This window comes from Yersinia alsatica (assembly GCF_025133195.1).
GTDB lineage: Bacteria > Pseudomonadota > Gammaproteobacteria > Enterobacterales > Enterobacteriaceae > Yersinia > Yersinia alsatica.
In genome coordinates this window covers 3459071-3516741 of sequence record NZ_CP104006.1, presented here as the reverse complement: position 1 = coordinate 3516741, position 57671 = coordinate 3459071, and the positions used below count along the sequence as shown (strand labels likewise).

The window sequence follows — 57671 nt, the reverse complement described above, 5'->3', positions numbered from 1 at the left end:
AAGAGAATTTATAGGGTAAGTCTACGGTTGAATTTAGCCGGTGTATATGTATATACAAGTAAGTGATTTAATTAATTGACGCAGCTGCTGCTTAGCGCGTTTGACTCTGAACCAAATATTGGGATATCGCTATGCCAGTTTATTTTACCAAACGTGCTTTTCTATCTGATGGATGGGCAACTGACGTACAGATTACGGTGGATGAACAAGGGGTTATTCAGCGTATTATTAGTGGCAGCAGCAATGAAGGTTGTCAGGTTTTATCCGGGCCAATAGTACCGGGAATGCCAAATCTTCACTCTCATGCTTTCCAGCGGATGATGTCTGGTTTAGCTGAAGTAGCGGGTAATCCACAGGACAGCTTTTGGACTTGGCGGGATCTGATGTATCGCTTGGTTCAGCAATTGACGCCAGAACAAGTCGGGGTGATTGCTCGTCAACTGTATATAGAAATGCTGAAAGGCGGCTATACCCAAGTTGCTGAATTCCATTATTTACATCATGGCCCTGACGGTATCCCATACAGTAATCCTGGCGAAATGACGTCACAACTGAGCCAAGCTGCGCAAGATGCCGGAATAGGGATGACTTTATTACCCGTGTTATACAGTTATGCGGGGTTTGGTGCTCAACCCGCTCAACAGGGTCAACGCCGTTTTATACAAAACACAGAAACCTACCTCAAGCAGCAGCAAGTTATTCGCCAACAGCTGGCAAATCAACCACTACAAAATCAAGGGCTCTGCTTCCACTCATTACGTGCTGTAGAGCTGGGCCAAATGCAGGAAATTTTGCAAGCTTCGGATAAACAGTTACCGGTACATATTCATATTGCTGAGCAGCAAAAAGAGGTTAATGACTGTCTGGCCTGGAGTGGGCAACGACCGGTCACTTGGTTATACGATAATTTACCTGTCGATAGTCGCTGGTGCTTGATTCATGCTACGCATCTGGATGAAACCGAGCTTGTGCGTCTGGCGAGCAGCCAAGCTGTCGCGGGTTTATGCCCCACAACAGAAGCGAATCTGGGGGATGGTATTTTCCCGGCAGTGGATTATTTACATCATCAAGGGCGATGGGGAATTGGCTCTGATAGCCATGTTTCTCTTGATGTGGTGGAGGAGCTACGTTGGTTGGAATATGGTCAACGTCTACGGGATCAACGCCGTAATCGGCTAACAAATGAAAAGCATTCTGCGGTGGCAGATTTACTTTATAGCCAAGCGTTGGCAGGGGGGAGGCAAGCTTGTGCCAGTAAAATTGCACAGTTGGCTGAGGGATATCGTGCTGATTGGCTAGTTTTGGATGGTGACGATCCTTACATTGCCGGTACAGAATCTGCTTCTTTATTGAATCGGTGGTTATTTGCGGGGGACAAATCGCAAATTCGGGATGTTTATGTGGCGGGCAAAGCGGTAATAGTGGATAGATATCATCCAATGCAACAGCAAACTGCACAGGATTTTCTGGCTGTATTGAAAGCCTGTCAACAGGAGGTCTGATGAGCTTTACCGTTTTTGATTTTGCCAGCTTACCGGTAAGTCGTTGGCGAAATGGTGGCGGAGAAACCCGTGAAATTGTGTGTTGGCCTGTCGGGGGAGATGATTTTGCCTGGCGCGCCAGTATTGCGACGATTGAACAAGATGGTCCATTCTCAGTATTCCCTGATATAGACCGGTCCATTACCTTACTTTCTGGGAAGGGCGTCGTGTTATCCAGCCCAAACTGGGAGGCTCACACACTTTCACAGCCATTACAACCTTTTGCTTTCCCTGGGGATATTCCTATCCATGCACATCTGCTTGGGGGGAGTAGTCAGGATTTTAACATCATGACTCGGCGAGGTTGCTGGCAGTCTTCAGTAACATCTATTAGCTCAGCACAAGAACTACCCGTATCTCATGGTGGGCTGATTTATGTTGTGAAGGGAAAATGGCTCATTAGTCACACAGAAACTCATGAGCTAACCGCTTCGCAAGGCTGCTGGTGGTTACCTGCTATCAAAGGGGGACAACTACAACCACTGGTTGCGGACAGTTGTTTGTTGTGGGTAGACCTGTTTCCCGAGAGATAGGATATTAGTCGGCTCGGTCTTTTGAACTTAACACTAACCTATTGATTTAAATTATTAAACCATCATTTGATTTCATCAAAAACACCCAGTATATGCCCGATATTTAAGAGTGAATGGGCATATACTCAGGGCTTTCCGCTATTGCCTTCTTCCATTTTTCTCTTCTGCTTAAATCCGCTATAGGTGATTTTGCCGCAGTTTAATCATGCGTCCATTCATTGGCTGGCGCTTAAATTACCAGCATTTGTTAGATCCCTGTCATAGTTTTGTTATTTGCTCGATACAAAACACATATTTCGGTTGTTTGGTGTTAAAAATTTCAATAATCTTAATTTTGAAATAAATATTTAAAAAACGAAGGAGGGATTGTCATTAGAAAGTAAAAAATATTAATTCATTATTTTATATTGAGTTATGAAATTTGTAGGCCGGGGATGGGGCGGTTGCATTCACGGAAAGCGCACTGAGATGCCTAAAATAGCTATGTTTATCACTGACCAAGTTAAGTGGTGGTAAAAAAATATTTTCAATAAGTAGGCATCGAAATGTTAATGCATTCCACTATTGAAGGGTATAGATCATGAAGCTGAAGAAAATCATTATTACCTCACTCGCTATCTGTATGCTGCCATTGGGCGCCTATGCTAAAGACTTGAAGATTGGCGTTTCTATGGCCTACTTCGATGACAACTTCCTGACAATACTGCGTCAGGCTATGCAAAATAAGATGAAAGAAGAAGGGAATGTCTCTGGGCAATTTGAAGATGCAAAAGGAGATATTGCTCAACAAATTCAGCAGGTAGAGAATTTCGTCAGTCAGGGGGTCGATGCCATTATTCTCAACCCGGTTGATACTCAAGGTGTGAAGCCAATGATTAAACTGGCTGAGCAGGCCAAAATCCCGCTGGTCTTTGTAAATCGTCGCCCTGAAATAACCTTACCTTCTGGTATGGCCTATGTTGGTTCTGACTCTGAACTGGCAGGGCGCTTACAGATGGAAGAACTGGCAAAACTGATGGGTGGAAAGGGTAACGTCATGATTCTTATGGGCGAGCTCTCAAGTGAGGCGACCCGAGACAGAACCCGAGGTGTTGAGAAAGTTGCGGCTCAGTATCCAGACATTCATATTATTGATAAACAAACTGCAAAATTCTTCCGCAAAGAAGCTGTTGATGTTACTACCGATTGGATTCTTTCTGGGCAGCAAATAGATGCAATCGCTTCAAATAACGATGAAATGGCTATTGGTGCTATTCTTGCTTTAAAACAAGCCAAGAAAACAGGTGTGGTGATTGGGGGGATTGATGGCACGCCGGATGCACTTGAGTTTATTAAGAAAGGAGATCTTAATGTCAGTATTTTCCAAGATGCGAAAGGACAAGGAGAAGGGGCAGTAGATACCGCTATTAAATTAGCATCTGGTCAGAAAGTAGAAAGTAGCGTGATGATCCCTTACCAGTTAATTACCAAAGATAATTATCAAGATTTCGCCAATAAAAACAAAAAATAAAATAGAAACTATTCTTAGTAAGTAATTAACTCAATAACTTGCGGTGAATAGGTTAATATATTTTTAAAGTTAGAATTACACGCAATAAAATGTGTGCTTTGACGCTATTTTAATAGATAGATAATGCCGTATTTATCATTTTATTAAGTGAATAAATACGGCACGTTCAACAGAAGATAATGAGATGATGGAGATGGTCATATGTATCCTTACATTCTCGAGGCTGAAGGTATCAGTAAGCAATTTCCTGGTGTTAAAGCACTGAATAAAGTGGGCATAAAAATAAAGCCAGGCAGTGTCCATGCATTAATGGGAGAGAATGGAGCAGGGAAATCAACACTTATGAAGTGTTTGATTGGAATATATCATCCAGATGAAGGCACAATAAAAGTAAAAGGTGAGGTCGTCACTTTTAGCGATACTTTAGACGCGCTTCATGCGGGTATTGCAATGATTCATCAGGAATTAAATCTGGTGCCACATATGACGGTGGCGGAAAATATTTGGCTAGGACGAGAGCCTGTTCACTATGGGTTAGTTAATCATGACTTGCTCAACAGTAAGACGCGGGATTTATTACAACATCTCAATATAAGATTAAAACCAGAAATGGTCGTTGGTGAGTTAAATATAGCCAGTCAACAAATGGTCGAAATAGCCAAAGCTGTCTCTTATGATGCCGATATTTTAATCATGGATGAGCCAACGTCAGCATTGACTGAAGGGGAGGTTTTTCACCTTTTCGCGATCATTAATGAATTAAAAGAACAAGGCAAAGGCATTATTTATATCAGCCATAAAATGGATGAAATTTTTGAAATTACGGATGAAGTCAGTATTTTTCGTGATGGAATGTTTGTTGCTACAGATAAGACAGAAAATCTGACAAAGCAATCTTTAATCACCATGATGGTTGGTCGTGAACTGACCCATATGTTCCCAAAATTTAATAATAACATTGGCGAAGAGGTGCTTAAAGTCAGTGCATTGCGCCGTGATGGTTTGTTCCGTGATATTTCATTTACGGTTAAACGAGGTGAGATATTGGGTGTGGCTGGCTTAGTCGGCGCGGGCCGCAGTGAAGTGATGGAAAGTCTATTCGGCATGCATCCAGCAGATAGTGGCGAAATTTTTATTGAGGGCTTGCCTGTCAACATTGACTCACCCTCAAAAGCTATTGAACAAGGGTTGGCTTTTTTGACCGAAGACCGCAAGAAATCAGGATTATTTCTCGTGCTGTCGGTGGTTGAGAATATGAGCATTGTGAATCTTTCAGAGTATATCAATAAAAAAGGTTTCGTCAGTCATGGGCAAATGGCACAAGACTGCATGGAGCAGATTAAAAAGCTAAATATTAAAACACCTACCATGGACCAAATTATTAATAATCTGAGCGGCGGCAACCAGCAAAAGGTTTTGATTGCACGCTGGTTATTAGCTCAGCCTAAGATACTTATTCTTGATGAACCCACTCGCGGTATTGATGTCGGGGCAAAATCAGAGATTTATCGCTTAATTAGTGAATTAGCCAATCGTGGTGTTGCCATCATTTTAGTTTCCTCTGAATTACCTGAAATTCTAGGAATGAGTGACAGAGTTATGGTTATGCATGGTGGTCATATTACGGGAATATTAGACAAACAAGATGCCAGCCAAGAGAAAATAATGGCGCTAGCCTCTGAATAATTGCAGGAAGGTAATAATAATGAATAATATTAAAGCTGATAAATCACTGACGACTAGCTCGATAAAAGAACATTCGTTTATGTCCGGATTAAAAGGTAAGTTACCTAAAGATACCGGTATTTTTATTGTCATGATCGGCATTGCATTAATCTTCGAGTTTCTTGGTTGGTTTATCCGTGACCAGTCATTTCTATTAAATCCTAATCGATTATTATTGATTATCTTGCAAGTTGCAATAATAGGTATTATTGCTGTCGGAGTGACGCAGGTCATTATCACCACGGGTATTGATCTTTCCTCTGGTTCTTTAATTGCATTAACTGCTGTGGTTGCCGCAAGTTTGGCACAAACATCTGATAGTATTTCTCCAATGTATCCACACCTATTGGATTTGCCTGCGGTTGTTCCTATTACTGCAGGAATAGGGGTAGGGATTCTCTGTGGCTTTATTAATGGCTTCCTAATTACTCGCACCGGGATCCCGCCATTCATTGCAACTTTGGGGATGATGGTCTCTGCCAGAGGGCTGGCTCAGTACTATACCAAAGGTAATCCGGTCAGTTTTCTCTCTGATGATTTTACGGCAATCGGTCAGGGGGCAATGCCCGTTATTATTTTCTTAGTTGTCGCTGTCATTTTCCATATTGCATTAAAACACACTCGCTATGGTAAATATGTCTATGCCATTGGTGGAAATATGATTTCCGCGAAAGTCTCTGGCATTAACGTTAATAAATATCTGGTGATGGTTTATACCATTGCCGGTGGATTGGCTGGTTTAGCTGGTGTGGTTCTGGCGGCGCGCGTAAGCAGCGGGCAATCCAGTATGGGTCAATCATATGAGCTGGATGCCATCGCCGCTGCAGTGATTGGTGGTAGCAGCTTGATGGGGGGCGTTGGGCGCATTACCGGCACAGTGATTGGGGCGGTAATATTGGGATTGATCAAAAGTGGTTTTACTTTTATTGGTGTGGATTCATACATCCAAGACATTATTAAAGGGATTATCATCGTCAGTGCAGTAGCTATCGATATGCACCGTAATCGTAAAAAACGCTAGTTATTCAATACCAATTCCGGATGGCTTGAAAGTGCCAAAGCTATTGATTGCTTGATGTGTAATGGTATAACATAACACATTAAGCAATCAGCCAGGAGGCACGCATGCCAAAGAAACTTACCCATTTACCACTAATAGCACTCAGCATTTGTCTCTCATTGACCAGTTTTAATTCGTTGGCCCACGGTAAACATAGCCATGGTCACGAGCATCAACAGTCGGATGTTGCTCGCAAAGCGAGTGAAGGTATTTTTGCCGATAAAGATGTCAAAGATCGGTCGCTCAGTGATTGGGACGGAGTCTGGCAATCTGTTAATCCCTATCTGTTAAAGGGAGATTTGGATCCGGTACTCGCCGATAAGGCGAAAAAGAACAAAGATAAAACAGTTGAGCAATACCGAGAATATTATAAAAAAGGTTATGCCACCGATATTAATATGATCGGTATTGAGAATAACACTATTGATTTTCATACTGCTGAGGCGGTTAGCTCCTGCCAATATACTTACTCAGGTTTTAAAATAATGCACTATGAGTCAGGGAAGAAAGGGGTGCGCTATTTGTATGAGTGTAAAGATGCTAATGCCAAAGCGCCTAAATATGTCCAGTTTAGTGACCATATTATCGAGCCGCATAAATCCCATCATTTTCATATATACATGGGTAATGAGTCACAAGAAAAACTCCTCAAAGAAATGGAAAACTGGCCAACCTTTTATCCAATATCTTCGGACAAAGATGAAATTGTTCACGAGATGCTACATCACTGATGTTGCCCTAATCAGTTATCCTGTGTAACAACGAAGCCGCGCAGTCCACCTTGCGCGGCTTCGTTTTAGATAAAAGAGTATTTACCAGGTAGTAATTCTGCCATCTTGCACCGGGCGGGTGAATTTGAAGCTCAACTGGTTAGCCGGTTTATTACCAACGATATTGTTATCGATATGTCCATCATCCTGTTTGTCTCTTCTGAGTTTTTCATATTCATTTTGTGAAACCCGGACACCAAATTTCGAAACGAGTTTCTGTTCACCTGTTTCACTGTCTTTGACCATCATAGGGAAGAGTTTATCGCCTGGCGTTACTGGTTCGACAATCAGATACCAGCTTCTGCCATTTGAGATATCGTAGGTACGTTCAACACCTGATTTTTCACCCACACGATCGATAATAATCAAACTGAGTGGCTGTTTAATAAAGTCATAAGTCTGCTCAAGTTCTTTCATTGCGTCGACCCAAGCAGAAGGTGGACCTATATTCACCAGATCTACGCCAACTAACATTTTCCGGGCTTCAGCAATTTGCTCTGCAATTATTGCTCTATCTTGCGGTGAGAGCGGAAGGTTACGGAGATCTTGGGTTCGGCGATCCATCGACTGATATAAACTCTCGCGAGTCTGCTCTTTATCATAAGCTGCAAAAGCGGCATCGACCTGCGCAGCAACATTCTCTGCATTTCGTGACAGAGCTAGAGTCGCACCTGCGAGGATAGACGCAATTTCTGGTGCCCGCTGGGTATAGAGTTTGAGGTTCGGGTCTTGGGTTATTTGGTTAAGAGTTTCATCCATTTTTTGCAGCCGTGGCAGACTGTCGACTAAGTCCTGAGCCTGCGTGAGTAGTGATGTCTGCTGCTCATTCCCTTTACTTAAGGCCGATAAATAGTGTTGTGAATTTTCTTTTGAGGAGAAGGTTCCTTGGTATGATGGTTCAATCGCCTGTTGGGTAGAATGGAAATCGTCCAATACGCTTTTAGCTTTAGCTATTATCTGGTGGGCCGATTGTGCCGCGTAATTTAGATGCGACAGTTTGATATTATCTATTTGAGTCGATAATTGTTGCGCTTGGGTTGTTAGAGCACTGTTTTGTAATACTTGCGAGGCAATGTCTTTTTCCAATGCAGCAAGCTGGTTTTTACCCACGTAAATATTAATGCCTACGCCGATGACAAGTAAAAGGACAATAATGCTCAGACTGGTTAGCCACTTTTTACTGGTCATATGTAAAAAAGCCACCATGCGCTGGCTAGCATTCATCTTATTGCTTTGGAAGCGTAATCTATTGTCAAACCAGCTTGTTACACCTTGCTCAATCAGTTCATCACTGATACTTACACCGGTACTTTGATAGTAATCACGAATTCGTTGTGCAATACGCTGGCGTAATTTCGGCAGATCCAAATGCTCTTCCAAAGCAATTTGTTGGGCATAGAGTGAGTCAATAATAGCCATGGCACCTAGTTGATCTCTCAGCTTAATCTCATTCATTGGTGCACTCCATTTGGCGTATTCAGTCGATATTTAATATGCATTAGAAACTGTCCGTAGAGCGGAAGTTACCACCACCTGTTGATGACGATGAACTGAATCCACCACCTGAAGATGAAGATGAAGATGAACTGGATGATCTACCATAAGAAGATGATGTTGAAGAAGAACCTGAGTTAGACTCTGAATAAGAGGAACCTGAGCTTCTACCCGAAGAGCGGCGGTTGGATAATATCGCTGCCACGGCAATGGTGGTAATAACATCAGTGGCGGTTGGTGTGGTAGTTGCTAGTCTGACAATATCATTGAGTTTTTTGAATACTTGCTCCAGGCTAGTAACACCATTGAGGAAGCTCTCAAACAGGTCACTATGTTCTTGGCTATGCAGCCATCGGAATTCATAGTCCGAGTTATTAAGACGGCTATTTAAAAATGCCGACTCTAATATAGCTGCGGCAGATGCACGAGGTTTCGCAGTGACAATATATTGCTCTTCCTCACGCCGTGTATCCTCCAGTTTTAGCCCCATCTGTTTTAACCTTTTAAGTTCCCCCAATAGGCGGTCATCATCAGTTGTCACTGTTTTAGCAACCAGTGCATCTAGCTTTTCGAGTGGTAATGAGGCCATTTGTACTGATAGCTGCTTAGCAATACGATCAAAAGTCTCTCCTTCACCAAGCGAGTATTGCTGTACTTTATCTTGTAAATCTCGCACCTTTTGCTGGCTTACCGCCAAGTGTTTTTCTAGCAATTCAAACTGTTGATAGTAGGAAGGTAAATTTAGTTTCTCTTCAACTTTAGTGAGATGATTCAAGTATTCGTTAGTGCGCTTTTCAGCTTGGTCTTGCAATATTTCCAGGCGTCGCCCTGATTCCTTTGGTAGCGCTTGCAGCATCTGGTAATTGGCGTAATTGTTGGTGTAATTAATATGCCGCGCCAGCCAGTTATCCAAATTACGTGAGATAGGCCAACTGCGATAATTAGGTTGGCCATAATTTTTACGAATTAAAAACATGAAGATAGGATGGTTAATATACTCGGCCAACTTACGGTCAGTTTCTGAAATTAATTCGCTATGGTGAATTTTTTGTTGATTTGCTTCATCATAGAATTGAACCATAGTTTGCCGTGTCGCGATGGCATCAGGATTTTGTTGTAGTAATTGCTCTCGTTCAGTCTCTAATGGTTCAATTTGCTTGCGCAATGCTTGCAACTGCTTTAGCTGACGGAGAATATCGTTTTCATTGAGTTGCAATTCTTGTTGAGTCTGGGCGAGTTCATGCTGCAGATTATCCAGTAAATCTTGCACTATCTTAATGTCATTAGCTCCACTGTTGTCTTGTAACAACAGCGATGCCATTTGCTGATAAGTGGTCGCAATTCTTTGTTTTATTACCAGTTGTTGGTGGCGTGTTTCTGCCAGATCAGATTCTGTTCGGGAAAGGCGTATCCGGCTCTCTTCCGCCAATTGCTCAAGGATTTGGCTTAATTGTTCAGCTTGCATTCAGTCACTCCGCACTCAGCCCTCTTTTCGTAAGAAGGGCATTTGGGTTTATTTAGCGCGAGACTTCCGCTTTGGTAACAACATCGGCAAAACGACGTTTTCCCTCTTCAACAACAGAAGCCAACTCATTGGCATTATTCGTTGCTTCAGTTCGCAGTTCGTCAATCATGCGGTAGCTGGACTCTTGGAATGACACGATTGCATTAACCAGAGCACGGACTGAGTCGGCTTTTATGGTCGAGCCATATCCAGCGCGTAATCCATCTTCCAGTTGCTGGTTACCTTGGGTTGCAATGATTGTCAGGCCATCATTGATGCCGGTTTTCATTGCTTCCAGTGTCTGGGTGCTTTCGGATAAACCTTGCAGTGATGTCATTGAAGCGGAAAGGGCTGTGAATACGATTTCGTTAGTGCTGAAAAAGGTGACACTTTGGCGATAAACTCGCTCCTTGATGGCATTAGTTTGCTGAAGGCGAGCAAAAATAGCTTCTGCGGCGTTATATGCAATCAGAAGATTATCAGTCAAATCTTTAACTATCTGATAGCGTTCGTCTTCTTTCTGCATTGCTCTTATGGACTCATCGCGGATAAGCTCTAATCGTGAGAGCTCTGCGGCGTCGCCACCTTGATATTGTTCAGTGGCTCCCTGTGTTTGCTGTAATAACACTCGGCTGTTTTGCAAATTATCTTGTGCAATAGACAATACTGTTTGGGCATCAACATGCGCTTGTTTCAGGCCAAAACGGAAGTCTTGATAGGCATCCAAAATGGCTTTTTCACGGCTGATCTGCTCATTTGAGGCCTTAGCAACATCCAAATAGGTTTTCTTGATGTCATTGAATCTGTCAGGAATTGAACCGCGGCGTAACGTCATCCAGCCAGATTTTATACGCTCGATGACATCGAGCTTGCCATCTTCCAGCCAACCGACCATCTGTGTGGCATCTTCACGAATGGAATCAAATGCAGCAACTATTTTTCCTTGTCGGTTAGCGACATCCATATTGGCAATATTGTCGCGAACCACCTCGTTAAATGAACTTTGCTGCTGTAGCGTGCGACCAATCGCCATCACACGGTTAGTATCAAGGTCTGCGATGGCGTCGAGCAATGTTAGAATGGGAGCATCTGATTCTGGTGAAAGGACAATCCCTAACTTTTGCAATTTTCGAATGGCTTGAGAGGTATAAGAGGCCAGCATATTATTCATTATTGATTCCATTTTTGAGGAAGAATCCTGCTATAAATTTGTCTACATCATTATTTGCTAAGTTAATTCTGTCAGAATATCAGCTTTTCAATACATTAATTATCTCACAGTGAAATAAAGCTACCTGAATAGGGTATGTTGCAGGTCATCCCATCGGTTAATGAAAAAGAGAAAATCGAGCCTTCTCAATTTGCGTCATGTTGATATGTGATGTGCGTAGAACTAATTTTCATTAAAATTGAAATGTTGTTTTGATAGTGATATCTTCGCTATAATCAAGCCAAACAACACATTCAATGGACTCGGTTTCATTGACCAAATCGGAGAGAATATAATGAAAATTGCACTGATGATGGAAAACAGTCAGGCAACTAAAAACGCGATTATCCTGAAAGAGCTGAACGCCGTAGCCTCAGAAAAAGCGTACCCGGTATACAACGTGGGCATGAGTGATGAAAACGATCATCACCTGACTTATATTCATCTGGGTATTATGGCCAGCATTCTGCTTAACTCTAAAGCAGTCGATTTTGTGGTAACTGGCTGTGGTACTGGTCAGGGCGCAATGATGTCATTGAACATCCATCCTGGTGTTGCGTGCGGCTATTGCATTGATCCAGCGGATGCTTTCCTGTTTGCTCAGATTAATAACGGTAATGCCCTGTCTCTGCCATTCGCCAAAGGTTTTGGCTGGGGTGCAGAACTGAATGTGCGTTATATCTTTGAGAAAGCATTTACTGGCGTTAAAGGTGAAGGCTATCCACTGGATCGTAAAGAGCCGCAAGTTCGTAATGCGGGTATTTTGAACCAAGTGAAAGCCGCGGTAGTGAAAGAAAACTATCTGGATACACTGCGCGCGATCGACCCAGAATTGGTCAAAACTGCGGTGAGCGGTGAACGCTTCCAGCAGTGCTTCTTCGACAACTGTCAGGTTGAAGAAATTAAAGCATTCGTGAAACAAGTTCTGGCGTCATAATCTCTCATGTCGCAATACCAAGGCTCCTTTTGAGGAGCCTTTTGCTTATCTGAGATGGACTAAATAGGATGAGTATCAAGGATTAGCACTTAGGTGTGGTTCCTTGTGCGGGCAGATAGCGCAGGGGATCAAGGGCGGTCGCCCGGTAACGAATTTGGAAATGCAGCATCAGAGTATCGGTTCCCGAACTTCCCAATGTGGCTATTTTTTGCCCAGCTTTCACATCCTGCGCATTCTTCACCAGCATGGTGTCGTTATGAGCATAAGCCGTAATAAAGTCATTACCGTGCTTAATCATGATTAGATTGCCATAACCGCGTAACTGATTCCCAACGTACACGACACGTCCTTTGGCTGATGCATATACCGGCTGCCCACGTTTGCCCGCAATATCAATACCTTTATTACCGCCATCGGCAGTGGAGTATTTCGATATCACCTGACCACTGGTTGGCCAACGCCAGCAACCACCTGCTCCTGGTGGCGGTGTGGATTTAGTTATCGTAGAGCTGGAAGATTTACGTTTATTCGACGCCAAACTTCCACTAGAGGTAGCGCTGTTGAGTCGCAGTTTTTGCCCAACTTCTAGCCGATAGGGCGGGCTGAGTTTGTTGATTCGGGCAAGATCACTGACTTCGCTGTCACTGATCCAGGCAATAAAATAGAGAGTGTCGCCGCGCTTAACGGTATAGGACTTATCGTTGTAACTGCCTTTCGGTAACGTGGAATAGTCGCGCTTTGATTTGTTTGAGCACCCAGCCAATAGCAAAATAGTTATTGCATATAACGCCAACCGTGGCCACAACCGCATTCTGCTTTTTGTGTTCAAAACGTTTCCTTTGTCATCAAAATATCAAGCACCCTCAGCCACCTATATTAACATTTGAATGATAAGCGTCAAAAGCCAGAGCAAGGTTATTGCCTGAATTGAGGGGGGATGAGAAAAACAAAAGAAGCTCGGCACCTTTTTGCAGGGGATCATAAAAACAGAAACCCAGCAATTGCATGGGTTTTTGTACAACAACCTAGGGTTAAAAGCCAATTGAGAGTGTATCAGCTTGCCAGATTGCTAAATCGCGTTTTACTGAATCAAGCTTGGTATTCGCCGCTTGATAAGCATCTTCCCCCATAAAGAAGTGCAATGGCGGGTTGGTTCACTGCATGCTTAACATTAGCTTCATCATTCAAATCGACACTCAGAGGCAGAAATGGTGGCGACGTCATGCCCGGCGGCTAATAATTGTTGCGTGAATATCAGGCCAAGGCCTTTCGACGCGCCTGTAATCAACCAGGTTTTGGTGGCAGTCATATTATTTATATCTTCACTATTAGGTTGCTTTCATTACAGGGATATCAATCAAGAACGTTGAAATAGAGCCCACCTTTATTGACCAAGCTGCGATTGGTTAATACTGTCAATTTCTTATCCTGCAACATGTCGGCTGTAGCCTGAATGTAATGCTGAAAATGCGGGGTCTGGCGATGAAATTCATAGGCTGCATCACCCGCATAGATTTCCACAAAACGCCACTGTTCAGGATGGCCTTTCACTGTGGCGGCATACATCGCTAACACGCCGTCCTCTTTTTCCATTGCCGCTTTCATTTCATCGATCACAATCTGGCGGAATTGCTCATTGACGCCGTTTTTCAGGGTGATTTCCGCATAGCGCATCACCGGTTTATCTGAGACGTTGATTACCCATACAGGGGCGGCTTTTTCCGCGAAAAACTGAGCCTCGGTTTCGGTAAGTTTTTTATGCTCGGTGAGTAAACTGGGCGCTTTCGCTTGGTAAGCCTTGAAATGAGGTGACGCAACATGCGCCTCATAAGCATTTCTATCCTGATAAATCTCGAATAAATATGACAGATTTTGCTTATCTACTGGGCTAACCGCATACATCGCCAACACTCCCGGTTCGGTGCTGACAGACGCTGTCAGGTTCTCCTGACCGGCCAAATTAAATGCTTGTTGCTGATTATCCTGAATGCCAAGCTCAAAAATCCGTAAAAGAGGTGCGGCATTAGCCACTGACATGAGGCTGACAGAAAATAGGGTAGTGGCGGCCATGCTGGTCAGAAAATTCATACTGTTACCTCCTTTGTTGATGATTTTGACTCTACCAGGGCATGGCAGAAAGACCTGATGCCCTGGCTCGCCCTACGTGACGACGAATTATTTATCTGAAAGTGCTGCTAACAATTTTTGTTGGAACTGCGCGATGTGTGGCTTATTCGCACCGGCGACGTCATGAAATACCAGCGGCTTCATATAATTCATCCCAACATAGAGCGCACTGGCTTTCATTGGTGTCAATACTTCATCCATGGTGCTTTGAATCAATCCATCATGAGAATAGGTATATTCACTCGCACCCGCTGAGGTGACGACCAGCATCTGTTTATTTTTGAGTGCATCGCCACCCGGGCCGAAAGCCCAGCCGTAAGTCCAGACTTCATTTAAATAGGCCTTCAGCATAGGAGTGATATTGAACCAGTGCGTTGGATAGATAAAAACAATGCGATCAATATCTTCGTAAGCTGCCTGCTCTGCGGCGACATCAAATCCGTTCAGGTTATTGCCATAGAGAGACTCAAGGTTACGTACCTCTACGTTCTCTATTCCTTCCGCTGTCTGCTGCAATGATTTGATTATTTTTGATTGGGTTGGATAGGGATGCGAAACAATAACTAAGCTTTTCATTCTCTATTTCCTTTATTCATTTTTTACTGCTCACCCTTGATGGCGGAGAGTATGCCGCGGTTTATTGATAACTTTAATGGCAGCTATGGTTGAATCATATTCAACCTAAGGTTAATAATTGATGGGGAGCTGTCGGAAATATTGATTTCGCGAGGAAGGGATATGGAATTATCACAGCGGGTGCGGGCCATTTTGTCTTTTGTTGAGGCCGCTGATTCTGGCAGTTTTACTGCCGCGGCCCGTATTCAGGGCATCAGTGCTGCTGCCGTCAGTAAAAATATCGCCAGCCTTGAACAGGTTCTCGGTATACGTCTGATGAATAGAACAACAAGAAAGCTAAGTTTGACAGAGGAGGGCCGTGTCTTCCTGAAACAGGCCCGTATTGCTATTGAGGCGCTAGATACGGCTGCGGATATGGTGGTCGCACGCAAGATGGAGACCAGCGGGCATGTGCGAATTTCAACCAGTGCGGCATTTGGCCGCGAACAATTATTGCCCGCATTACCGGGCCTGCGATCGCGCTATCCGGCCCTGCCGGTGGAAGTTGATTTTGATGACAGAGTGACGGATTTGGTTCGGGATGGTTATGACCTTGCCATTCGTGGTGGCCGTATCGTGGATTCGTCATTGGTGTCGCGCCCGGTTTGTCATCTCAATATGATTTTAGTTGCCGCGCCAGAATATCTGGCTCTGCATGGCGTTCCTCACTCCCCAGCAGATCTTGATAAGCATCATTTAATCGCCAGGCGATTTTTGGGCGGGCGCGTTGCGCCTTGGGGATTCCGGGCCACGGATGGCAGTCTTACCACGGTGGAGCCGGATTCAGCGGTGGTCACCATTTCAGCGCCGGAAGCTCAGGCTCAGGCCGCCTGTTTGGGGCTTGGCATCGCACAGGTCGGGGTGCACCATGCGCTTCAGCATCTGAAGTCAGGGGCGTTGAAGATAGTGCTGTTTGGTCAACATGACCCGGGTAACTATGAAATGGTGATTCAATATCCACACCGGGCACTGATAGCGCCGCGAGTGTGGGTTACGGTGGAATATCTATTGTCGCGGTTTAAACAGGACGAAACGCTGCAATTCCCACTCGATGAACTGTCGCGTTTTCAGTGAAGAGTAAAAATTGCAGTGCGGGTTGATAGGCCGGGCAAATATCATCACCCGGCCTGATAGTGGAAGGAAAATTATTTGATGTTAGCCACTGGTGTGGCTTCGATGACCAGCGTTTCCAGTGGTTTCAAGGTGATAATCACCGGTTTGCTATAGTCTTTGGCCAGACTTGCGTTGGTACCGTACACCGTTTTGAGGGTGAAACGGGTAGCTTCACCACTCGGGATTTCAAAGTCTTTGGTCAGGTCTAAATAGTAACTTTGTGCTTTATCTGATGGGTTACGTAGACCAAAGATAGCTTTATCTTTGCTCCATGATGCCCAGCCATACACCGCCAGTGCGGTAGGATCACCGCCAATCCAGTGGGTATCAACCAACACATCACTATTTTCCCTGGACCATTTCGCCGCGTCTGCCAGTGTGTCCCACTTGTTGCTGTTTAGCATTGACGGGGTGATATAGAGTTCTTGCAACTGAGTCCCGGTCGCAAAGTAGCTCCACACCTGATCAGCAAAATCTTGGTCGGTTTGTACTTTTTCCAGCCCAAAATAGGCATTTTCGGCGCTAACAATACCGTGGTACATCAGCGAGTTTATCGGGAACAGCGGGCCTTTGCGCACAATAGAACGATAGGTTTCGGCATCACGATAGGTCATCCATTGTTGCGCTGGCGAGCCTTTACCAAAGACGTTGATATCATCGCCCTGACGCCAGATAGAGTCGGCGTAGAACAGCCATGAAGGGCTGGCATTGGTGCCGGTTGTCAGGTTGATAAACAGATCTTTATTGGCCTCACGCATGTTCTTAATCAGCTCGATGGAGGCGTCAAAATCGGAGGCAAACTGGCTACCTTTAATATGAGAGTTGGCGTTGCCCATGCCGTCCAGTTTAAAGGAGGTGATATGCTCGTTTTTAATGAGTTTAATAATCTGCTCATTAAAATTACGGAAATAATTTGGGCCGGAGAGAGCGAATTTCCCATCTACGGTTTCGAAGCCATTCTCTTTGGCGTGAGAAACACGAATATCGCGGGGCTTGTTATATCCACCCCACGGCGATAACCACAAGCCCACCGAGGTATTCAGGCTGTCGGCTTTTTCTTTCACCACCCCAAATCCCTTACTGAACGCTGGGCCAAAAAGCCATTTGCCGGTGCGGTCATCCCAACCATCATCCAGTAGAAAACCGTCCAACTGTACGCCACGCTTTTTAATCAGTTCATCGGCGTAAGTGTCCATCCGGTCGAGCACTTCTTGTTCGGTATACGTGGTGAAGAAGCCGATATCCATCCAACTGTTGTAGTGAAGATACTGCTGATAAGGGCGAGGGCGCATCGCATTGATAAATTGGTTAAAGCTGCGGCGCAACTGGTTATTTTCTTCAAAGGTGCCGAAATAGGTGGTGAAAGTAACGGGCGCATCAGTTTCAATCGGCGTTTTTAATTCTACATTCAGATTGGTTGTAGTTTCATACGCATAGGTATTGACGATAGGTTTTTCCGGCAAGATAAAGAAGCTATCGGCGATAATCGGCGAGCTATTAATTGCGCCATCAACGTAAGGGGCTTGTGACTGCCCTTTGGTTGGGAAGAAGGTGATTTTGGCTACCTCACGCGCCTTACCTTTTGCCTTAATCGTATAGTCGATGCTGGCATATTTCCCTTTTAATACATTGAGTACCACGCTGACATCGAAGTCTTTATGCTCGTAATCGATGTGAATAGCATCATCTTTCTGAGTGACATTTTTAATTTTGAAGTCGGCGGCGTGGATAACGTCTTCATTGGGGAGGGTGAGGAAAAACAGCTCCACTGGAGCAAGTTTGTGGTCTGAAAGTTTATCTTTCACCACGACAGCTGAATTTTTATCATCAAATGAGAGGGACAGTTTATCGTTATTCAAGAGGTATTCGGCAGCAAAAGCGCCGTTGCTCACCAGTAACAATAAGAGCGAACTCGGTATGATTTTCTTCATGCGGATGTCCTTGTTATTTGAGGTCCAGAAAAGGTGTTGGCAGTTTTTCAGCTAGTGCTTTGAATCGGATAGGGCATTAAATTAAAAAGTGTTTCTAATCGAACAAGTATTGAGTTGATAGCGTTACCCGGCGGTCACCGGGCAACATGCTAAGCACAACCTATTTATAGCGAGGCTTCAGTTTCAGGAATTAATTTGTTAGCAGATCCACAGACGGTCACCTTACTGCGTACCACTTCTTTCATGGCGTCCATACCGACTCGCATGTAATAGCGCGGGTCATTGCCTTCTGGATTATCGGCAAACCATTTTTTCACCGCCGCCGCGAAGGCAATTTTTAGCTCGGTTGCCACATTGACTTTGCAAACACCCAGCCCAATAGCACGTCTGACATATTCATCAGGGACATCACTTGCGCCATGTAAAACCAGCGGAATATCAACTGTTTCCCGGATTTCTGCCAAACGCTTAAAATCAATTTTGGGGCGTTTAGTATAGAGGCCGTGGGCGGTTCCAATGGCAACCGCCAAGCTATCAACACCGGTGAGTTCGACAAAGCGCCGTGCTTCTTGTGGGTCGGTCAGAAAAGCGCTCTCTTCATCGACATCCATATCATCTTCTACGCCACCCAGACGGCCTAATTCAGCTTCGACGCTGCAATCGTTGCGATGACAGAAATCAACCACCGTCTTCACCAATTGCACATTCTCGGCAAACGGGAAGTGGCTGCCGTCAATCATGGCGCTGCGTACCCCGGCGTTAACCTTACGACTGATATCTTCCAATGATTCATGATGATCAAGATGTAACGCCAGCGGCATGTCATAGCTTGCCGAATAAGCTTTACACAGCGCATAGATCTCTTCAAAAGCGATGTGTTTAAACGTGCCCGGCGTACCGGCCAGGATCACCGGCGACTGCATTTCTTTGCAGACTTCGAGGATTGCCTGAATAGTTTCCGCGTTATGGATATTAAACGCCGGTACCGCGTAGCCTCTTGCTTGCGCGTCCTGAAGCAGATATTTGGTAGAAATAATACTCATATAATGATCCTCTCAGCCTTTCCACGGGTGAATAACCACGCCTTTCACTACACGGTTAACTGTCCCGCTGGCGGAAGGGGTATCCGGAGTAATACCTGCTTTGATGGATTCGGTCAGGGCAAAAATTTGCGCGTACATCAGGAAGCAGAAGGCCTGTTCGATATCAATAAAGTCGCGGGAAGCCGGTAGCTGAATAGAGGGCCCGGCTTCGATTTCTGGGCTGGTGGTGGCAGAGACCGCCACGACACGCATGGCTTGTTGGTCGCGGTGCAACTCAGCTAGCAAGTCGAGATCGTATTGGCGGGTGTAAGGGTGGCTGGAAACAAAAACCACCACCAGTGTTTCGCCATTGACCAGTGACTTTGGCCCGTGGCGGAAGCCGGTAGGCGAGTCATAAAACGCGACCAATTTACCGGCAGTGAGCTCTAATACTTTCAGTGCCGATTCCCGCGCCACACCTTGTAATCCACCGCTACCGAGGTAAACAATTCGTTTGAACGGCAGGTCGCCAAACACGGCTTCACTCAGGTTACCTTGTGCGGTAATGATCTGCTGACAGCGGGTGGCAACATCTTGGAAGCGAGTGCTGCTGATAACCTCAGGAGCAAAAACTGCCAGGCAGCTTGCCATCATGGTAGTGATGCTGCTGGTCATGGCGAAGCCGCGGTCATGGGTTTCTGCTGGCATCAGCAGCGCCAGTGCATTGTCGCTTTTCGCTGCATTTTGATACAGGCTGCCGGCTTCATTGCAGGTGATGACCAGATGATGACACTGCTTGACTAATTGGTTGGCTAAATCCACGGCGGCCACACTTTCAGGGCTGTTACCTGAGCGCGCAAAGGAGATAAGCAGTGTGGGCTGCTCGGTAGACAGATAGTCAACCGGGTTGGTGACGAGGTCGGTTGTCGGCACGGCGACAAAATTTTTCTCAGTATGGCGTGATAGCCATGGCGCAATAATATCACCGATAAACGCTGAGGTTCCCGCACCGGTCAGGACAATCTGTAAATCAGGTTTTTGCAACAGTGGCGCAAGGAAGGCATCGATATCATGACGTAAGCTTTCAATATTTTTCAGGGATCGGATCCAGCACTCAGGTTGTTGGCGAATCTCTTTTTCAGTCCAGGTCGAGGTGTTGGAAATACGGGCAGAATGGGTTTCGTTCATAACTCAGTCCTTAGCAGTGCATATTCAAAGGGTCAGCACAAAGCAGCACATGGTAATCTTTCGTTTTGTTTCATTTAACCCGCTCTGTGTTTAAATGAGAATCTATAGAAAAGAAAACGAAAGGTCAACAGAAGAAAAGAAATAAAACGAAAAACGTGATGTGAAAAGCAGTAAATCTCTTAAATGCTGTTGATTTATATATGAATATTGTTTTTTATAGTAGATTGATGCGAAAAGTGCGAAAGGAAAAGAAAGGTTTGTGACAGTGCGAGCCACAAACCAATGTGATACGTAATGAAAGGGCTACAGGAGAACCGGCAAGCCATCAATCCAAATAGTTTGCAGTTTGAGTTGGGAATCAAGCGCAATGATATTGGCGCGTTTATTCACTGACAGTGAGCCATAGGTTTGCTCAAGCCCCAGCATGCGGGCGGGATGCAGTGAGGCCATATGGATAGCATCCGCCGCCGGTATACCCACGTCATTAACCAGATTTCGCACTGCGGCATCCAGCGAAAGCGTACTTCCAGCCAAGCCTCCGCTAACCGTGCGGACAACCCCCTGCTGCATTGTTACCGGGTGACCACAAATCGAATAGTCACCATCTGGCATCCCTGCCGCACTCATCGCATCAGTTATCAATAATATTCGCGGCTTGGCGCAACCACAGCAAAGGCTCATTACGGCAGGATGCACATGGTGACCATCGGCAATCAACTCAAGCCAGGCGCGCGGGTCAGTTAACCCCGCACCAACCATGCCGGGGTTACGATGATGCAGGCCGGTCATGCCATTAAAGCAGTGAACTAGCCCATCAGCCCCAGCATCAAAAGCACGGCATGTTTCTTCATAACTCGCCGCGCTGTGGCCGAGCATGACCTTTACCCCGCGGCTTTTCAGATGTTTAATGGCCGCTAGCGCACCGGGTTTTTCAGGTGCCAGCGCCACCACACGCAATGTATTCCGCGAAATCTGAATCAATCTATCGAGCTCGGTAACATCCAGTTCGCGGAACAGTTCTGGCGGGTGCGCCCCTTTATTCTGTGGCGTGAAATAGGGGCCTTCAAGATAGCTTCCCAGCACGGTGGCCCCTTTCCCTCCTTGATGGCAGCGCTGAGCGATACGTTGCAGTGCGCGCGCTATTTCTTCCAATGGGGCGGTTACGGTGGTCGGCAGCCATCCGCCCACCCCCTCACGCGCTTTATGTAATGCCAATCGGCCCAGCGCGTGGGGATCGTCATCCATCACATCAACACCGTCGCCACCGTGGACATGAATATCAATGTAGGCAGGGCACAACAGTTCAGCATCACGCAACGTCACGCCGGTTGGGATTGGCTCGATGGTGACGATAGTGCCGCCATTGATATGCAACTGGTGATTGTCGAGCCAGCCTTGCTCCGTAAGAACACGTCTGGCTCGTAGCAATACCGTCATATTCCTTCCTCAACGGGTGCTGCTTCGCGATAGCGCCCCATCTCGTCCACCAGACTGGTCAATCCCCGGTGACCACATTCGAGCGCCATGCGGCGGAACTCTTGGCTACTGAGGCCTTCGCGCTCCAGCACCATTTCCAGCAAGAGCTGTAAATTTACACCGGTGATCACTTCGCGGTCTGCTTTCTGCATTGCCAGCGTTGAGGCTACGCGGAAGGGGGTGCCGCCGAGTAAATCAGTCAAAAAAACCAGCCCTTTGCGCTCATCCAGACTGGCTAACGCCTCTTCAAACTGAGCCGTCAGCAGGGCGGTGGAGGAGCTTTCAGGAAAATCGATGGCTATCACTTGCGGTTGTTCGCCAAGTATTTGCTTCATCGCCTTTTCCATTCCGGTGGCAAACCCACCGTGGCCACTGAGAATAATGCTTATCATCTTGTTTTATCTCGCTTATTATTTTCTCTCGCGATTATAGGAAGTGGCAGAACTTGCCAACAATTCCTAACACTACCGTGAGCCCGATGAGTCGCAGAGGACTCCAGCCACGGCGTACCAGCCAATACATAGTCAGGGTGTATAGCAGTGGAAGAAAAGCTGGCATCAGTTTATCGATAACATCGGTTTGTAACTTAACCACCGCGTCCCCGGCAGTGATTTCAAGTGTGGTGGATAAGCGAACGTAGGTGGCCACCAGAGCGCCAATCACCGTCATCCCAACAATAGATGCCGCATGGCTTACTTTACGCGTATTGGCTTTAATGAGTGGGATGGCCGCCACACCCATGCGGTATGCATAGTGGGCCAGACCGAAACGCAGCCCAAGATGAACGACGTTAAACATTACCAAAAACACCACCGCGCCAAGAATCGATCCTTGCAGGGCCAGACTGGCCCCAATACCACCGCAAATAGGGAGCAAGGTCAGCCAGAACATGGCATCGCCAATCCCGCCAAGTGGCGCGCCAACCGCGATTTTGGTGCTTTGGATGCTGTTGACATCCTGCTTTGAACGCTCCATCGCCAGAATGATGCCGATAACGAAAGTCACCAGGAAAGGATGGGTATTGAAGAATCCCATATGGCCTTTCATCGCCCGCGCCAGGTCATTCTTATTGGTATGGATCTTTTTCAGCGCCGGTAACAGACCGTAAAGCCAACCAGAAGCTTGCATACGTTCATAGTTAAAGGAGGCTTGCAGCAGCATGGAGCGCCATGCCACACGGTTGATATCTTTCTTCGTCAGTTCGGCACCGATAGTTTGATCTTCATAGATATTGTCGTTGCCATCAACCACCGACTTTTCCGTTACGCTGACGTCTGGCAAAACTTGAGTATTAGATACCATCTTCGAATTCCTCTTGCTCAGTACGGGAAGGCTGCTGCGCCGGTGGGTCTTTACGCATAAAATCAATGATAGCCATTGCCAGTGCGGCGGCGGCGATAGCCAGCACCGGCAGTTTTAGCCAGGCGGCAGCGACAAAACCAAGAATAAAGTAGGGGATATAAATGTTTTTCATCATGATTTTCAGCAATACGGCAAAACCGATTGCTGGCATGATGCCCCCGGCCACGCCAAGGCCATCGATCAGACGGGCTGGCAGGACATCGATAACTGTTTTTGCATGCTCCGCGCCAAAATAGATGGGCAAGAATGCACACAGAAAATAGAACGTCCCCAGTGCCAGTAAGGCCAGATAGTTAACGCGCTCAATGCCGGCGGTATCAGCATTTGCCGCCATTTTGTCGCAGCGTGCCATCACGCCAGACATAATGGAGAACAAGAACGTAATCCCCATTTGTACTGCTACGGCGAAGGGGACTGCCACCCCAACGGCGACCTCTGGTTTTACGCCAGCGGTAATAGCAAAGGCAGTGCCGACAATAGTGCCGATAATCACGTTAGGAGGCTGGGCACCCGCCAGTGGAGCAAGCCCCATCCACACCAGTTCCAATGTACCGCCGGTCAGAATGCCGGTATGAAGGTCACCCAATATCAGGCCAACCAGTGGCCCGAGGACCACCGGGCGGTGCATATGTGTCAGGCCGTTGAACATATCCAGACCTGCAATAAAGGCCAGAATCCCCAACGCTAATGCCTGTAGTAAGCTAATTTCCATAGAAAATACCTCAGAGGAGTTTGTAGAGATCCTGAGCGGGCTCGGTTGGCACGCCCTGAATAAAACATTCCACCCCTGCTTTTCTCAGGCCATAAAAGGCGGCAATATCCTGATCGTCAACAGAGACAGTTTTTGCTATTTGTTGTTTACCGTCGGCGTAATGCATATTGCCGACGTTGATGCGAGTCACCGGTACATCACCGTTAACTAATGTCAGAAAATCTTCAGGGTTCTTGCAAACTAGCAAAATTTTCTGGCGATCAGCGGCGCGATGAATATTGTCGATGACTTTTTGCAGTGACCAGAAACGGACAGAAATCCCTTCCGCCAGCACCATTTCCATCAGACTTTGCTGCACCTGATCTTCGGCAACTTCATCATTAGCCACTAACACCAGATTCGCTCCGGCAAAACCTACCCACTGGACGCCAACCTGACCGTGAATGAGGCGCTCATCAATACGACTTAATACAATGTTTGGCATGTTTTCTTCCTTATTATCATTGTGTTAATTGGATGGCGATGTTCCCAGGCAGGCAGCATGGTACTGGCGCAATACATCCTGGATATGATCGATAATCAGTTCGTGCGGTGTTGCTGCAAAAAGGCCTTCACGGACCTTAACGTATTGAAGAGGCAGATACTGACTGATTAAAGGCAGTGGAATCGATTCATCCTCCAAATTTTCTATTAATTTGGAATAAGCCTTGTCAATGTCCTGATCGGGCCAGTAGTAACGAATGCGGTCGGAGTAGCTATAACCTCGAGCCAAACGACGTTGTTCACCATTACCGTGATAGTGGTGTTGCCAATATTCCGGTTGTTCCTGCATGACATTTTCCAGTACATCCCGCAAACCTGAACGCTGATGTGCTGGTTGTAATTCCTGTTCAATCGCGGCCAGTGAAAAAAGGGCTTCACGTAGCGCGAAAGTGAGCGCCGGGCCTACTTTCAAAATCGCAAAGTGATGCTGAACGAGCTGCCGTAGGGCGAGTGGGGTCTGATAATCGGTGGAGTGAGCCTCAAAGACCATGGTGTCAAATTCTTCGATCATTTGACTGAGAGCCAGCGATTTCTCCGGTTGATAATCAATAACATGGGTATGGTCGAATTCGACACCCGGTTGGACGACCAACCCGATAATCCGCGGCCATAGGTCACTCAAGCCCTGTTGTTCAAAAGCGTGGCGGTGAGCTTCCAATGTGGCTTTTGCTGCTGGTGGTGAGGTGACAGCCAGTGTTGATAGGGTTTCATGCGCACCACCGGGAACCGGGACTTCGGTGCCGATGACATAAACCAAATCAGAGGAACCATATTGTTCCTTACGGGTTTGTTCTGCTATCAGAGCCAATCTGGCAGCTCTCTTAGCAACAATTTCATCGGTTAATGGCACCGGGTCATCAGCACAAGACATACTGCAATCAAGGTGGATTTTCTTAAAGCCCGCAGTAACATAGTGGCGAATGAGTTCTTCCGCCTGAGCCATCGCTTCTTCTGCAGGGGCGTTTTGCCAGCGGTTAGGGCCAAGGTGATCGCCACCTAAAATCAATTGGTCGCGAGGAAACTGATGGTCATCGGCCATTTGTTCAACAAAACCACGGAAATCAGCCGGAGTCATGCCGGTATAGCCGCCATACTGATCTACCTGATTGGAGGTCGCCTCTATTAATAAGATAGATTCTGCCGCCCGGGCGTGGCGTATTGCTGCTTCCAGAACCAAGGGGTGTGCAGAACAGACGGCAAAAATGCCACATCCTGTATCCTGTTTATGGTCGGCCACAAACTCGGTTAAATGTTTCACTTTCCTCTCCGTATGGGTTTTAGGTGACTTTTATCTTTCGATTTGTTTCAAGGATACTGCTTTATCATGGAATAAAAACAAAACGAAAGATAATAAAATTGGGATCTGTTTCGCAAAAGAAACATAATGAAAGGGTGTTTGGCCGGAAAGAAGTCTGGTTTTGCGCAATGTTAAGGCTTGCTTTCCCGCAAAAGAAAGGTGTTAATAGGCAAAGTGAAAAGAAACGAAAGGCTTTTAGAAAGGATTTCCTATGAGCAATACTGATTCAATAGCAGACAAACGTATAACGGGTACAAGTGAAAGGCGCGAGCAGATTATTCAACGCCTGCGCCAACAAGGAAGTGTTCAGGTTAATGACTTATCGTCATTCTTTGGTGTTTCGACGGTTACGATCCGCAATGATCTGGCTTTCTTGGAAAAACAAGGAATTGCGGTTCGGGCATATGGCGGCGCGCTCGTGTGCGACTCTGGAACCCCTGCGCTTGAGCCGACGGTAGAAGATAAAAGTTCCCTTAATACATCACTAAAACGCAGTATTGCTCAGGTGGCCGCCAACCTGATTAAACCGGGGCACCGCGTCATTCTGGACTCCGGCACCACCACCAATGAAATTGCACGCCATATGCGCCATCATAAGGAGGTCATTGCGATGACCAACGGCATGAATGTGGCCAATTCATTGCTAGATGCTGAAGGAGTGGAATTGTTGATGACTGGCGGGCATTTGCGCCGTCAGTCGCTTTCCTTCTATGGCGATCAAGCCGATCAATCCTTACAGAATTACCACTTTGATATGTTATTTCTTGGGGTGGACGCCATCAGTCTTGAGCGGGGCGTAAGCACACATAATGAAGACGAAGCACGGCTTAATCGCCGTATGTGTGAAGTCGCGGAGCGGATTATTGTGGTTACTGACTCCAGCAAATTTAATCGTTCCAGTTTACATAAGATTATTGATACTCAGCGCATACATATGGTCATCACCGACCAAGGCATTCCAGCGGAAAGTTTGAATGGGCTACGTAAAGGTGGGATTGAGGTTATTCTGGTTGGGGAGTAGCAGCCGGTTCTCACTCATGCAAACATTTGGCTTCATCTGAGATAGTGACAGTGATGTCCACAATACAAACAGCCCGCAATCGTTATAGATGAGCGGGTTTTTGTATTCATCAGGATTATCTGATAATTGCTGGTTTAACTTATTGTGATAATGATCATTTCGTCCAGCGAATTATAATGCTATTTAATCATTCATCCTGATTAATGTTGGAGTCATTATGAACAATTTAGAATTGCAGGCATTGCGTCAGCTTTTTTTTATGAGTTATGACGAGGCGGCAAATTATATTGCAGGCGATAAAAACACAAAAATGTGGCAACAATGGGAAAATGGAGAGCAAGAGATTCCCGTATCAGTGGTTGAAACAATGACTTTGATGAATGAAAAAAGAAAAGAAAGGGTTAATGCCATCATTAAAAAGATAAATAATCGTATTGGGAATAATACTATGCGCTTTTTCCCCGATTATAAGGAATTTCATGCTGTTTATGCTGATGCAGACTTTTTAGAATGGAAAATATATCAATCTGTTGCTGCCGAACTTTATTCTCATGATCTGGAGAGATTGTGTTAACCGCGCTAGGAATTTTGTGACCAATGAATAAATTTACTTTCTGAAAAGAAAGTATCTTGCATTAATTATTCCTTGATGGCCTAAGCATATTGACACTTCAAGGAAATTAATTACTGGTTTTAATAATATGACTCTCATCATAAAAATGAATAATATGTATCCTTTCACACAAATTTAAAAATAAACACCTTGTGTGTTATTGCCTATTAGCGGCATGCTCACTGCTCTATATTCATCATTAAATACCATCTTTTTAGTCTTTGCTATTAAACAAATACCACCTTTGTTAAATCACCAATCTACATGTTTCGATAATGTTGCTAAATAGCTGTCAGTGGCGTTGATAAAAAACACAATTATAACAGAGCAAGTAGACCAATAGCATCCTGATAGGCCGTCCATAGACATAATCTATGAATTGCTTTCAAAAAATGAATTATTTATTGCTAGACCGGATTGTTAGTATGGAAATACATGAAGTGCCTAGCCTTTCAGGATTATTTTACTTGTCGCATTGAGTCTGGTTGTCATTTTCTTGCATCACAAAATTCACCGGGAAAGTACCTATAGATCAGGTTTTTTGAGATAAAGAACAGGAAAGAAAATCCTGTAGATCGAATCAAAAAATCCTTTTCTGAAAAGGGTTTATATGAAAAACAATTACATACCTACATCTATCGGCTTGTATATTAATTATCTGGTCCACGGCATGGGTGTCATATTGATCAGTTTGAATATGCCCCATCTACAACAGCAGTGGCACACTGACGCTGCTGGTGTCTCGATTGTCATTTCTTCATTGGGAATAGGGCGGCTGAGTATTTTGCTGGTGGCGGGCATGCTCTCTGATCGTTTTGGTCGCAAACCTTTTGTTTATCTGGGAATGGCCTGTTATCTGGTCTTTTTCCTCGGTGTCCTTGGCACACAAAGTATTGTTGTGGCCTATTGTTTCGGTTTCTTGGCGGGAATGGCAAACAGCTTCCTTGACTCTGGTACCTATCCATCATTGATGGAAGCTTTCCCAAATACGCCAAGCACGGCGAATATTCTTATCAAAGCATTTGTTTCTGGCGGGCAATTTATTTTGCCGTTTATGATTAGCATATTAGTGTGGTTTGATCTCTGGTTCGGCTGGTCGTTTTTAATTGCCGCCTGCGTCATGCTGGTGAATGCACTCTATCTGTTTCGATGCCCCTTCCCACAGCATAAAACCCCAGTGAAAATAGAGCCGATGACGGATACCGCTGAATCTGAAACATCTAAAAGTTATACCTGCTCAATGTTGGATCTCGCCAGCTTTACGCTGTATGGATACATCGCTATGGCGACGTTTTATTTGATTAGCCAGTGGCTGGCGCAGTATGGGCAGTTTGTGGCGGGTATGTCTTATACCATGTCTATCAAACTCCTCAGTGTCTACACCATAGGTTCTTTGCTATGTGTCTTTATTACGGCGGGATTGGTTAAGAAAACGGTTAATTCAACTACATTGCTTATGCTTTATACCTTTATATCTTTCGTTGCCTTGCTAGCGGTGTGTTTATATACCACCGTCACAACCGTGTTTATTTTTTCCTTTGTGATTGGTTTCTCTGCTGCTGGCGGTGTTATGCAACTCGGCTTGACACTGATGGCGATGCGCTTTCCGCAGGCTAAAGGTAAAGCCACCGCTATTTTTTATAGTGCAGGGAGCCTGGCGACATTCACTATCCCATTAATTACAGCCAAACTCTCGCAAACCAGCATCGCCCATATTATGTGGTTTGATGTTGGCCTCGCTGCGGCCGGTTTCTTGACGGCACTGTTTATTGGTTATCGCAGCCGGAGGGAGCAAAGTTATAGCGTAAAAATGAATCAAGTTCAGGCCTGAAAGAAGAAATAGTGTGTAGATAGCAGCGGCTATCTACACGTTAATTTACCGGTTACTTAAATGTCATGAGCTGACATGAACTGAAGACAAATTTCTTAAATGTCTGAGCGGCTGGCGATAATATCTGATTTTTACGGGTTGCCAGGCAAATATAGCGAGTTGGGCCGGGATCTTTGATATGCATGACGTGAACATTAGAATGTGAAAGTGTGCTTATCCGCGGCATAATGGCAATACCGTAATTAATACTCACTAGCCCCACCATGGCCGTATCTTCTTCGACATAGCAGGTTATTTCTGGCATCAGTTTTTTCTGCATAAACATCTTATCAATAAACTGACGTAAGCCACTTTTTTGCGAAAAAAAGATAAATGGGTAGGGAATTGTGTCCTCTAAGGCGATTTCACTTTCATTGCGTAATGCTAATGGGTGATCACGGGAGGTGACGAGTACCAGCTCCTGGCTAATTAGCGGGATAAACTCTATTTCGGGTTCTTCTGGCATTTGAGAGCAGAAAGCCAGATCAAACTTATCAGCTTTTAGATCATCAATAATTGATGACGATGTTCCTTGGTAAAAGCAAAAACGCTTATTTTCATTACCGGGAATATGTATAAAACGGTCAATCAGCTGTGGAACGACGGTCTCCCCCATGGTGTAAATAAATGCCAGCTTGATGGTATTATTTTCACAGCCAGTCATTTGGCGCAAGGCAAGGCGGCCGTTCTCCAACTCAAGCAGTGCATTTTCCACATAAGGTAGAAAGATTTTCCCACTCTCTGTTATTCGCACATTTCTGCCGGTTTTTTCAAACAAAGTGACGCCGAGTTCTTTTTCAAGCTCAGATATAGCATGGCTTAAAGATGGCTGGGCGATAAACAGACTTGATGCTGCTTCTGTGTAATGTTGTTTTTCGGCTAAGCGCTTAAAATAGTGTAATTGTTTTAAGTTCATTCCGTTTCCCGTGGCGCTTTGTTAATTTTGCCCTCACTGTAACACTGTCATTTCAAGAGCATTATGGTCAATTTGACTCATAGTTGAACATACGGCAAACATTCTGTTTGTACCACTGACTCGGTCACATAATATTGTGGTGCGTTTTGGGCATTATCTGATTTATTGAATGAAAATGGATGCTGACTTACCTAGGATATGCAAAATCATTATGGCGTGGTGCAATATAATATGCACTTTTAACCATTGAGGAAAATAAACCGGGTAAATAAACTGTTAAATACGTTAGCAATAAGTCATAGATGGATAATAGCAGTTGATGAGGGTGATTTTTTCAGATAGATGCATATCGCAATAATGTCTACTGGCTCACAGTAATAACGTCAATTTATTCTGATTTTTATTTTACAAATCTATCATGTTCAGCATATTAATTTTTATATTTAATAAGTTTTAACTGACTCACAAAAATTAAGCATTCATACTGTTACCAAGTAATTCTCTGGTCTTATCGTAATGTTGTATTGGTTTTGTAAAATCAACACAACCTAACAACAATATTTCCGTGATTTCCTATTAGTGGTCTGCAATAAAATTGAAAATGAAAACCTCATATTACGTATAAATCAAGGTTGGTGTTATATACATTATATAGGGTTGGTAGTTTATTGATGTTTTATAAGAATGTACTTAATAAAAAATTAACAATAAACGGAGAGAAGCATGAGCCAGAGCAAGGCCTTCAATGCGCCATTTTTATTAGCTGCCATAAGTATATATCTAAGCTATTTTCTTCATGGGATCAGCGTTATTACCTTGGCGCAAAATATGACTCCCTTGGCAGAAAAATTTAATACCGACAGTGCCGGGATAGCCTATGTGATTTCTGGGATAGGTCTGGGAAGATTAGTCTGTATCCTATTCTTTGGTGTTATTTCTGACAAGTTCGGTAGGCGCTCAGTTATTTTTGTCGGTATAGCATTATATATCCTATTTTTCTTCGGTATCCTCGCCAGTCCCAATCTGATTGTGGCCTTTATTCTGGCCTTTTGTGTGGGTGCAGCGAACGCAGCATTAGACACTGGGGGCTATCCCGCATTGATGGAGTGTTACCCGAAAACCTCCGGCTCTGCTGTGATTCTGCTTAAGGCCACCATTTCCTTTGGGCAAATGTTCTATCCGATGCTTGTTAGTTTCTTGATGGTGAGTCAGTTGTGGTTTGGTTATGCCATGATCATTCCGGGCATACTGTTTATTCTGGTCACTCTGCTGGTGATGAAGAGTAAATTTCCCAGTCAGACAGTGGATGCCACTATTGCCAAAGACTTGCCTCAGATGAGCAGTAAGCCTTTAGCATGGCTGGAAGGTGTTGCCTCAGTGGTATTTGGCGTCGCGGCATTTTCTACATTTTATGTCATCGTCGTTTGGATGCCAAAATATGCAATGGCCTTTGCCGGAATGGCAGAAGCTGATGCATTAAAAACTATTTCTTACTATAGTTTAGGCTCATTACTGTGTGTATTCCTCTTTGCTTTCCTGCTTAAAAGTATGGTGCGCCCTGTGTGGGCCAATGTATTTAATACCGGGCTATCTGTCATTGCCGCTGCTGTTATTTATCTGTATCCATCTCCGTTGGTATGTAATGTCGGGGCATTTGTTATTGGTTTCTCTGCCGCGGGTGGGATATTGCAATTGGGTGTCTCGGTTATGTCTGAATTCTTCCCGAAAAGCAAAGCCAAGGTTACCAGCATTTATATGATGATGGGTGGGTTGGCGAATTTTGTTATTCCGCTAGCTACCGGTTATCTATCAACTATTGGCCTGCAATATATCATATTACTGGACATCGCATTTGCTCTTGTTGCCTTCCTCACCGCGATAGTCGTCTTTATTCGCTACTATAAAGTCTTCAAAATTCCACAAAGTGACTTCCGCTTTGGTGAGCGATTCTTTCAGTGACTTTATTGCTGAGAACAAATAAGAGAAATATTAATTAAAGAAATCTGAATATACCCATCTTTAGTGAGGAGTTGTTAATGGACGTTACTGCAAAATATGAATTGATTGGGTTAATGGCATATCCTATCAGACATAGCTTATCGCCAGAAATGCAGAATAAGGCATTGGAAGAAATGGGTCTGCCCTACACTTATATGGCTTTCGAGGTGGATAATTCCACTTTTGGCAAAGCTATTGAAGGTCTCAAGGCATTAAAAATGCGTGGCACCGGCGTGTCTATGCCTAATAAACAGTTAGCCTGCCAATATGTCGATGAATTAACACCCGCGGCCAAATTAGTGGGTGCCATCAATACCATTGTTAATGATAACGGTTTTCTTCGCGGATATAACACTGACGGGACCGGACATATCAAAGCAATCAAAGAAACCGGTTTTGATATTAAAGGTAAAAAAATGGTACTGGTAGGTGCGGGTGGTGCATCTACCGCCATTGGCGCACAGGCGGCAATTGAAGATATCAAGGAAATAATGCTATTTAACCGACGCGATGAGTTTTATGAAGAGGCACTCGCTTTTGCCAAACGCGTTAATGACAACACCGACTGTACTGTTACGGTTAATGACTTGGCGAACCAAAAAGCGTTTGCTAATGCAATTGCCAATGCAGATATTCTTACTAACGGTACAAAAGTGGGAATGAAACCACTGGAAAATGAAAGTATCGTCAGTGATATCTCTATGCTGCGCCCTGAGCTGCTGGTTTCTGAGTGCGTATACAACCCTCATATGACTAAGCTGTTAGAAATGGCCATGGAGGCTGGGTGTAAAACTGTTGACGGATATGGGATGTTGTTATGGCAGGGGGCTGAGCAGTTTAAGCTTTGGACCGGAAAAGAGTTCCCACTGGAATATATTAAAAAGGTTATGGGGTTCAACGCATAGTTATCCTCTTTGGGAGCATACTGGCTGATGCCAGTGGTCAGGCATTAATGGAAGGGACAAGAATGAAAACCGTAACAGTAAAGAATCTGGTAATAGGTGAAGGTGCTCCTAAAATCATCGTGTCATTGATGGGAAAAGATGTACCGGCGATAAAGTCAGAAGCCCAATATTACCAAGACTTTGATTTTGATATTCTGGAATGGCGTATCGATCATTTTGATGATGTGAAAGACGTCGAGAGCATTCTTGAAGCCGCACAGCAACTCCGAAATATTATTCATAATAAACCTATTCTCTTTACCTTTCGTACAGCTAAAGAAGGGGGAGAGAAAGAGATATCGCCTAATGATTATCTTGCTCTAAATAAGAAGATGATTGATAGCGGCCAGGTTGACATGATTGATTTGGAGCTTTTTACTGGCGATCAAGACGTCAGCGCCACGATAGAATATGCTCATGCTAAAGGTGTAAAAGTTATCATGTCTAATCATGATTTCCATAAAACCCCGCCCAAAGATGAGATTGTTAAGCGCCTACGTAAAATGCAAGATCTTGGGGCCGATATTCCTAAAATCGCATTAATGCCCCAAAACAAAAGCGATGTGATGACACTGCTGGCGGCGACATTGGAAATGCATGAAAAATATGCCGATCGTCCAATCATTACTATGTCGATGTCGAAGTTGGGAATTATTTCCCGTTTATCGGGTGAAGTCTTTGGCTCGGCAGCAACCTTTGGCGCGCTGAAACAAGCATCTGCGCCAGGCCAGATAGATATTAAGGAATTAAGGTCTGTCTTAACAATAATACATCAATCCTAATTTAGTGATTATTTAACGGTTATTCAGCGGTCTCTCAGATTCCTGAATAACCATTCCTACCCGATATTTATTTAAAATGCCCTAGCGGCAATATGGTGTTTTATTCTCTTGATGAAAATAAATTAATTTAGCCATGATTAGTCGCATCTATAAAATTGGAGAAATTATGAAACTGGAAAGACCGAAAAGAATTAATGGTCGGGTTCCCGTTTTATCCGCTGAGGATGCTGTAAAATATATTCCGGATGAAGCGACACTTTGCGTATTAGGTGCAGGTGGTGGGATTCTTGAAGCAACAACCTTAATTACAGCCTTAGCTGAGCAATATAAAAATACGCAGTCACCTCGTGATTTATCTTTAATTAGCCCAACAGGGTTAGGCGACCGGGCAGAAAGAGGCATTAGCCCACTGGCTCAAGAGGGATTGGTCAAATGGGCACTTTGTGGTCATTGGGGGCAATCGCCACGTATTTCTGATTTGGCTGAACAAAATAAGATTAGTGCCTATAACTATCCGCAAGGTGTTTTAACTCAGGTTATTCGGGCATCTGCTGCTCACCAACCCGGTATTTTAACTAATATAGGTATCGGTACATTTGTTGACCCACGCCAGCAAGGGGGGAAACTCAATGAAGTGACCAAAGAAGATCTGATTAAATTGGTTAAAATTGATGATCAGGAATACCTGTTTTATAAAGCCATCGCACCAACGATTGCTTTTATACGTGCCACGACTTGTGATAGTGAAGGTTATGCATCTTTTGAAGATGAAGTAATGTATCTGGATGCCTTGGTCATCGCACAGGCCGTACATAACAATGGCGGTATTGTGATGATGCAAGTGCAGAAGATGGTTAAGAAAGCCACTCTTCATCCTAAATCTGTCAGAATTCCCGGTTATCTCATCGATATAGTGGTTGTCGACCCAGCACAAACTCAACTCTATGGTGGAGCGCCGGTTAACCGCTTTATTTCCGGTGATTTTGTGTTGGATGATAGTACCAAGATGACGATTCCGCTGAACCAGCGCAAGTTAGTTGCCCGCCGTGCACTGTTTGAAATGCGTAAAGGGGCCGTCGGTAATGTGGGAGTGGGTATTGCGGATGGTATCGGTCTGGTTGCCAGAGAAGAAGGTTGCGCTGATGATTTTGTATTGACGGTAGAGACCGGCCCAATAGGTGGTATTACAACACAAGGTGTGGCTTTTGGTGCCAATGTTAATACCCGCGCTATTCTGGATATGACCTCGCAATTTGATTTTTATCACGGCGGTGGTCTGGATGTTTGTTATTTGAGTTTTGCTGAAATAGACCAACAGGGTAATGTTGGCGTGCATAAATTCAATGGCAAAATTATGGGCACCGGTGGCTTTATTGATATCAGTGCCACCTCGAAGAAAATTATATTTTGCGGAACATTAACTGCAGGCAGTCTAAAAACAGAAGTCAGTGAAGGAACACTGAAAATTGTCCAAGAAGGGCGAGTCAAAAAATTCATTAAAGAAATACCGGAAATAACATTTAGTGGGAAAATTGCGCTAGAGCGTGGCTTAGATGTTCGTTATATCACTGAGCGTGCGGTATTTACATTAAAAGAAGATGGTTTGCATTTAGTTGAAATTGCCCCCGGCGTTGATCTGGAACGGGATGTGTTATCGCAAATGGACTTCAAACCTATTATATCCAGTAATCTCAAATTAATGGATGAAAGGATGTTTTACGATAACGTCATGGGATTTATTTTGCCTGAAGATAACTAATGTAGGGGAGTGAAGAATATGGATTTTAGCTTAACCGAAGAGCAAGAGTTATTGCTGGCCAGTATTCGGGAACTCATTACTAATGACTTCCCCGAAGAGTATTTCAGGACCTGTGACCAAACAGGAACTTATCCCAAAGAGTTTATGCGGGCGTTATCCGATAACGGTATTTCCCTGTTAGGGGTACCAGAGGAATATAACGGGATCCCTGCTGATTATGTCACGCAAATGCTGGCGCTAATGGAAGTCTCAAAATGCGGCGCACCGGCATTTCTAATTACTAATGGGCAATGTATTCACAGTATGATGCGATTTGGTTCGCCGGAACAATTGCGGAAAACGGCGGAAAGTACATTAGCAACCGGTGATCCGGCTTATGCTTTGGCCCTTACCGAGCCCGGTGCGGGTTCAGACAATAACAGTGCCACGACCAGTTACACACGTAAGAATGGCAAAGTGTATTTGAATGGTCAGAAGACGTTTATCACCGGGGCAAAAGAATACCCTTATATGTTGGTGCTAGCGCGAGACCCTGAACCGCAAGATCCTAAAAAAGCCTTTACACTGTGGTGGGTTGAGTCGAATCGCCCTGGTATTAAAATCAACCCATTGCATAAAATTGGCTGGCACATGCTGAGCACGTGTGAAGTCTATCTCGACAATGTCGAAGTAGATGAAAGCGATATGGTTGGCGAAGAGGGAATGGGCTTCCTGAATGTTATGTATAACTTTGAGATGGAGCGCCTGATTAATGCGGCTCGCAGCACCGGTTTTGCTGAATGTGCTTTTGAGGATGCCGCCAAATATGCCAACCAGCGTATTCAGTTTGGTAAGCCAATTGGCCATAATCAAATGATTCAGGAAAAATTAGTACTAATGGCAGTGAAAATAGAAAACATGCGCAATATGGTGTTAAAAGTGGCATGGCAGGCTGATATGCATCAGTCGTTAAGAACCAGCGCGGCTTTGTGCAAATTATATTGTGCTCGTACTGCACTTGAAGTCATTGATGATGCAATACAAATTATGGGTGGACTCGGTTATACCGATGATGCGCGTGTTTCCCGATTCTGGCGCGATGTTCGGTGCGAGCGGATTGGGGGCGGGACTGATGAAATAATGATTTATATTGCTGGCCGTCAGATCCTAAAAGACTATCAGAATAAGTAACTCGCTTTGACAATCCGTTCACTGCATCAAATGTGAACGGATTGAATTTGAGGTAAAGCCATTGAATTTGCCATTAATCTCACGTTAGCATTTCTGAGCGTTCGCCAAATTCTGCTATATATTCTTCTCTGTTAAGGTCACTTTTGAATTGTTTGCGATATTCAGAAGGCGAACAGCCGACATGCCGAATAAATAATTTCGTGAAGTGATCGACATTTTCATAGCCAACCCGGAAAGAAATTTCATTTAAGCACAAATCGGTATTGGTCAATGCAAATTTTGCCTCGGTTATACGGCGCTTAATAACATAGTTTATAGGCGAAATCCGATACTCTCTACTAAATTCATGACAGATATAACTCACACTGGCCCGAAATTTTTTTGCTAATTGTTCTAAGGTTATTTTTTCTCTGTAATTATTGTTTAAATAAATCAGAATGTCTTTTACCAAGACGTCTTTGATTATATTGCCAGTATTGGTTCGGTAGGCGCTTTTGAAATTCTCATAAAATATAACGGTCAGAAGAGAGCCAAATGCATCATAGACTGATGATGAAAGATTATCTTTCTGTTGCGGTAATAGCATACTGATTTCATGTATAACGTCTTTGTTTTTAACGGCAGAAACCACGGGGTAGGAATTGGGCTGCATTATTCGGTTATCTTCAAGCCCATTTATTTTAAATCCATACACTGCACAGGCATAGGTCGTCGCGGGCGACTCGGTGTCAGAGGCCAGGGCATGCAAGCAACCACGTTCAATAACAATAATATCACCAGCTTGAGCAACATAGTTTGATGAATCAATGGTCAGTTTGACTACCCCTTTTTTTACGTAGATTAGCTCGGTTTCAGCTTCATGCATATGATGACCTGATTCCCAGTTTGGATCGTCGCTAACCACATATCTGGAGAGCTTAGGTGTGAGTCCGTTTTCAAAAATGGCATCTGACTTATTGTCAAAACAGCGCTGATACATGGCTACCTCCATATTTAACTGTGAGATGAACACCCGTCATTTTCATGCAACAGATAACCAGATATACCATGAATTTAGCATGCTAAAACAAGATTGTTTGTGCGCCGTGCAAGATAATATGCTGGTGGGAAGTTTGTTTTAAAATACCAAGTTTACCAATTATTGACGGTTTTACACGTTATGGCGGTATCTGATTTGACTGATAATATACAAAATTAAAACAGAGTTTTTACAATGAGCATTTAATTTTATTTTTGCATAGCAAGTAAGGATTTTTTCTCAAACATACATCACATTTTTTGATGATTATTACATATTTTCTTACTGGTTTTCTCTATCTATTAATGTGGGTTTTATCGCAATTTTATCTTTATATATAACGTGAGAGTGCAAGTTGAAAATAAATAATCGACACTCTGATATCTCTGCGCTGTTTTTTTGCAAGATAGTTGGTAACTAAAACATATTATCATGTCGTTATTTTCCTGACTCAGTATCAATATATCATCATTAGCCTTATATATCCGTTTGAGATAATAGGAAATACTATGAAAATTATAACCTGTTTTAAGCTGGTACCTGAAGAGCAAGACATTGTAGTGACCGCTGAGCACCAACTCAGTTTTGATCGTGCTGATCCTAAAATAAGCCAATTCGACTTGAATGCTATTGAAGCAGCAATGCAATTGTCTGGTGATGATGGTCAGGTAATGGCGCTCAGCGTGGGAGGAAAATACTTAGAAAATACTAAAGTGCGTAAAGACGTTTTATCGCGCGGCCCGCATGAATTGTATTTGCTTCAGGATGCTGCTTTGGAGCTCGCGCTGCCTAAAGATACTGCTCAGGTTTTGGCAACCGCAGCTAATAAAATAGGTTTTGATTTGCTGCTATTTGGTGAAGGCTCTGGTGATTTATATGCCCAGCAGGTGGGGCTATTGGTCGGCGAAATGCTGCAACTTCCTACAGTTAATGCCGTCAGTCATATTCAGTTGCTAGATGGACGGGTTCTGATTGAACGTACTTTGGAAGAGGAAGTTGAAGTGCTGGAGTTACCCTTGCCAGCGGTGCTCTGTGTGACTTCGGATATTAACGTCCCTAAAGTTCCCTCCATGAAAGCCATTCTTGGTGCGGGCAAAAAACCGGTAACCCACTGGAAAGCCAGCGATATCGATTGGACGCCAACTCAACCCTATACCGAACTGGTCAATATCCAAGTGCCACCGCAGGCCGAACGTAAACACATCATTATTGAAAATGACTCTTCAGAAGCCATTGCTGAATTGGCAGAGCACTTAAGAAAAGTGCTGAACTAACCCGATACGGAGAAAAATGATTATGAGTAAATTAACCAATGTATGGGTGTTCAGCGACAATCTTGTTCGCTACGCCGAGTTATTAGCCGGTGCGCGTCAGTGGGGAGAGCAGGTTAACGTTCTGGTTCAGGGCGCTGAAGCCGTTCCGGCGATTAAGCCGCTAGGTGCAGACGTCCTCTATGTTTTGGCAGAACAATCTGCGCTACAGCGAGTAGAAAATTATGCTGAAACCTTGGTTTCTCTGATAGAAAAACCCGCAGCTCAACATTCGCCCGTCACCTTGATCCTGATGTCAGCAACCAAATGTGGTAAAGCACTGGCGGCCAGATTGGGGGTTTTACTCGACGCGGCGGTGGTTAATGATGTCACTTCATTGTCAGTCAATGATGAAGGTACCTGTGCTGAACACCGCATGTATGGTGGGTTGGCCTTTGGCAGAGAGAAAATTATTACGCCGATTGCCATTGTCACGCTAGCGCCGGGAGCGGTCGAACCCATTGCGGCAAACCCTTCTCATGACTGCGCTGTTTATCAGGCAAATTATGTTACTCCGCGCCAGGAAATTCTGTGTAAGGAGCGCCGTAGCAAGTCACTGAGCAGTGTCGATCTAAGTAAAGCCAAGCGGGTGGTGGGGATTGGCCGTGGTTTGGTTTCACAGGCTGACCTTAGCATGGTGCAGGAATTGGCGACGGTGATAGGTGCAGAAGTAGGATGCTCACGTCCGATAGCTGAAGGTGAACACTGGATGGAGCGTGAACGCTATATCGGGGTCTCCGGTGTGTTGCTGAAATCCGATCTCTACTTAACGTTGGGCATTTCCGGGCAGATTCAGCACATGGTCGGGGGCAATGGCGCGAAAACGATTGTTGCTATCAATAAAGATAAAAACGCACCTATTTTCAAATATGCCGACTATGGCCTGGTGGGGGACATTTACAAAGTAGTCCCCGCCCTTATTGAGCAATTATCCCGTTAACCACCTGAGTACTTTGCCACTGTTTGCTCCCTTATTTTGCGGTGTCACTCAGGCACCGCGCAAGATAGCGGAAATCGTGGCGGGGTAAGGAGTCAAGCAATGTCGGAAGAAAAATTCGATGCCATCGTCGTCGGCGCTGGGGTCGCGGGTTGTATTGCGGGCTATGTCATGGCTAAAGCGGGGCTGGATGTCCTGGTCATTGAGCGCGGGAATACCGCCGGAAGTAAAAACATGACCGGAGGGCGTCTCTACGCACACAGTCTGGAGAAGATTATGCCGGGCTTTGCACAAGAGGCTCCGGTCGAGCGTAAAGTCACTAAAGAAAAGATTTCGTTTCTCACTGATGAAAGCGCCGTCACCTTGGATTTCCATAGTGAACAGCCGGATATTCCACTTAAAGCCTCTTACACCGTGTTGCGCAATCGGTTCGATCCTTGGTTAATGGAAAAGGCTGAAGAAGCGGGCGTGCAATTTATCCCCGGCGTCAGAGTCGATGCTTTACTCCGTGATGGCAATCGGGTCACTGGTGTACAGGCTGGCGAAGATTCGTTGGAAGCGAATATTGTCATTTTGGCTGATGGCGTTAATTCGCTGCTGGGACGCTCGATTGGAATGGTGCCGCCGCCGTCGCCTCATCATTATGCCGTAGGGGTCAAAGAGGTGATTGCGCTGTCGCCATCCCAAATAGAAGATCGCTTCAATCTCTCTGCTGGCGAGGGGGCCGCTTGGTTGTTTGCCGGGTCTCCTTCTAATGGTTTGATGGGGGGCGGATTCCTGTATACCAACCGCGATTCCATCTCGTTGGGATTGGTTTGCGGGCTGGCTGACATTGAGCACGCCAGCAAAAGCGTGCCACAAATGTTGGAAGACTTTAAGCAGCATCCAGCCATTCGTCCGTTGATTCAAGGTGGCACATTGCTGGAATATTCAGCCCATGTGGTGCCTGAGGGCGGGTTAGCGATGATACCGCCGCTGGTGAGTGATGGCGTGATGATTGTCGGTGATGCTGCGGGGCTCTGTTTAAATTTAGGCTATACCATTCGCGGTATGGATTTGGCGATTGCATCGGCAGAAGCTGCCGCACTGACTGCCATTGAAGCGAAAAAACAGCAGGATTTCTCTGCTAATGGGCTGATGGGTTACAAGAAAAAACTGGAACAGAGCTTTGTGATGCAGGATATGCATCATTTTCGCAAGATGCCAGCCATGATGGAAAACCCACGGATGTTTACGCAATACCCTCGCATGGTCGCCGACATCATGGCTGATATGTTCATTATTGATGGCAGCCCAAGCAAACCTATACGTTCGAAGATATTTAACCACGCCAAAAAGGTCGGGCTGATTAATCTGCTGAAGGACGGAATCAAGGGGGCAACGGCACTATGAACAGTAAAAATACCGTCAATGTCGATGTAAAACTGGGCATTAATAAATTTCGCGTGGATGAAAGTAATCCGCACATTGTACTGGTTGATAACCCTGACCGAGAACACTTCCGCAAGCTGATTAATGCCTGTCCTGCGGGGCTCTACAAGCAAGATAGCGATGGCAATATTCATTTTGATTATGCCGGATGTCTGGAATGCGGCACTTGCCGAGTGCTCTGTGGCGATACAATTTTGGAAAAATGGGAATATCCGCAGGGTACTTTTGGTGTTGAATTCCGTTTCGGCTAACCCCGCATTGATTGTTCTCATATCCGGCCTATTCGTAGGCCATCTTCCTGCATCACAAGAACGATTAGTTAGACAACTACACCGCGCAGTTGCTGTTAATAAGTGAGATAAAAGAATGACTGTCACCATTAAACTTAATGATGCACGCAAGGAAGAGTATCGGCGGCAGGGTTACTGGGGCGATGCTTCACTGGCTGATTATTGGCATCATTCCGTTAAAGTTGCCCCGGCAAAGATAGCTGTCCTTGATAATCAAGGGGCGTCATATACTTATGCCGCATTGGATCGGGCTGCTGCCTGTCTTGCCACTTATTTGCTGGACTGCGGTATTCAACCCGGTGATAGAGTCGCCTTTCAGCTTCCGGGTTGGAGTGAATTCACCCTGATCTATCTGGCTTGCCTCAAAACCGGTGCCGTTTCGGTTCCTCTGCTGCCCGCATATCGCGAAACCGAACTTATCTGGACGCTAAATAAGAGCCAGGCTCGGGTTTTATTCGTTCCAACCCTGTTTAAAAATACTGATCCAGTGGCGATGATTGCACCGCTACGTTCCCAGCTTCCTTATCTACAGCAAGTGGTGGCGGTGGATAAGCTGGCCCCGGCAACATCATTGCCATCACTCAGCCAATTGCTGCGCGATTATTCCCCATTGGAAAATCCGGTGAAGGTTCATGGCGACGAATTGGCTGTGGTGCTGTTTACTTCCGGCACCGAGGGTGTCCCTAAAGGTGTGATGCTCACGCATAATAATGTGCTGGCGAGCGAGCGCGCTTATTGTGCAACACTGAATTTGAGCTGGATGGATATCATCTTGATGCCTGCGCCGCTGGGGCATGCGACCGGATTTCTGCATGGTGTGACTGCGCCTTTTATCATTGGTGCTCGCAGCGTGCTATTGGATATCTTTAATCCTATCGACTGTCTGACATTATTAGCGCGAGAAAAATGCACTTGCGTGATGGGTGCGACGCCCTTTGTTTACGACCTGTTGTGTACTGTGCAGCAACAACCTTACGATATCTCTTCATTGCGCTTCTTTTTGTGTGGCGGCACGACCATCCCAAAACAGATTACCCGTGACTGTTTACAGGCCGGAATAAAATTACTGAGTGTTTACGGTGCTACAGAAAGCTCACCTCATGCGGTGGTTAAACTTGATGATCCGCTATCGCGGGTGGTTAATACCGATGGCACCGCGGTGTCTGGCGTCGAAATAAAAGTTGTCGATAAAGCGCGCAAAACCATTGCTTATGGTGAAGAGGGCGAAGAAGCGTCTCGTGGCCCTAATGTCTTTGTAGGCTATCTGGGGGAACCGGAACTTACTGCTCAGGCATTAGATGAGGAAGGTTGGTATTACAGTGGCGACCTTTGTCGAATGGATGAAGAGGGCTACATCAAAATAACCGGGCGGAAGAAAGATATTATTGTTCGCGGCGGTGAGAATATTAGCAGTCGCGAGGTAGAAGAAATCTTGCTATTGCACCCTTTGGTTCAGGATGTGGGTGTGGTGGCGATGCCGGATGACAGACTCGGTGAAAGAGCCTGTGCTTATGTGGTACTCCGTGACCCTAGCGTGCCCTTAACCTTTGCCGCGATGGTTGATTTCTTTCGCAGCAGACGAGTAGCCAAGTATAAATATCCCGAACGGTTAGAGCTGGTGGACCATTTACCGCGCACCGCTTCGGGCAAAATTAAAAAATTCTTGTTGCGTGAGCTGTTGCTGTAAAAGTTGATGCAGGAGAAGACTGTAACAGTGATTTCCTTAATAGAGCGCGGCAACTTTCGTTAGCCACGTTCTGGGAAGCTACATAATAGTTACTGATATCAGACCTGTTTTTCTTCGTTTATGGGGGTAGGGTTCGCCATTGCTGCGGATAGCGCGATGGCGTAAAACGCAAAGTCAGCACTATCAGCCCAATAATGCATCCAGCATGAAGCATCCAGTCGAGTAGATAGTTTCCACTCAAACTTCGCAGCAGACCGGATAAATATGGCGAAAGCCCGGCGATAATAAAACCCACTCCCTGCATAAAGGACACCAATCGCCTGGTAATTTCGTTGTGGGGGGAATGGTCAAGAGCCAGCACTAAACATAAAGGGAATGCCCCCCCAAGCCCAATACCGCAGACCACAGCCCATAGTATGGAGAACTGCTGTGGTAGCCAGATAAAACCACAGAAACCAATGAGTTGTAATACTAACGTGAGTAACAATAATCCTCTTCTGTCCTGACGATTTGCCAACATCGGCAGAATTAATGCCCCCAACGTCTGCCCGAGTGTCATTAACGCCAGTAAACTACCGCTAGACTGAGCACTGAAGCCGAGTTGTATATAGTAAGGTGGTAACCAGGCAATCAAGCTGGTGTAACCGCCGTTAATTAGGCCGAAATATAAACCTAATACCCACGCCCGCGGGCTGATATGTATGCGAACGGGTAACGTAGATGCAGAGATATGCGCGACTGAATTCAGGGGGTTGCATTGCAGCCACCAACCAATAAGCGCAATGATGGCCGGTAATCCCCACCAAGCCAACGCGTGATACCAGAGGTAACTATGCTGCGCCAGCCAGGGTGTCAAGGCTGCTCCCAAGCCGCCGCCACCCATTAACGTAGCAGACCATAAGCCGATGACTTGTGGCATACGCTGGCTAAATAGACGTTTGATAATCGTCGGCATGATAGTTTGAATCATACCGATACCAATACCCCCAAGGAGTGCGCTACTGAGTAAGAGGCTACTGCGCGGAGCGCTTTCGCGTAACAAAGCGCCAATGGCGATCATCAATAAGCTCAGTGCCACACTGTTGCGCTCATTGAAATATTTGCCCATCCAGCCATCAGTCAGAGCCATGATACCCATTGCTACGACAGGAAGCGCCGTAAGCAGTGAGGCAACGCCGAAGCTGATGCCAGTGGCTTGTTGTAGCTGAGGTAGTAACGGGCCAACAGAAGTTAAGAGCGGGCGCATATTCAGGCCAATCAATACCAGAACCAGCAGCATCAGACTATTGTTTTTCCCCTGACTCATGGTTGATTCCTCTCTGGCTTTAAGAGGCGTAAAGGTGGCTTAAATAATGTTTTTTGTCGTGGTGTAAGATTGCAGGATGTCAGCATTATGGCTGGTTGATGGGCGCTATCATGACTTGAGGACATCGTGTTCCTTGATGAGGACGGCGAATAGCAATATCCGCCGTATTTGTTTCAATACCAGTTAAAACGGTTTAGTTGGCAGGTATTTCCCGTCCAGAGTAATGACTGCGCGCTCACCTCCGTCTGGGTCAGCAACTTTTTTCACATCTAGTTTAAAGTTGATCGCGCTGATAATGCCGTCACCAAACTTCTCGTGAATCAGCACTTTCAGAGTGGTGCTGTAAACTTGCAGCATTTCGTAAAAACGGTACATGGTCGGGTCGGTAGGAATGCGATCGTCGATACTGCCCCGTACCGGGATGGTTTGCAGCAGTCTGACGGCATCACTGTCGAGGTCTAGTTTTTGACCAACAATCTGCGCAACTTCTGCTGGCAGCGGATGCTGCCCTAAAAGTGCAGCAGTAACGAACGCCTCGGATAAACCCGTTTCGTCAGCAATCTCGGCAAACGATAGATCTTTTTTCGCTTTAATATCCAGAATTTGATCTGCCAGTACCAGACGAACATTGCGGTTAATTTGTGACTGAATCACGGTAATACCTCTTTTTATAAATTAATCAGTTATGAGCAGGAACGGCACGAACATTTGGATTCGCAGCCAGGGAAACAAACTGGCGAGATGCACGATCAAAAGCAGAAATCAGGCCACTTTCGATGTCATACACCCAACCATGAATTGTCAGACGGCCTTCCTCAAGAGCGAGGCGAACCGATGGGTGAGTTTGGATATTGGCCAGTTGAGCAACGACATTCTCATGAACCATAGAAATGGTTTTATCATGTATATCTTTGTATTCACGAGATTCATTCACTACTTTTGCTGAATCTGCGTACTGCAACCAGTGCTTGACGGCAGGCATATGGTCTAGGCAATGGCATTTGGCAATCGCGGTCATCGCACCGCAGTCAGAATGACCACAAATCACGATATCCGTCACTTTCAGTGCCGTAACGGCATATTCTACAGAGGCCGATATACCTCCGGGCTCTGGGCCGTAAGAAGGAACGATGTTGCCGGCATTACGGATCACAAACAGGTCACCGGGTTCACGCTGAGTAACCAGTTCTGGCACCATGCGGCTGTCTGAACAGGAAATGAACAGTGTTTTCGGACTTTGTTGTGTGGCCAGACTTTTGAACAATTCAGCACGTTCAGGAAATGCATCACGTTGGAATTTCAGGAAACCGTCAATAATCTCTTTCATGGAGAATTCTCTTTCTTGCTATGGGATGCGGTGAAGATTATTCCTTTTGTTTTATAAGATAAAAGACTGATTTATAATCTATGCAATTCAAAAATCTTATGGGTCATTGCCATGAATGTCCGTTATGTTCGCTATTTTCTTGCTGTTGCAGAGCACCAAGGGTTTACAAGAGCAGCTGCAGCACTGCATGTATCACAGCCCGCCTTGTCTCAGCAGATCAAGCTATTGGAAGAAAGTCTTGATACCCAGTTGTTTGATCGTAGTGGGCGCAATATTCGGCTGACGGACTCAGGGGAGGTCTATCTACAATATGTACGCCGTGCATTCCGGGCTTTAGATGAAGGGAAACGAGCTATTCATGATGTGGAAGATCTCAGCCGAGGATCGCTACGTGTTGCTACCACACCCACCTTTACCTCCTATTTTATCGGACCGCTGGTGGCAGAGTTTTATGCACGCTTTCCAAATATTAATTTACAAGTCCAAGAAATGTCGCAGGAGAGAATAGAAAGTCTATTATTGAATAATGATTTGGATGCAGGAATTGCTTTTTATAACGGTGATTGTAAAGAAATTGAATCACAGACTCTGCTGACCGAAACTCTGGCGCTGATAGTTGCCAACCATCATCCCCTGGCACAGCGAAAAAATGTGACTATTGATGACCTCAACAATGAGAAACTCATCCTTCTCAGTCAGGAGTATGCTACGCGTACGCATATTGATCGTAATTTTCTTCAAGTAGGACTGCACCCTAAGGTACAGATAGAGATGAATGAAATTAGTGCTGTGCTTGAGGTGATCCGCCGGACATCACTCTCAACCCTACTTCCTGCCACGATTGCTATACAAAATAATGACCTGGTAGCACTTCCTGTTACTGGCTGGGAATTGGGAAGAACGGCGGTATTAATGCAGCGAAGAGGGGCATGGCAGACAGCGGCAACCAAGGCTTTTATTGATGTTGCATTGGAACTAGCTAATAAAACCGTTGTGGCCAAATAGCCTAGCATCTTGAATACATCGCGATATTGCACCACAGTGAGTAAATTATGAGCAAATGGAATTGGATACACAGGGATGCACTGTATTCGTATTAAGGTTTGGAGATCTGATATACAAATAATGAAAGAACCTTGTTCACTTTTAGCCACGTTTATATAAGAGTATCTGAGACATAATAAAAAAATCCACGCAAGCGCGTGGATTTTATGGTTTTTGTTCACATTCATGAGATTCAGTGAAACCTCATGAAACAACAAATTCTATTTAGACGTTGAGTCGTGATTACTTATTTATTACATTGATATTTAATGTTTTTATTATTTAATTCTATTTTCATACTCACGCCTGTACTCACTTTGGTTGATGCTGCTATCTGAGGCTAGTTATCACAGGTCTGTTTATCTGATCTGGATTATGCTGTCTCTTTATTTATCAGTGAGTTGATTGAATCGTTACCAAGGCGCGTACCAAGGGTGATATAAGTAGGCAATCATTTCTGTGTAGTGTGATGGTGAGTGCTCTATCTGTTTGATTATACTCGATGAGTTAGCTGTTACCTACTATCTAAAGTTTAGGTGCTGGTGCTGTGTCTGGCTTTCTAGACCAGTTTTACTATCAGGTGATCACAGTTAATGCTGATATCGAAGTGGTGGTGTAGACGACTATCTAAGCTAGCTACATGTTAGAGCAAATGGAAAGAGGTATAGGAGGACGATATCAGTTTTAGCAGGGACGAGTATGGGATTGGTCGTTCGTGGCCAAATTAGTTGCATCTTTATTCCCAAACGACCTCTGTTGCGAGATAGTTATGAATGACTGAACGGACGGTCAGTAGGTCTTGTTGAAATACTATATACCGATAAATGTTATCTTGAACATTAATCCAGCCATCATCATTTAAGTCTTGACCTGTCATAACACGAGTCATCATTCTACTACCGACTTCAGGCCATCCAGTAAAGGAGCCACCAGCTTTTTCAAAATCGTTACGTTGATCGTGATTCATAGATATCAGCGGAATTGCGCTGATAGAGATCGGATCGTCCAACATTGGTTCTCCGTACTCGTAGAATGCATGGCCTCTGGCATTCTTCAAAATAACCCGATGTATACGATTTATCTCAGGTTGCCAAATAATCTGCTGTTCGCCATTTACGTCGATTTGAAATTGCTTAGCTGCTTCTAACCGAGCCACTAACGATGGGTTGCGAGCTAGTGCCCTCGCGATTTTTGGGTTTCTCTGCGCTGAAGCCTCTGTGGTTCCTGATTGTATGCAACTCAGGAAAGTAACGAAGTATTCTTCATCTAACGAGAAGCCTGTATTACATTCCTTGCATATTTCGACTTGTGGTACATGCGGGGGAAGAGGTCTGTCTAGTAACCCTTTGGTTGGAACGTGATCCCTATTGGTTTGAACGGCACTAATGGGGGAGCCGCAATGAATACACCAGAGTTTGTGTCGATCATAGGTAAAGTGTTCAATATTTTCCATATATCCTCATTAGAACTACTGGGCGATATCTGTTATGTCATACAAGAAAGGTGACGTTTTAGTTGCCTAGTTTACACTCACGTTCCTTCATTACTGCCTCCGACTCTACCAGTTTTAGGGCAAGGATAAACTGTGAGGCTTTTCATCAGCCCAGTGTGTTCATATCACATTGTTTCTGAAGAGATTAGGATTTTTGCTTAGGATCACATCAACGGAGGACATTTGCCACGAATGTCGCGTATAATGTTAAAATCAAAACTTTAAAATTATAAGTATGCATAAACTGAAAGCGATCGATTTGTTTGCAGGAGCGGGTGGTCTTTCTCTTGCAGCCTTAAAGGCTGGTATTGATGTTCAGGCTGCAATTGAACTCGATAAAATGGCCTCTGAGACATATTACAGTAACCTTGTTGGCAAGCTAGGTGCGCAGACTCAGGTGTTCTCACAAGATATCAATGATGTTGATATCGATTCCCTGATGAAGTACCAGTGTATCAAACAGGGTGAGCTTGATATTTTGCTAGGAGGCCCCCCATGTCAGGGTTTTTCGACGCATCGTATTAATGATGCTGGGAAAGATGATCCAAGAAATGCTCTATTAATACGCTACTTTGATTTTGTTAAGAATCTAAGACCGAAAATTTTCTTAGTTGAAAATGTGCCAGGTCTTCTTTGGCCTCGCCATGCGGAGTATTTGAACAAGTTTATTGCTCTTACGAGAGCACATGACTATCACATCGTTGGTGATAAACCTTTTATTCTGAATGCGAGAGATTATGGTGTGCCGCAGAACCGCAAGCGTGCATTCATACTCGCAGTTAGAAAGGATATATGCACAGATGGTTTTGAATGGCCTCCAAAAGCTACTCATACCAAATCAGGTATAAGAGCATGGGCAACGTCTTCTACTGTGTTTGAACGTCCTCCTCAATCAGTATTGATAGAGCTGAAAGAGAGACTTATTGATAAATTTGGGTTCACTGGAAATGATGCAGAAAGCTGCATTGATGCGTTAGTATGGGGCGACCCCATTGCTTCTGATGATCCATGCAATGTCCACATGATGCATTCTCCAGAACTGACAGCTCTTTTTGAAAACACACCTCTCTTGGGTGATAGAACTGAATCAGGGAGGATGTTGAATTGTCATAAGAATTACAGTGGTCATCTGGATGTTTATGGAAGAATTTATCCCCATATTCCATCAAATACTGTTACTACGGGGTGTAATAATCCCTCGAAAGGCCGCTTTGTCCATCCGTGGCTACCTCAAGGCATTTCTCTGAGACATGCTGCGCGATTACAGACATTTCCTGATGATTATGCTTTTTTGGGGGGAGCAATGTCTGTCGCGAAACAAATCGGAAATGCCGTTCCTGTGAAGCTTGGCGAGGTACTGTTGGTTTCAATAATTCAACTATTATTGATGCAAACTTCCCCTGTGATTGAAAGCGGTGTTAGGGAAATGGATTGTGATAAGGAATGTACACTATGACTCAACATGTTACGTTTCAGACTCGGGCAAGAACGATTGATCACCTTGGGCGGGAACAAATAGCTGACTGCCCGACAGCTATATCGGAGCTGTGGAAGAATGCTTATGATGCTTATGCCCGACAGGTTAGCCTTCATATTTTTGATGGTGAGATGAATATCTCTGCCATTGTAGATGATGGGCACGGGATGAACCGTGATGAATTCGAATCTAAATGGTTGATAGTTGGTACAGAATCTAAAACTAATGGTTTCTCGATCCCTGAAATCGACCGTGATGGTCTTCTTGAGCGCCCCAAGCAAGGTCAAAAAGGTATTGGACGATTATCCTCTGCTGCACTTGGCCCACTTCTATTACTAATTTCTAAACGTCAAAACAGTGATTTTGTTGTGGCGCTTATAGACTGGCGGTTATTTGAAAATCCCTTTTTGTATCTGAGCGATGTCAGAATACCGGTCAGAGAGTTTAGTCATAAAAATGATCTATCAGAAGCTCTTCCATTGCTGTTTGACCAAATGATGGGGAATATCTGGGGAGAATCGGACGATCCAGAACGTACAAAGAGGATTGCTGATGCTTGGAGTGCATTTAGTAAGCAGGAAATCGAAGATGGATTGGAAAGTACGACGCAGGAAAAAATTGAACATACGCTGATTCAGGACGTATTCAAAGATGAGCACTTTAGTAAATGGTCAGTATGGTCGGGTGATTCCCGACATGGGACTGCCATGTTTATTGCTGATGTACAGTATGATCTCTATATCCAATTGTCTAATACGCCACTTAATCAAGCTGATGATACAGAGAAAAGTACTCGTGAGAGATTTTTTCAAACACTTTCGAATTTTACGGACCCTTTCTCTCGTGAAGATGAGACGCTGGTAGATGATTTTGTTTACAGTGTCACAGGTTGGGTCAAGAATGCACCGAGAATAATCATTGGTGAAAATAGAGAGTTTGATCTACGTAGCCTTGAAGATTTGGAACATATTATTGAAGGTCAGGTTGATGCCGAAGGCTATTTTAAGGGGAGAATTAAGGTATTTGGCGAATGGATTGAAGACTATGTAATAAAACCAAAGCAGGTTTACAAAACTAGAAAAGACAGTGCATTTGGTCCTTTTCATTTACGTATAGGGTCTTATGAATCGACCTTCAATAGCTCTTCGTTAAACGATTCCCAACATGCGTTTTTTACAGAGCAGTCAGAAAAATATGGTGGACTTAGAGTGTACCGCGATGGACTGCGTGTAATGCCATATGGGAGAGTAGACAGTGACTATTTCTCAATTGAAGAGCGCCGTTCCAAGAATGCGGGTCGATACTTCTGGTCTAACCGACGTATGTTTGGGCGCATTGCGATTACTCGTGAGAATAACTCAAACTTAAAAGATAAGGCTGGCCGAGAAGGCTTCATTGAAAATCGAGCATCGAAATTATTTCGCGAAATCGTCGAGAAAATTCTACTAGATTCTGCTTATAAATATTTTGGGCGTGAATCTAAAGAAAGAAAAAGTACAATTGAAGATATAAAAGAAAAGAAAGCATCGCTAAAGGCTGAGGAAGATAGAAAAAAGTTACTTAACAAAGAGCGCAAGCGTATACGTACTTCAATAAAGCGTAACATGGGTTCACTCACCGCTTTGGTATCAACGCTATCTGAATTCAGTGAGAGTCTTGCTGGAAGGCTTAGCTTGGACTCTATCGATGATCTTCAGGCTCTTAAGAAAACAACTGACGATTTTTCTGAAACAGTTCAAGGTTACTCATTAAGTCCTTTACCTACAAATCTAGGGCGGTTGGAGGATGAATACCGTACTTATAGGAAAGAGGAATTACGCTGCAAAGAGATCATTAAAGATCTGACTTACGTGATAAATAAAGCTATCGCAGATTCTACTCAGAAAAGTGACTACGAAAAGGCATATGAGGTCTATCGCAGTAAGCTTTCAAGCATCAATAATGCAATTAGCCGTTATGCTGCTCGTGGTAAAGAAATGCTCCTTAAACAGCAGGTTGAGCTGGAGGAGCTTATTCGGCACTGTCGCGAGCAGTATAAGCTTATTATGGAGGAAAGCCTTGAGGACTTGAAGCTCGCTAACATTACATTGCCTATCGTGCTTGAGAAGCTGGATGCAGAACAACAGAAAATAGAAATCGAAAACGCTCAGAAGCTATCTCCGTATGTAACAGCCCTTGAACGTATCAATGAACAAATAGACTTAGAAAGTTTAGCCATTCATAGCATGAACGAGACTGTCCGTTATCGAGATGAGTTAGCGCGGTTGCACTCATTAGCCCAACTTGGCATAACGGTTGAAATTATCGGACATGAACTTGATGGTTTAGATCAGGAGCTGACACACGCTCTGAAAGTTATTAGTGATGGTGAGCTAACACTATCTCAGCAGAAAAATATTGAGAGAGCTTTACATTGCCATAGCTCTCTAATGGATAAACTTAACTTCCTATCACCACTCAAGCTATCTGGAAAAAAAGAGATTCAGAGAATAACAGGTGCAGGAATTGAAGAGTACATTATTGGGTATTTTTCAAAGCAACTTGCGTCAGCAGGTATTCAGCTTTCATGTACACCTGCATTCAGAGAGATGTCCCTCATGGATTTGCAATCACGCATATATCCGGTGTTCATAAATATAATTAATAATTCAATATATTGGGTGCAGCGGCGAGATGATAATAAAAAAGAGATTTTCCTGACATTTGATAATAATGAAGTTTTTATATGTGATGATGGCCCTGGCGTGGATAGCGATGATCTAGATAGTCTATTTACATTGTTCTTTACACGTAAACAAAAAGGCGGTAGGGGCGTAGGGCTTTATCTTTGTAAACAGAATCTGATGGCTGGTGGACATAGTATTCGTTATGAAGCCAGAGAGGATTTTAAAGTGCTTAGTGGTGCTAATTTTGTGATTGCTTTTAAAGGATTAACCAATGACTGAAATGACACTGACTTATCCTGATCTGATAAAGGAAGCTTTTATAAATCCGATTCGTAACGTTACTGTTATCGATGACGAGTACCCAACACTTTTATCGCTAATAGACATACAAAATCGGCCTTTGGGCGAGAATATAGCAACTGTAGCTGAAACGAACAGTGCAAATATTGAACGGCTCAAGAAAATTATTGCCATGTGTCATGCCAGCTATCAGTGGAGTATTGATGTTTTTGATGGACACACTCCGAACTTTGGAGGAACTGAGGAAATACCGCCACATATTCATCATAGTGATTTGATTGTTCTAGACTATCACCTTGATGGTGATACAGCCGTAGATGATGGTATGCGTGCTAGAAAGATTCTCCAATCACTTGACCAGAATAATCACTATAATCTTACACTGGTGCATACAAAAGGGTATGTAGGTGAGATCGAAACTGTATTTGTAGAAATTCTGAAAGATTTTATTCGTATTGAGTCCTCTCATCCTCTTCTTCCATCTGAAACGGTTGTTAATAAGATGGAAGAGTGGATGGATGCAAATGAAGAGGGTAGGGCTTATCAGTGGATTGATGTAGATATCAATTTACGAACTATTTTTGATATTTATTTTTCGCCAGAACCTGAAAAGTGTATTAACCCACGTAAGCCAGCACATCCTTTGAATGCTTTCATTACAGATATAAATAAAGTAGCTGGGGAAGCAGGACTGTCATATATTGATCTCATGAAATGGCGGTTTGCCGACATATTAAAAACAAATGGAGTAACTTTCGAGGCCGATGCTCGAGTGGATTTGCAGTGGTATTGGGATGCAGATACTAATTTTATTAGCACAGGTAAAACGTTTATTTCTGTTATCAGAAAGAGTGCTGAGGATCCAGAAGATGAACTCATAGGTTCGCTTAGTACTGCTTTGACTAAGCATAATGCGTCACCAATGCATCTACTGATGGCAAAAATGCGCTATGAGTTGGACGAAAAAGGAATTGAGCAAGCATCGAGAATTATTAGTAATCGATATGCTCAAGCTGGCTGGTTATATAATCTGCTTCAAAATGCTGATAACGACTCTGCACATGATAAGGCGATTAATCTGCATTGGGAGCAACTGGCCACAGCCTCACGTTTGGTTCTTCGTGATTTCTCTAAAAAAATCATGGCTGTTGCTAAAATCGATTGCCAAGCAGATGCCCAAAGATTTGTTCAAAAATTCTTCAATGAGTGTATAGGTAAAAAGGATTTGGCCTTAGGGCACCTTAATGCTTTTTCTTGTTCTATGCCTGTCAGTAATAATCACCTTATAACTGGTACTGTATTGAATATTGAAGGGGAAATATGGGTATGCATTACCCCTGCATGTGATCTGGTACCAGGACAAAAAATTGCTCAGTGGCAGTCACGTATTGGAGAGTCTCATTTAGTTTTTAAAGCCGTAAAGTTTGAGAGTGTTAAGTTGGAAACTGCGAATGGAAAGGCGAATCGTAATGAATATATTTATCTTAATGTCGATGGTATACCCAAAGCGTACTGGTTAGGCAGCGATAACCCTTCTTGGGATACATTTTATGCCGGAGCATTAGGGTGCTATGGTGATGATTATAAGATATCGCTTACAGGTGTGCGTGAAGATATAACAGTTGCAGGTAAGCCACTTGTGATGAAAACGTTACAGGCTTTTGCTATTGCTGAACTTCGCTATGAATATGCTCTTAATTTGCTACATAAATTCGGTTCTTCGCAAACACGTGTAGGTCTTGATTTTCAGGAAAATAATAATATTTGGGCTTAGATGCTAGAAAAACGCCGCTTTCAATTTTATTACAGCGGCGTAATTCTCCCGTTTTTAGAAGATCACCATATTATGGATGCCTGTTGAACGGTTATAGCCAATACGAAAGTGTCGTAATATCTTAGAAATAGTGATATTGGTTAACTGTCTTTGTATTATCCATTCTCGAACTAACGGCATCAAAAACTCTTGTTGGTCATGTTTTTCATGACGCGCTGAAGTTTTTGCATAATTCACTCTTAATTACGTCAATATTTTGAGGGAAATAGATCAGATCATTATAATCCATACACATTGATATAAAACTGGCCGTCGCTATCATCCGTTTTTTGTATGCTATATGTAATCGGAAGCCTTTTATCATTTGTGGAAAATTCTAAATCAGCAGCACACTGATAAATACCTAGCTTTGAATCATGACTCATTGTTCTGACATTGGTAACCGAAAGCTTTAGAGCACCCATGTTTTTGGGAACCAATCCCGATAGCTGAGAATTCCTCATCGCTGCTATCTGTTTGTCTATCTGCTCTTGAGCGATGTTGATTACAAGATTTCGGGCATCCTCACTATTGCATTTTGGTGTTCCGGTATCACAGCCAGAAAGAACGACGGTAGCAACAAGCAGAAAAATAAGTTTAGTGTTCATTATATCTATCCTAAGTAAGCAATGATTTGATCTTGGAATAAATCCCACAATAGTCCTAGCACATCTAAAATAATGAATAATCCAATAATAACGAGTGCTGTTATTCGCCAGCCTTTATTTGTTGCTGTTAATGTGTTCCTGACTCCTTTAAACGCAGTGATGCCTACGTAAATAGAGGCTACATCTAATAGAAGTATCTGAAAGGTTTTTTCAACAAAAATACAAAAAATTCCAATAACAACATATAGCAAAAACCAGTACAGCCAGAACGTTTTTGCTAATCCCCACTTTCCATTAAGCATCGTTTGGAAACCAATGTTAGCTTGCTCTTCGCTATTTTTTTGATGCTCTTTTAACTTATTAAAAATTGACATATTAATTCCTTATTTAATGGGTGGATTATTATTTTTAATTTTCTTATAAATACGCGTGGCATGGCTATAATCAATATTGAAGTGGCGTTGTATTATTTTAGGATTAACTAATCTCAATCCTTTATTTAAGATAAGATTAATTGCCAAGCAATATAACGGAACTATTTTAGGGTTTTTATTTCCAAGTTGTTTGGTTACTTGGCTGTTGTTTTCAGACATATATTTACCCTCACTATTGGCAATGATTTTGTTCAGTGAATTACGATGTCTGAAATTTAACTTACTTACCCAGATGAATTATCATTCGATGATGAAAGTGGCTGTGTTTGGTTTTCCGGTGATGTTGAGGGCTTGTTTTGCGCATCCTCTAGCTTCTCAACCCGGCGAGTAAGCTGAATTACCTGCCATGTACATACAGCAAGGGTACCAATGATTACACCGGTTAACAGACTCATAGTGTCCTTCCTTTGTTATAAAAATACCTAATTTATCTGAATGTTCTTGATAATTTTCCCCGTCGTCAGCGGTCGCCGTTTCTCTACGTAAAAGTAGGCAACGTTGAAAGCGGATTTTTATGGTTTCCTTGTCCCAATGAAGGCCAGTCTCTGAAAGCTTCAATCTGCTGTTCTGTAAATGGTGTAGTTGAGAAGTCGAAGAGTACTAGCAAGGCTTTACCGTCGTACTTCATCAGCTTTTTCATTTCAGTCGCGTTCACGTATGCGGAGAGTGTTGCTTTAGGGGCATCGGGACGCCTGACGGCAAATTCCACTGCGACATCATCAATGACAAAATCAATGTAGCCATTGCCCATCAACGCACCCGGTAGCTGTGCCTGTACTTCTGGTGTGAGGTTGTCGCCAAACCAGCCTAAAAGGTAGCACCTTACCAGTGGTAAAAGTTCCCTTTCGTTACACTCATTCAGGCGTAGTGTTTTGACAAATTCACGTCTATAAAGTGAAGAAAACAGGTAATCGAAGCTTGAAACAACATCCCTGACAGAAGTACTCATTCAAGTATCCTTTTGGCTTTTTTCCCATGATAACGACTTGGCCAGATCTCTTCAGGTGTTACCCCCAAAGCCTGTGCTATTAGGTTTTCTGCCCTTGGATAGTGTCGTTCAAAGGCATTGTTTAATGTTCTTGCAGCCAGTCCCTGATCGCGTGAAAGCTGTGATAATGTGAGCCCACGTTTATGCAAAGCAGCCACAATATCTGCTCTATGCCAGTCCTGCTGACTTCCCTTAGTTCGTTTTTTTTGCGATGCTAGTGAGTTATTCACGGTATTAACTCCACTGATTCATTACATTGATATTAAAAGCGAACAAAGAGAACTTTTCAAGTATCTTTTTATTGTTTTTGTGCTCTTTTGTTTTAATGCTTTGATATCTGGTGATATTTTTATGACACGTCAAGATAAAAAATTACATATATCAGACAATAATGCTTCCAATGAAAGTGGCGAATGGTTATCAGTAGCTAATTTTGTGGGAATGAAAGGGATGCCCGGTACTGCCAAAGGTGCTCGTTTGCGACTGGAAAAGCTGGCTGCCATACATCCGGGTATTAAGCGAAAGAGAACTCAGGGAAAAGGGTTTGAATATCATATCAGCGCCGCAAGTATGTCGCTAAAAAGTGAGCGCTCGGCTGTGCAGATTTCATCTGACGAACAACTGAATCTTTGGATACAGCTGTTTAAATCGATGACGCCTGCATCACGTGAAAAAATTTTACAACAGGCGCTGGTGTTAGTGGCGGAGGATTTATCTACTAAGCCCTGAAGAATGTCATAATGACTATAACCATCTGATTTTTAAATAATTTATTTTTGACTTTAATTATATAGATGGTA

Annotated in this window: 53 protein-coding genes and 1 pseudogene; 26 read left to right on the top strand and 28 right to left on the bottom strand. The window is 44.2% G+C overall.

The window, feature by feature from the left end:
* Nucleotides 1-131 precede the first annotated feature (131 nt).
* The 6 genes from N0H69_RS15695 to zinT all read left to right on the top strand — a co-directional run bounded on the left by N0H69_RS15695 (nucleotide 132) and on the right by zinT (nucleotide 7100).
* Nucleotides 132-1502, top strand: coding sequence for a formimidoylglutamate deiminase (locus N0H69_RS15695; protein ID WP_050151678.1), 1371 nt, complete (start codon nucleotides 132-134; stop codon nucleotides 1500-1502).
* Nucleotides 1502-2074 (top strand): HutD/Ves family protein, encoded by a 573-nt coding sequence (locus tag N0H69_RS15690; RefSeq protein WP_050107335.1) that lies wholly within the window; start codon nucleotides 1502-1504, stop codon nucleotides 2072-2074. The genes N0H69_RS15695 and N0H69_RS15690 overlap by 1 nt, the downstream gene beginning before the upstream one ends.
* Before the next feature lie 580 nt (nucleotides 2075-2654).
* A complete protein-coding gene (locus tag N0H69_RS15685; RefSeq protein ID WP_050151679.1) occupies nucleotides 2655-3584 on the top strand; it encodes a sugar ABC transporter substrate-binding protein in 930 nt (309 codons plus the stop codon).
* Nucleotides 3585-3785: 201 nt separating this feature from the next.
* Nucleotides 3786-5270, top strand: coding sequence for a sugar ABC transporter ATP-binding protein (locus tag N0H69_RS15680; RefSeq protein ID WP_050133908.1), 1485 nt, complete (start codon nucleotides 3786-3788; stop codon nucleotides 5268-5270).
* A gap of 19 nt (nucleotides 5271-5289) precedes the next feature.
* Nucleotides 5290-6330 (top strand): ABC transporter permease, encoded by a 1041-nt coding sequence (locus N0H69_RS15675; protein WP_050107332.1) that lies wholly within the window; start codon nucleotides 5290-5292, stop codon nucleotides 6328-6330.
* Between the two features lie 104 nt (nucleotides 6331-6434).
* Complete coding sequence (gene zinT / locus N0H69_RS15670; protein WP_050107331.1) at nucleotides 6435-7100, top strand: metal-binding protein ZinT; 666 nt, start codon at nucleotides 6435-6437, stop codon at nucleotides 7098-7100.
* 81 nt (nucleotides 7101-7181) lie between these two features.
* Here zinT and N0H69_RS15665 read toward each other — a convergent pair whose 3' ends face one another.
* From N0H69_RS15665 to N0H69_RS15655, 3 genes are read right to left on the bottom strand one after another with little or no spacing between them, the layout of a single operon-like run.
* Nucleotides 7182-8594 carry a DUF6384 family protein gene (locus N0H69_RS15665; RefSeq protein ID WP_050151680.1) on the bottom strand — a complete coding sequence of 471 codons (1413 nt, stop codon included), beginning with the start codon at nucleotides 8592-8594 and terminating at the stop codon, nucleotides 7182-7184.
* Between the two features lie 43 nt (nucleotides 8595-8637).
* Nucleotides 8638-10098, bottom strand: a complete 1461-nt coding sequence (locus N0H69_RS15660; protein ID WP_050151681.1) for a hypothetical protein — start codon at nucleotides 10096-10098, stop codon at nucleotides 8638-8640.
* Between the two features lie 52 nt (nucleotides 10099-10150).
* Nucleotides 10151-11308, bottom strand: coding sequence for an RLV_5639 family protein (locus N0H69_RS15655; RefSeq protein ID WP_050151682.1), 1158 nt, complete (start codon nucleotides 11306-11308; stop codon nucleotides 10151-10153).
* 334 nt (nucleotides 11309-11642) lie between these two features.
* Between N0H69_RS15655 and N0H69_RS15650 the strand changes: the two genes are divergently transcribed.
* On the top strand, nucleotides 11643-12284 hold the full coding sequence (locus tag N0H69_RS15650; protein WP_050151683.1) for an RpiB/LacA/LacB family sugar-phosphate isomerase: 642 nt from the start codon (nucleotides 11643-11645) through the stop codon (nucleotides 12282-12284).
* 82 nt (nucleotides 12285-12366) lie between these two features.
* Here N0H69_RS15650 and actS read toward each other — a convergent pair whose 3' ends face one another.
* The 4 genes from actS to N0H69_RS15630 form a co-directional block, all read right to left on the bottom strand.
* Nucleotides 12367-13095 carry an amidase activator ActS gene (gene actS, locus N0H69_RS15645; protein WP_050107329.1) on the bottom strand — a complete coding sequence of 243 codons (729 nt, stop codon included), beginning with the start codon at nucleotides 13093-13095 and terminating at the stop codon, nucleotides 12367-12369.
* Nucleotides 13096-13464: 369 nt separating this feature from the next.
* Entirely contained in the window at nucleotides 13465-13593 is a 129-nt protein-coding gene (locus N0H69_RS15640) for a hypothetical protein (protein ID WP_259705558.1), read from the bottom strand.
* A gap of 44 nt (nucleotides 13594-13637) precedes the next feature.
* On the bottom strand, nucleotides 13638-14372 hold the full coding sequence (locus N0H69_RS15635; RefSeq protein ID WP_050151684.1) for a putative quinol monooxygenase: 735 nt from the start codon (nucleotides 14370-14372) through the stop codon (nucleotides 13638-13640).
* 87 nt (nucleotides 14373-14459) lie between these two features.
* A complete protein-coding gene (locus N0H69_RS15630) occupies nucleotides 14460-14987 on the bottom strand; it encodes an NAD(P)H-dependent oxidoreductase (RefSeq protein WP_050107327.1) in 528 nt (175 codons plus the stop codon).
* A 162-nt stretch (nucleotides 14988-15149) separates the two neighbouring features.
* Here N0H69_RS15630 and N0H69_RS15625 point away from each other — a divergent pair, with 162 nt between their 5' ends.
* Nucleotides 15150-16100: a LysR family transcriptional regulator gene (locus N0H69_RS15625; RefSeq protein WP_050151685.1), complete on the top strand. Its 951-nt coding sequence runs from the start codon at nucleotides 15150-15152 to the stop codon at nucleotides 16098-16100.
* A 71-nt stretch (nucleotides 16101-16171) separates the two neighbouring features.
* On the opposite strand, the gene yacT is transcribed toward N0H69_RS15625, so the two are convergent.
* The 9 genes from yacT to kbaZ all read right to left on the bottom strand — a co-directional run bounded on the left by yacT (nucleotide 16172) and on the right by kbaZ (nucleotide 25631).
* On the bottom strand, nucleotides 16172-18070 hold the full coding sequence (gene yacT / locus N0H69_RS15620) for an enterotoxin YacT (protein WP_050151687.1): 1899 nt from the start codon (nucleotides 18068-18070) through the stop codon (nucleotides 16172-16174).
* Nucleotides 18071-18234: 164 nt separating this feature from the next.
* The gene (gene kbaY, locus N0H69_RS15615; RefSeq protein WP_050107324.1) at nucleotides 18235-19113 is read right to left on the bottom strand and encodes a tagatose-bisphosphate aldolase subunit KbaY; all 879 of its coding nucleotides are present in this window, start codon (nucleotides 19111-19113) and stop codon (nucleotides 18235-18237) included.
* Between the two features lie 12 nt (nucleotides 19114-19125).
* Nucleotides 19126-20280 carry an SIS domain-containing protein gene (locus tag N0H69_RS15610; protein ID WP_050107323.1) on the bottom strand — a complete coding sequence of 385 codons (1155 nt, stop codon included), beginning with the start codon at nucleotides 20278-20280 and terminating at the stop codon, nucleotides 19126-19128.
* A gap of 303 nt (nucleotides 20281-20583) precedes the next feature.
* Entirely contained in the window at nucleotides 20584-21717 is a 1134-nt protein-coding gene (gene nagA / locus N0H69_RS15605) for an N-acetylglucosamine-6-phosphate deacetylase (protein ID WP_050151688.1), read from the bottom strand.
* Nucleotides 21714-22148, bottom strand: a complete 435-nt coding sequence (agaF, locus tag N0H69_RS15600) for a PTS galactosamine/N-acetylgalactosamine transporter subunit IIA (RefSeq protein WP_050151689.1) — start codon at nucleotides 22146-22148, stop codon at nucleotides 21714-21716. The genes nagA and agaF overlap by 4 nt, the downstream gene beginning before the upstream one ends.
* A gap of 34 nt (nucleotides 22149-22182) precedes the next feature.
* Nucleotides 22183-23058 carry a PTS N-acetylgalactosamine transporter subunit IID gene (gene agaE / locus N0H69_RS15595; protein WP_050107320.1) on the bottom strand — a complete coding sequence of 292 codons (876 nt, stop codon included), beginning with the start codon at nucleotides 23056-23058 and terminating at the stop codon, nucleotides 22183-22185.
* Nucleotides 23048-23830, bottom strand: coding sequence for a PTS N-acetylgalactosamine transporter subunit IIC (gene agaW, locus N0H69_RS15590; RefSeq protein ID WP_004712318.1), 783 nt, complete (start codon nucleotides 23828-23830; stop codon nucleotides 23048-23050). The genes agaE and agaW overlap by 11 nt, the downstream gene beginning before the upstream one ends.
* A 10-nt stretch (nucleotides 23831-23840) precedes the next feature.
* Entirely contained in the window at nucleotides 23841-24314 is a 474-nt protein-coding gene (gene agaV / locus N0H69_RS15585; RefSeq protein WP_050151690.1) for a PTS N-acetylgalactosamine transporter subunit IIB, read from the bottom strand.
* Nucleotides 24315-24338: 24 nt separating this feature from the next.
* Complete coding sequence (kbaZ, locus tag N0H69_RS15580; RefSeq protein WP_050151691.1) at nucleotides 24339-25631, bottom strand: tagatose-bisphosphate aldolase subunit KbaZ; 1293 nt, start codon at nucleotides 25629-25631, stop codon at nucleotides 24339-24341.
* Nucleotides 25632-25881: 250 nt separating this feature from the next.
* Between kbaZ and N0H69_RS15575 the strand changes: the two genes are divergently transcribed.
* From N0H69_RS15575 to N0H69_RS15565, 3 genes are all read left to right on the top strand, one after another.
* On the top strand, nucleotides 25882-26691 hold the full coding sequence (locus N0H69_RS15575) for a DeoR family transcriptional regulator (RefSeq protein ID WP_050107316.1): 810 nt from the start codon (nucleotides 25882-25884) through the stop codon (nucleotides 26689-26691).
* A 217-nt stretch (nucleotides 26692-26908) separates the two neighbouring features.
* Nucleotides 26909-27265, top strand: coding sequence for a YdiL family protein (locus N0H69_RS15570; RefSeq protein WP_050122095.1), 357 nt, complete (start codon nucleotides 26909-26911; stop codon nucleotides 27263-27265).
* A gap of 649 nt (nucleotides 27266-27914) precedes the next feature.
* Complete coding sequence (locus N0H69_RS15565) at nucleotides 27915-29135, top strand: MFS transporter (protein ID WP_050151692.1); 1221 nt, start codon at nucleotides 27915-27917, stop codon at nucleotides 29133-29135.
* Between the two features lie 52 nt (nucleotides 29136-29187).
* Here N0H69_RS15565 and N0H69_RS15560 read toward each other — a convergent pair whose 3' ends face one another.
* Nucleotides 29188-30090, bottom strand: coding sequence for a LysR family transcriptional regulator (locus N0H69_RS15560; protein ID WP_050107313.1), 903 nt, complete (start codon nucleotides 30088-30090; stop codon nucleotides 29188-29190).
* A gap of 723 nt (nucleotides 30091-30813) precedes the next feature.
* Between N0H69_RS15560 and N0H69_RS15555 the strand changes: the two genes are divergently transcribed.
* The 5 genes from N0H69_RS15555 to N0H69_RS15535 all read left to right on the top strand — a co-directional run bounded on the left by N0H69_RS15555 (nucleotide 30814) and on the right by N0H69_RS15535 (nucleotide 36743).
* On the top strand, nucleotides 30814-32049 hold the full coding sequence (locus tag N0H69_RS15555; protein ID WP_050107312.1) for an MFS transporter: 1236 nt from the start codon (nucleotides 30814-30816) through the stop codon (nucleotides 32047-32049).
* Nucleotides 32050-32126: 77 nt separating this feature from the next.
* Nucleotides 32127-32993, top strand: a complete 867-nt coding sequence (ydiB, locus tag N0H69_RS15550) for a quinate/shikimate dehydrogenase (protein WP_050151693.1) — start codon at nucleotides 32127-32129, stop codon at nucleotides 32991-32993.
* 62 nt (nucleotides 32994-33055) lie between these two features.
* Nucleotides 33056-33814: a type I 3-dehydroquinate dehydratase gene (gene aroD, locus N0H69_RS15545; RefSeq protein WP_050122099.1), complete on the top strand. Its 759-nt coding sequence runs from the start codon at nucleotides 33056-33058 to the stop codon at nucleotides 33812-33814.
* 166 nt (nucleotides 33815-33980) lie between these two features.
* On the top strand, nucleotides 33981-35573 hold the full coding sequence (locus tag N0H69_RS15540) for an acyl CoA:acetate/3-ketoacid CoA transferase (protein WP_050122100.1): 1593 nt from the start codon (nucleotides 33981-33983) through the stop codon (nucleotides 35571-35573).
* An 18-nt stretch (nucleotides 35574-35591) separates the two neighbouring features.
* Complete coding sequence (locus N0H69_RS15535) at nucleotides 35592-36743, top strand: acyl-CoA dehydrogenase (protein ID WP_050107308.1); 1152 nt, start codon at nucleotides 35592-35594, stop codon at nucleotides 36741-36743.
* Nucleotides 36744-36822: 79 nt separating this feature from the next.
* On the opposite strand, the gene N0H69_RS15530 is transcribed toward N0H69_RS15535, so the two are convergent.
* Nucleotides 36823-37722 (bottom strand): AraC family transcriptional regulator, encoded by a 900-nt coding sequence (locus N0H69_RS15530; protein WP_050107307.1) that lies wholly within the window; start codon nucleotides 37720-37722, stop codon nucleotides 36823-36825.
* A gap of 548 nt (nucleotides 37723-38270) precedes the next feature.
* On the opposite strand from N0H69_RS15530, the gene N0H69_RS15525 reads away from it, so the two are divergent.
* The 5 genes from N0H69_RS15525 (at nucleotide 38271) to fadK (ending at nucleotide 43416) form a co-directional block, all read left to right on the top strand.
* Nucleotides 38271-39035: an electron transfer flavoprotein gene (locus N0H69_RS15525; protein ID WP_050151696.1), complete on the top strand. Its 765-nt coding sequence runs from the start codon at nucleotides 38271-38273 to the stop codon at nucleotides 39033-39035.
* 22 nt (nucleotides 39036-39057) lie between these two features.
* Nucleotides 39058-40011 carry an electron transfer flavoprotein subunit alpha gene (locus N0H69_RS15520; RefSeq protein ID WP_050151743.1) on the top strand — a complete coding sequence of 318 codons (954 nt, stop codon included), beginning with the start codon at nucleotides 39058-39060 and terminating at the stop codon, nucleotides 40009-40011.
* Nucleotides 40012-40110: 99 nt separating this feature from the next.
* Nucleotides 40111-41400 carry an FAD-dependent oxidoreductase gene (locus N0H69_RS15515; protein ID WP_050151697.1) on the top strand — a complete coding sequence of 430 codons (1290 nt, stop codon included), beginning with the start codon at nucleotides 40111-40113 and terminating at the stop codon, nucleotides 41398-41400.
* Complete coding sequence (locus N0H69_RS15510) at nucleotides 41397-41690, top strand: ferredoxin family protein (RefSeq protein WP_050107304.1); 294 nt, start codon at nucleotides 41397-41399, stop codon at nucleotides 41688-41690. Before N0H69_RS15515 ends, N0H69_RS15510 begins: the two co-directional genes overlap by 4 nt.
* Before the next feature lie 115 nt (nucleotides 41691-41805).
* Nucleotides 41806-43416 carry a medium-chain fatty-acid--CoA ligase gene (fadK, locus tag N0H69_RS15505; protein ID WP_050151698.1) on the top strand — a complete coding sequence of 537 codons (1611 nt, stop codon included), beginning with the start codon at nucleotides 41806-41808 and terminating at the stop codon, nucleotides 43414-43416.
* 118 nt (nucleotides 43417-43534) lie between these two features.
* On the opposite strand, the gene N0H69_RS15500 is transcribed toward fadK, so the two are convergent.
* From N0H69_RS15500 to N0H69_RS15490, 3 genes are all read right to left on the bottom strand, one after another.
* Nucleotides 43535-44695, bottom strand: coding sequence for a cyanate transporter (locus N0H69_RS15500; RefSeq protein ID WP_151419999.1), 1161 nt, complete (start codon nucleotides 44693-44695; stop codon nucleotides 43535-43537).
* Between the two features lie 210 nt (nucleotides 44696-44905).
* Nucleotides 44906-45376, bottom strand: a complete 471-nt coding sequence (cynS, locus tag N0H69_RS15495; RefSeq protein WP_050151700.1) for a cyanase — start codon at nucleotides 45374-45376, stop codon at nucleotides 44906-44908.
* A 25-nt stretch (nucleotides 45377-45401) separates the two neighbouring features.
* Entirely contained in the window at nucleotides 45402-46049 is a 648-nt protein-coding gene (locus tag N0H69_RS15490; RefSeq protein ID WP_050151701.1) for a carbonic anhydrase, read from the bottom strand.
* A 111-nt stretch (nucleotides 46050-46160) separates the two neighbouring features.
* Here N0H69_RS15490 and cynR point away from each other — a divergent pair, with 111 nt between their 5' ends.
* Entirely contained in the window at nucleotides 46161-47054 is an 894-nt protein-coding gene (gene cynR / locus N0H69_RS15485; RefSeq protein WP_050151702.1) for a transcriptional regulator CynR, read from the top strand.
* 775 nt (nucleotides 47055-47829) lie between these two features.
* Here the strand turns inward: cynR and N0H69_RS15480 are convergent.
* On the bottom strand, nucleotides 47830-48546 hold the full coding sequence (locus tag N0H69_RS15480; RefSeq protein ID WP_050151703.1) for a hypothetical protein: 717 nt from the start codon (nucleotides 48544-48546) through the stop codon (nucleotides 47830-47832).
* 283 nt (nucleotides 48547-48829) lie between these two features.
* Here N0H69_RS15480 and N0H69_RS15475 point away from each other — a divergent pair, with 283 nt between their 5' ends.
* The 3 genes from N0H69_RS15475 to N0H69_RS15465 are packed head-to-tail and all read left to right on the top strand — an operon-like array spanning nucleotide 48830 to nucleotide 54802.
* The gene (locus tag N0H69_RS15475; RefSeq protein WP_050151744.1) at nucleotides 48830-50041 is read left to right on the top strand and encodes a DNA cytosine methyltransferase; all 1212 of its coding nucleotides are present in this window, start codon (nucleotides 48830-48832) and stop codon (nucleotides 50039-50041) included.
* Nucleotides 50038-53007: an ATP-binding protein gene (locus N0H69_RS15470; protein WP_050151704.1), complete on the top strand. Its 2970-nt coding sequence runs from the start codon at nucleotides 50038-50040 to the stop codon at nucleotides 53005-53007. Before N0H69_RS15475 ends, N0H69_RS15470 begins: the two co-directional genes overlap by 4 nt.
* Nucleotides 53000-54802: a response regulator receiver domain gene (locus N0H69_RS15465; RefSeq protein WP_050151705.1), complete on the top strand. Its 1803-nt coding sequence runs from the start codon at nucleotides 53000-53002 to the stop codon at nucleotides 54800-54802. Before N0H69_RS15470 ends, N0H69_RS15465 begins: the two co-directional genes overlap by 8 nt.
* 278 nt (nucleotides 54803-55080) lie before the next feature.
* Here the strand turns inward: N0H69_RS15465 and N0H69_RS15460 are convergent, their stop codons facing one another.
* The 6 genes and pseudogenes from N0H69_RS15460 to N0H69_RS15435 all read right to left on the bottom strand — a co-directional run bounded on the left by N0H69_RS15460 (nucleotide 55081) and on the right by N0H69_RS15435 (nucleotide 57101).
* On the bottom strand, nucleotides 55081-55449 hold the full coding sequence (locus N0H69_RS15460; RefSeq protein ID WP_050151706.1) for a hypothetical protein: 369 nt from the start codon (nucleotides 55447-55449) through the stop codon (nucleotides 55081-55083).
* A gap of 5 nt (nucleotides 55450-55454) precedes the next feature.
* Complete coding sequence (locus tag N0H69_RS15455; RefSeq protein ID WP_050151707.1) at nucleotides 55455-55823, bottom strand: hypothetical protein; 369 nt, start codon at nucleotides 55821-55823, stop codon at nucleotides 55455-55457.
* A 9-nt stretch (nucleotides 55824-55832) separates the two neighbouring features.
* A complete protein-coding gene (locus N0H69_RS15450; RefSeq protein WP_050151708.1) occupies nucleotides 55833-56042 on the bottom strand; it encodes a hypothetical protein in 210 nt (69 codons plus the stop codon).
* A 65-nt stretch (nucleotides 56043-56107) separates the two neighbouring features.
* On the bottom strand, nucleotides 56108-56278 hold the full coding sequence (locus N0H69_RS15445; RefSeq protein WP_155412579.1) for a hypothetical protein: 171 nt from the start codon (nucleotides 56276-56278) through the stop codon (nucleotides 56108-56110).
* 27 nt (nucleotides 56279-56305) lie between these two features.
* Nucleotides 56306-56832 (bottom strand): annotated as a pseudogene (locus N0H69_RS15440) (hypothetical protein).
* The gene (locus N0H69_RS15435; protein WP_050151709.1) at nucleotides 56829-57101 is read right to left on the bottom strand and encodes a helix-turn-helix domain-containing protein; all 273 of its coding nucleotides are present in this window, start codon (nucleotides 57099-57101) and stop codon (nucleotides 56829-56831) included. The pseudogene N0H69_RS15440 and the gene N0H69_RS15435 overlap by 4 nt, the downstream one beginning before the upstream one ends.
* A 121-nt stretch (nucleotides 57102-57222) precedes the next feature.
* On the opposite strand from N0H69_RS15435, the gene N0H69_RS15430 reads away from it, so the two are divergent.
* On the top strand, nucleotides 57223-57600 hold the full coding sequence (locus tag N0H69_RS15430) for a hypothetical protein (protein WP_151419997.1): 378 nt from the start codon (nucleotides 57223-57225) through the stop codon (nucleotides 57598-57600).
* Nucleotides 57601-57671 lie beyond the last annotated feature (71 nt).

What these genes read in the sequence shown, in the direction of transcription:
- N0H69_RS15450 (WP_050151708.1), bottom strand. Translation starts at nt 56,042, where the DNA reads ATGTCTGAAAACAACAGCCAAGTAACCAAACAACTTGGAAATAAAAAC.
- nagA (WP_050151688.1), bottom strand. Translation starts at nt 21,717, where the DNA reads ATGACGGTATTGCTACGAGCCAGACGTGTTCTTACGGAGCAAGGCTGG.
- N0H69_RS15555 (WP_050107312.1), top strand. Translation starts at nt 30,814, where the DNA reads ATGAGCCAGAGCAAGGCCTTCAATGCGCCATTTTTATTAGCTGCCATA.
- N0H69_RS15530 (WP_050107307.1), bottom strand. Translation starts at nt 37,722, where the DNA reads ATGTATCAGCGCTGTTTTGACAATAAGTCAGATGCCATTTTTGAAAAC.
- yacT (WP_050151687.1), bottom strand. Translation starts at nt 18,070, where the DNA reads ATGAAGAAAATCATACCGAGTTCGCTCTTATTGTTACTGGTGAGCAAC.
- N0H69_RS15465 (WP_050151705.1), top strand. Translation starts at nt 53,000, where the DNA reads ATGACTGAAATGACACTGACTTATCCTGATCTGATAAAGGAAGCTTTT.
- N0H69_RS15625 (WP_050151685.1), top strand. Translation starts at nt 15,150, where the DNA reads ATGGAATTATCACAGCGGGTGCGGGCCATTTTGTCTTTTGTTGAGGCC.
- N0H69_RS15680 (WP_050133908.1), top strand. Translation starts at nt 3,786, where the DNA reads ATGTATCCTTACATTCTCGAGGCTGAAGGTATCAGTAAGCAATTTCCT.
- cynR (WP_050151702.1), top strand. Translation starts at nt 46,161, where the DNA reads ATGAATGTCCGTTATGTTCGCTATTTTCTTGCTGTTGCAGAGCACCAA.
- N0H69_RS15480 (WP_050151703.1), bottom strand. Translation starts at nt 48,546, where the DNA reads ATGGAAAATATTGAACACTTTACCTATGATCGACACAAACTCTGGTGT.
- N0H69_RS15640 (WP_259705558.1), bottom strand. Translation starts at nt 13,593, where the DNA reads ATGACTGCCACCAAAACCTGGTTGATTACAGGCGCGTCGAAAGGCCTT.
- N0H69_RS15535 (WP_050107308.1), top strand. Translation starts at nt 35,592, where the DNA reads ATGGATTTTAGCTTAACCGAAGAGCAAGAGTTATTGCTGGCCAGTATT.
- N0H69_RS15610 (WP_050107323.1), bottom strand. Translation starts at nt 20,280, where the DNA reads ATGAACGAAACCCATTCTGCCCGTATTTCCAACACCTCGACCTGGACT.
- N0H69_RS15695 (WP_050151678.1), top strand. Translation starts at nt 132, where the DNA reads ATGCCAGTTTATTTTACCAAACGTGCTTTTCTATCTGATGGATGGGCA.
- kbaY (WP_050107324.1), bottom strand. Translation starts at nt 19,113, where the DNA reads ATGAGTATTATTTCTACCAAATATCTGCTTCAGGACGCGCAAGCAAGA.
- N0H69_RS15510 (WP_050107304.1), top strand. Translation starts at nt 41,397, where the DNA reads ATGAACAGTAAAAATACCGTCAATGTCGATGTAAAACTGGGCATTAAT.
- N0H69_RS15560 (WP_050107313.1), bottom strand. Translation starts at nt 30,090, where the DNA reads ATGAACTTAAAACAATTACACTATTTTAAGCGCTTAGCCGAAAAACAA.
- agaE (WP_050107320.1), bottom strand. Translation starts at nt 23,058, where the DNA reads ATGGTATCTAATACTCAAGTTTTGCCAGACGTCAGCGTAACGGAAAAG.
- aroD (WP_050122099.1), top strand. Translation starts at nt 33,056, where the DNA reads ATGAAAACCGTAACAGTAAAGAATCTGGTAATAGGTGAAGGTGCTCCT.
- N0H69_RS15515 (WP_050151697.1), top strand. Translation starts at nt 40,111, where the DNA reads ATGTCGGAAGAAAAATTCGATGCCATCGTCGTCGGCGCTGGGGTCGCG.
- N0H69_RS15570 (WP_050122095.1), top strand. Translation starts at nt 26,909, where the DNA reads ATGAACAATTTAGAATTGCAGGCATTGCGTCAGCTTTTTTTTATGAGT.
- N0H69_RS15470 (WP_050151704.1), top strand. Translation starts at nt 50,038, where the DNA reads ATGACTCAACATGTTACGTTTCAGACTCGGGCAAGAACGATTGATCAC.
- fadK (WP_050151698.1), top strand. Translation starts at nt 41,806, where the DNA reads ATGACTGTCACCATTAAACTTAATGATGCACGCAAGGAAGAGTATCGG.
- N0H69_RS15520 (WP_050151743.1), top strand. Translation starts at nt 39,058, where the DNA reads ATGAGTAAATTAACCAATGTATGGGTGTTCAGCGACAATCTTGTTCGC.
- N0H69_RS15675 (WP_050107332.1), top strand. Translation starts at nt 5,290, where the DNA reads ATGAATAATATTAAAGCTGATAAATCACTGACGACTAGCTCGATAAAA.
- agaW (WP_004712318.1), bottom strand. Translation starts at nt 23,830, where the DNA reads ATGGAAATTAGCTTACTACAGGCATTAGCGTTGGGGATTCTGGCCTTT.
- agaV (WP_050151690.1), bottom strand. Translation starts at nt 24,314, where the DNA reads ATGCCAAACATTGTATTAAGTCGTATTGATGAGCGCCTCATTCACGGT.
- N0H69_RS15660 (WP_050151681.1), bottom strand. Translation starts at nt 10,098, where the DNA reads ATGCAAGCTGAACAATTAAGCCAAATCCTTGAGCAATTGGCGGAAGAG.
- N0H69_RS15690 (WP_050107335.1), top strand. Translation starts at nt 1,502, where the DNA reads ATGAGCTTTACCGTTTTTGATTTTGCCAGCTTACCGGTAAGTCGTTGG.
- N0H69_RS15445 (WP_155412579.1), bottom strand. Translation starts at nt 56,278, where the DNA reads ATGAGTCTGTTAACCGGTGTAATCATTGGTACCCTTGCTGTATGTACA.
- N0H69_RS15630 (WP_050107327.1), bottom strand. Translation starts at nt 14,987, where the DNA reads ATGAAAAGCTTAGTTATTGTTTCGCATCCCTATCCAACCCAATCAAAA.
- N0H69_RS15525 (WP_050151696.1), top strand. Translation starts at nt 38,271, where the DNA reads ATGAAAATTATAACCTGTTTTAAGCTGGTACCTGAAGAGCAAGACATT.
- N0H69_RS15655 (WP_050151682.1), bottom strand. Translation starts at nt 11,308, where the DNA reads ATGAATAATATGCTGGCCTCTTATACCTCTCAAGCCATTCGAAAATTG.
- ydiB (WP_050151693.1), top strand. Translation starts at nt 32,127, where the DNA reads ATGGACGTTACTGCAAAATATGAATTGATTGGGTTAATGGCATATCCT.
- N0H69_RS15430 (WP_151419997.1), top strand. Translation starts at nt 57,223, where the DNA reads ATGACACGTCAAGATAAAAAATTACATATATCAGACAATAATGCTTCC.
- N0H69_RS15460 (WP_050151706.1), bottom strand. Translation starts at nt 55,449, where the DNA reads ATGAACACTAAACTTATTTTTCTGCTTGTTGCTACCGTCGTTCTTTCT.
- zinT (WP_050107331.1), top strand. Translation starts at nt 6,435, where the DNA reads ATGCCAAAGAAACTTACCCATTTACCACTAATAGCACTCAGCATTTGT.
- N0H69_RS15455 (WP_050151707.1), bottom strand. Translation starts at nt 55,823, where the DNA reads ATGTCAATTTTTAATAAGTTAAAAGAGCATCAAAAAAATAGCGAAGAG.
- N0H69_RS15575 (WP_050107316.1), top strand. Translation starts at nt 25,882, where the DNA reads ATGAGCAATACTGATTCAATAGCAGACAAACGTATAACGGGTACAAGT.
- agaF (WP_050151689.1), bottom strand. Translation starts at nt 22,148, where the DNA reads ATGATAAGCATTATTCTCAGTGGCCACGGTGGGTTTGCCACCGGAATG.
- N0H69_RS15565 (WP_050151692.1), top strand. Translation starts at nt 27,915, where the DNA reads ATGAAAAACAATTACATACCTACATCTATCGGCTTGTATATTAATTAT.
- N0H69_RS15650 (WP_050151683.1), top strand. Translation starts at nt 11,643, where the DNA reads ATGAAAATTGCACTGATGATGGAAAACAGTCAGGCAACTAAAAACGCG.
- N0H69_RS15635 (WP_050151684.1), bottom strand. Translation starts at nt 14,372, where the DNA reads ATGAATTTTCTGACCAGCATGGCCGCCACTACCCTATTTTCTGTCAGC.
- N0H69_RS15500 (WP_151419999.1), bottom strand. Translation starts at nt 44,695, where the DNA reads ATGCTGCTGGTTCTGGTATTGATTGGCCTGAATATGCGCCCGCTCTTA.
- N0H69_RS15490 (WP_050151701.1), bottom strand. Translation starts at nt 46,049, where the DNA reads ATGAAAGAGATTATTGACGGTTTCCTGAAATTCCAACGTGATGCATTT.
- N0H69_RS15685 (WP_050151679.1), top strand. Translation starts at nt 2,655, where the DNA reads ATGAAGCTGAAGAAAATCATTATTACCTCACTCGCTATCTGTATGCTG.
- N0H69_RS15665 (WP_050151680.1), bottom strand. Translation starts at nt 8,594, where the DNA reads ATGAATGAGATTAAGCTGAGAGATCAACTAGGTGCCATGGCTATTATT.
- N0H69_RS15540 (WP_050122100.1), top strand. Translation starts at nt 33,981, where the DNA reads ATGAAACTGGAAAGACCGAAAAGAATTAATGGTCGGGTTCCCGTTTTA.
- actS (WP_050107329.1), bottom strand. Translation starts at nt 13,095, where the DNA reads ATGCGGTTGTGGCCACGGTTGGCGTTATATGCAATAACTATTTTGCTA.